Here is a 57,671-nt window from a genome sequence, read left to right on the forward strand (position 1 = left end):
GTCTACACCAGCGCCGACCCCGACCCGCTCGAGGAGGGCACGCCCTTCGGCGACGTCATCCGCGAGCGCCTGGGCGCCCTCGGTGCCGACGGCGAGCAGTGGTCGAGCTGGAAGGAGGAGGAGGGCTGGGTCGTCAAGCTGCTCTTCCGCTCCGACGAGATCGACCACGACGCCCGCTGGCGCTTCGACCCCAAGAAGGCGCTCCTCTCCCCCCTCACCGCCGAGGCGACCACGCTCTCGCAGCAGGGCGAGATCAGGCCGACGCTGATCCCGCGCCTGCGCGCCGTCATCCCCGCCGCGGTCGACGAGCTGGCGACCCGCTTCGACACCGACGCGTTCGCGAAGCCCGCGGAGCCGTCGCGCCCCGAGCGCACGGGCTCCGAGCGCACGGGCTCCGAGCGTGCGGGCTCCGAGCGAGCGGGCTCCGAGCGCCAGGGGCCCTCGCGTCTCCCGCACTCGCGACCCGCCGCCTCCCGGCCCTCCGACACCGAGCCGCAGCCGGCCCTCTCGGACACGCCGCGTCCGGTCTCCACGCTCCCCCGCCCGGTGACCAGCACGACCGAGCAGCGCGAGCGCAACCTCAACGACACGGCCGACCTCCTCGACGCGCTCCGGCGCCGTCGCGGCGAGCGCGACCACGCCTCCTCGGCGCGGGTGCGCGAGGAGCCGCAGCCGGAGGCGCCCGCGGTCGTCGCCCCGAAGGCCCCCGAGCCCGAGCGCCCCGCAGCACCCGCTGCCGAGCACCCCGCCGCGAGCGGACGCACCTCGATGCGCCGCGGCCGTGCCGCCATCCCCAGCTGGGACGAGATCGTCTTCGGGGCCCGCAGCGACGACTGACCGGTCGACGCCTGACCGGTCGACGCCTGAGAGGGCGAGCGCGCTCCCGGGACTCAGATCCCGGAGAGCGCGCCGAAGCCGAGCAGCGGCACCTGGGTCTCCTCGGGGGTGAGCGAGCCGTGCTGGCCGATCATCGACCGGCCGGATGCGTCCTCCGCCGAGTAGTAGGCGATCGCCTTGCGGGCGGCGACGAAGACGTCGCCCATCCGCTCCGCCGCCGGAGCGCCGATCTCGCCGAACCAGCCGCTCGCCGCGACCTCGTCACGGGTCGCGATCCAGGCGCGGGAGCCCTCCGCCTCGCTCCAGCGCGCCGCGACCACCGCGGGATCGATCCCGGCCTCGAGGTGCAGCTGCAGGCAGCGCGGCTCGCCGGCCAGGTGGCGGACACCCTCGAGCATTGCGGGCTCCCGGACGAGCACGTGCGACGAGGCGGGCACGTCCAGCACGCCGTGGTCGGCGGTGACGAGCACGCCCTCGCGCCCGGAGAGTCCGCGGACGAACGCCGCGACCTCGCCGTCGAGCTGCTCCAGTGCCGTCGTCCACTCCGGCGACTCCCAGCCGCGGGCGTGCGCGGTCATGTCGAGCTCGGGGACGTAGAGGTAGACGAGCTGCCGGCCGCCGCGGTCGAGCAGATCGCGCGCCGCGGCGAAGCGCTCGGCGACTCCCCCGGCGACCCGGTACTCGGCGCCGCGCAGGATCGCGCGGGTGAGCCCCGAGTGCGCGTAGCGGGCGGCGCCGATGACGCTCGCCGCGACACCCGCCTCGACGGCGCGCTCGAAGACGGTGGGGTGCGGCTGCCACTGCTCGGGGACCATCCGGTCGTCCCAGCCGGAGAGCTGGTTCACCAGGCGGTCGTGCGCCCGGTCGAGCACGCGGTAGCCGACCATCCCGTGCTCCCCCGGGCGCCGGCCCGTGGTGAGGCTGGCGAGGGCCGCCGCGGTCGTCGTCGGGAAGCCGGAGGCGAGGGTCGTGGCCTTGGTGAGCGCGGGCGCGAGCGTGCGGGCGTGCCCGGCGCGCTGCCGCAGGTTGGCCGCCCCGAGCCCGTCGACGAGGACGACGACGATCCGCTCGACGCGCGGCGAGCCGAAGGTCCCCGGGCGGCCGAGGAGGGCGTCGAGAGCGCCGGGGAGGACGTCGGCGAGGCTCCGCCGCCCGGCGGGGACGGCCGGTAGCATGGGGGTCATCGCGCCCAGTTTCGCACGCTGCGCCCCTCCGCGGAGCGTGCCCCGCCGTGCCCGCGCCCGCTACCGAAGTGAGACATGAACGCTGCACCCCCTCCCTCCGGATCCTCCCTGACCGAGCGCATCGAGGACGTCGACGTCTCGGCCGAGATGGAGGGGTCGTTCCTCGAGTACGCCTACTCGGTGATCTACTCCCGCGCCCTGCCCGACGCCCGCGACGGCTTGAAGCCGGTGCAGCGCCGCATCCTCTACATGATGAGCGAGATGGGCCTGCGCCCCGATCGCGGCCACGTGAAGTCGGCCCGCGTCGTCGGCGAGGTGATGGGCAAGCTGCACCCGCACGGCGACGCCTCGATCTACGACTCGCTCGTGCGTCTCGCGCAGCCGTTCACGCTCCGGGTCCCGCTCGTCGACGGCCACGGCAACTTCGGCTCGCTCGACGACGGCCCCGCCGCCGCCCGCTACACCGAGGCCCGCCTCGCCGCCGCGGCGACGGCGATGACCGAGCACCTCGACGAGGACGTCGTCGACTTCGTCCCCAACTACGACAACTCGCACGACCAGCCCGAGGTGCTCCCCGCGGCGTTCCCGAACCTCCTCGTCAACGGTGCGAGCGGCATCGCGGTCGGCATGGCCACCAACATGGCCCCGCACAACCTGATCGAGGTGATCGGAGCGGCGCGGCACCTGATCGCGCACCCCGACGCCTCGCTTGACGATCTGATGTCGTTCGTCCCCGGCCCGGACTTCCCCAGCGGCGGCACGATCGTCGGGCTCGCCGGCGTCCGCGACGCCTACGCGACCGGCCGCGGCAGCTTCAAGACCCGCGCCCGCGTCTCGGTCGAGAGCATCACCGCCCGGAAGTCCGGCCTGGTCGTCACCGAGCTGCCCTACCTCGTCGGCGCCGAGAAGGTCATCGACAAGATCAAGGACGGCGTCCAGAACAAGAAGCTCAGCGGGATCGCCGACGTCACCGATCTCACCGACCGCGACAACGGCCTCCGCCTCGTGATCGGGATCAAGACCGGCTTCAGCCCGGAGGCGGTGCTCGAGCAGCTGTACCGCTACACCCCGCTCGAGGACGCCTTCTCGATCAACAACGTCGCGCTCGTCGACGGCCAGCCGCGCACGCTCGGCCTCAAGGAGCTGCTGCAGGTCTACGTCGGCCACCGCCTGACCGTGGTGACCCGCCGCTCCCGCTACCGTCTCCGCAAGCGCCAGGAGCGGCTGCACCTGGTCGAGGGACTGCTGATCGCGATCCTCGACATCGACGAGGTCATCCAGCTGATCCGCGCGAGCGACGACACCGCCGCCGCCCGGGCCCGGCTGATCGAGGTCTTCGACCTCAGCACGATCCAGGCCGACTACATCCTCGAGCTGCAGCTGCGCCGCCTGACGAGGTTCTCCCGGATCGAGCTCGAGACCGAGCGCGACACCCTGCTCGCCGACATCGCCGAGCTCGAGGCGCTGCTGGCCAGCCGCAGCCGCCTCGAGGCGCTCGTGTCCGACGAGCTCGACGACGTCGCGCAGCGCCTCGGCACGCCGCGCCGGACGCTGCTCACCGAGGCGCGCCCCTCCGTCGCCACGACCGGACGCAAGACCGCCGCCGTCCTCGAGATCGCCGACCTGCCCTGCCGGGTGCTGCTGAGCACCACCGGGCGGATGGTGCGCATCGACCGCGACCCGGAGGCCGCGCCGCACCCCGAGCGCGCGACCCGCCGCAGCAAGCACGACGCGGTGCTCAGCACGATCGACACCACCACGCGCGCCGAGATCGGCGCGGTGACGACCGCCGGCCGCCTGCTGCGCTTCTCCCCCGTCGACGTCCCGTCCGTCCCGTCCTCCTCGGTGCAGCTCGGCGCGGGCGTCCGGATGAGCGACTACCTGACCCACCTGGCGAAGGACGAGCGCGTCCTCGCCCTGGTCGCCCTCGACGACCCGCGCCCGATCGCCCTGGGCACCCTGCAGGGCACGGTCAAGCGCGTCGCCCCGGGCGACCTGCCCAACCGCCCGGACATCGAGCTGATCGCTCTGCGGCCGAAGGACGCGGTCGTCGGCGCCGCGCCGTCGGCCGACGAGGACGAGCTCGTCTTCGTCACCGGCGAGGCCCAGCTGCTGCGCTTCTCCGCCTCGGCGGTGCGTCCGCAGGGCCGGACCGCGGCGGGCATGGCCGGCGTCAAGATCAGCGAGACCGACGAGGTCGTCTCCTTCGCGGTCGTCCCCGAGTCCGAGCGCGACGAGACGGTCGTCGCGACCGTCGCCGTCGACAGCTGGGCCCTCACCGGCACCGACACCGGCAGCGCCAAGGTGTCGGCGTTCTCGGAGTTCCCGCCCAAGGGCCGCGCGACCGGCGGCGTCCGCGCCCAGCGCTTCCTCAAGGGCGAGACCGCCCTCGGCGTCGCCTGGGTCGGCCCCGGCCCGGCGCACGCGCTCGAGGCCGACGGCAGCGTCGCGGCGCTCCCGGACTCCGGGATGAAGCGCGACGGCTCCGGCGTCGCCCTCGCGGCCCCGGTCGCCAGCATCGGCGCGGCCCCCGAGCAGTTCTAGACCGTCGTCCCGCGCCGCCCCGGCGCGGGACGGGCCTCAGACGTCGATGCGGTCGCGCGAGAGCGTCTCGGAGCCGCGGACGATGAAGTCCTTGCGCGGCGCCACCTCGTTGCCCATCAGCAGCTCGAAGACCCGGCCCGCGTTCTCCGCGTCCGACACCTTGACCCGGCGCAGCGTCCGCCGCGAGCGGTCCATCGTCGTCAGCGCGAGCTGGTCGGCGTCCATCTCGCCGAGGCCCTTGTAGCGCTGGATGGGGTCCTGGTAGCGCCGGTTCGCCTTCGACAGCCCGGCGAGGACGCCCTGCAGCTCCTTCTCGGAGTAGGTGTAGATCGTCTCGTTCGGCTTCTTGCCGGAGTTCATCACCACGACGCGGTGCAGCGGCGGCACCGCGGCGAAGACCCGGCCGGCCTCGACCAGCGGCCGCATGTAGCGGAAGAACAGCGTGAGCAGGAGCGTGCGGATGTGCGCGCCGTCGACGTCGGCGTCGCTCATCAGGATGATCTTCCCGTAGCGCGCGGCCGGCAGCTCGAAGGAGCGGCCGGACCCGGCCCCGATCACCTGGATCATCGAGGCGCACTCGGTGTTCGAGAGCATGTCGGCGATGCTCGCCTTCTGCACGTTGAGGATCTTGCCGCGGATCGGCAGCAGCGCCTGGTACTCGCTGTTGCGGGCGAGCTTCGCGGTGCCCAGCGCCGAGTCGCCCTCGACGATGAACAGCTCGCTGTTCTCCACGTCGTTGCTGCGGCAGTCGACGAGCTTGGCCGGCAGCGAGGAGGACTCGAGCGCGTTCTTGCGGCGCTGCGTCTCCTTGTGCGCGCGGGCCGAGATCCGCGACTTCATCTCGGCGACGAGCTTCTCGAGCAGCTGCGACATCTGCGCCTTGTCCTCGCGCTTCGTCGAGGCGAACACGGCGCCGAGGGTCGAGGTGATCGTCTGCGCGACGATCGCGCGCACGGCCGGCGTGCCGAGCACCTCCTTCGTCTGGCCCTCGAACTGCGGCTCGGGCAGGCGCACGGTCAGCACCGCGGTGAGACCAGCGAGCGCGTCGTCCTTCTCCAGCTTGTCCGAGCCGGCCTTGAGCTTGCGGGCGTTCGCCTCGACCTGCGCGCGGAGCAGCTTCAGCAGCCCCTGCTCGAAGCCGGTCTGGTGGGTGCCGCCCTTGGGCGTCGAGATGATGTTGACGAAGCTGCGCAGCACCGTCTCGTAGCCGGTGCCCCAGCGCAGCGCGATGTCGACCTCGCAGGTGCGCTCCACCTCGGTGGGAACCATCGCGCCGCCGGGGGTGAGCACCGGCACGGTCTCGGTGAAGGTGCCGCTGCCGGTGAGCCGCAGCACGTCGGTGACGGCCGCGTCCGGAGCGAGGAACTCGACGAACTCCGAGATGCCGCCGTCGTAGCGGAACATCTCGGCGCGGCGCTCCTCCTCGCGGTCGTCGACGATGTCGATCGTGAGCCCCGGCACCAGGAAGGCGGTCTGCCGGGCCCGGGTGACGAGGTCGTCGGTCTGGAAGGCGGCGCCCTTGGTGAAGATCTGCCGGTCCGCCCAGTAGCGGACCCGCGTCCCGGTGACGCCCCTCTTCACCTTGCCGACGATCTCCAGCTCGGAGCCGTTCTCGAACGGCGAGAACGGAGCGTCCGGGGTCGGCTCGCCCGAGTCCGCGAAGCGGCCGGGCTCGCCGCGATGGAAGGACATCCGGTAAGTGCGGCCGTCGCGGTCGACCTCAACGTCCAGCCGCTCCGACAGCGCGTTCACGACCGAGGCGCCCACGCCGTGCAGGCCGCCCGAGGCGGCGTAGGAGCCGGAGCCGAACTTGCCGCCCGCGTGCAGCTTGGTGAAGACGACCTCGACGCCGGTGAGCCCGGTCTTGGGCTCGATGTCGACCGGGATGCCGCGGGCGCGGTCGCGGACCTCGACGCTGCCGTCCTCGTGCAGCACCACGCTGATCTCGGTGCCGTGGCCGGCCAGGGCCTCGTCGACGGAGTTGTCGATGACCTCCCAGAGGCAGTGCATCAGCCCGCGGGAGTCCGTCGACCCGATGTACATGCCGGGACGCTTGCGCACCGCCTCGAGGCCTTCGAGGACGGAGAGGTGCCGTGCGGAGTAGTCGGTGGAGGCCATCCGATCAGTCTAGGTTCGAGGGACGACACCCCGGCCGCGGCGCGGCGGAGCGCGATCACGGTGCTCGCGGGCTGGGAAGTGCGGCGGGGGACCTACGCGCAGAGCGAAATGCCACGGGATCGACTCTGCCGGGAAACATCCGCGTGCTTTGATGGTTGGACCAAGGGAAGGACGGAGCTGAGAGGCCGAGTCCACCGAAGTCGAAGACCCGAGCGCAGGAGGCCACGTCATGTCGACCACAGCAACCCAGAACGGCGTGGACGAGCTCGCTGGATCGCAGCAGCTCTCCGCGGCAGACCGCTGCGACAGCTGCGGAGCCCAGGCCTACATCCGTGTCGTGGTGAACAGCGGCGAGCTGCTGTTCTGCGCGCACCACGGCAAGAAGTACCAGGAGAAGCTCTCCAGCATCGCCCAGAGCTGGCACGACGAGTCGGCGCGCCTCTTCGAGGAGCAGCGCCCCTAGTCAGCCCGCCCTTCGCCGGTGGGGAGCGGGACTCCCTACCGGCCGACTCCGAGCCGCTTCGCGATCACTTCGCGGGCGGCTCGAGCTGTCTCATCCGCCGCACGGATCCGCTCGTCCTGCATCGAGTAGGCCAGACCGTGCCGCCCGGCCACCCGGGTCAGGATCGCGTCCGCGAGGGCGGGGTTCTTCGCGAGCACGGGGCCGTGGAGGTGCGTGCCGAGGAGCCGACCTGCGGCGTAGCCCTCCGCTCCCCCGCCGTCACCGGTGCCGTGCAGCACCCGGCCGAGGACGTGCGCGGGATCGATGCCCTCGAAACGGCGGGCGTGGTTCTCGAAGCCGACGAGGACGCCCGACGCGGACTCGACGACGAGGTCGTCGGTCGTGCGCTCGGAGGTCACGGCACGACCGGGGAGGACCCCGATGCCGGCGATGACGGCCTCGGACGTCGCGAACGACTCGGCGAGGAGCTCCCAGCCCGCGCCGACGGCGACGACCTCGGTCTCGTCGCGCACCCAGCCCTGGACCGTGTCGCCGACGGCGCGGAGGAGGTCGAGCACGGCGGGCAGGTCCTCGTCCGCTCCCGTGCCGGCCACGAGCACGTCGGGCCGCTCGGCGAAGTCGGCCTCCTCGCGCAGCGCCAGGAGGCGGGCGTCGAGACCGGCCCAGCCGGCGCGTGCCGCGAGGACGCGGGCGTTCGCCGCATCGCCGTTGCTGTCCAGGACGTCGGGGGCGAGCACGCCGATCAACAGGGTGGTCACGCGGTCTCCTCGCGGTTGGAGGCGAGCTGGAGGTGGGCGCGGGTGCGCCGCATCGAGTCGGCGGAGAAGACGATCGTCTTCCGCCCGTGGCTCGGAGCGGGCAGCGCGAGGAAGGCGTCGAGCGCACGACCGAGATCGTCGTCGACCGCGTCGATCGCGACGCCGTCGTAGCGCAGCTGCAGCGCGGCCTCGTGCGCCTTCGAGCCGGAGACGACCCGGACCCGCCCGAGGCGGGCGGTGTCGACCGGCCAGAAGTAGGACGGGTCACGGACGTCGGAGCCGACGGCGAGCATGATCTGCTCGGTGCCCTCGGGGATCTCCGCGATGTTGAGGCGGTAGCTCGCCGGGTTCTGCACCAGGACGAACTCGACCTCCTGGCCGCGCACCGTCACGATCTCGCCGCGCCCGAACACGGGGTCGATCGACGAGAGCGCGGAGGCGGTCGTCGCCGGGAGGAAGCGGGTGCCGAGGATCGCGCGGGCCGCGGAGACCGCCGAGGCGGCGTCGACCGCGTAGTGCACGCCGCGAGCGGGCAGGCGGACATCGAGGACGTCGCCGTCGCTCCGGATCGTCGCGGCGGCACCGGCCGTGCTCTCGACGACGGTCGTCGCACGACCCTCCTGGCCCTCGGCGTCGGCCGCGTAGCCGAGCCCCCCGACAGCCGCGTCGCGGACGGCGGACGAGGTGCCGTACCAGCGCAGGCGATCGCTGGGCAGGCTCGTCGCGATGTCGGCGACGTGGCGGTCGTCCGCATTGAGGACGACGGGGCCAGTGGCCCGGGTCGCGATGGTCGCGAGCATCCGGGCGACCATGGCCGGGTCGAAGAAGCGGTCGATCTGGTCGACGACCACGTTGGTGAGCAGCACGACGCGCGGGCTCATCCGCGGCGCGAGCCGGGCGCCGTGTCCCTCGTCCATCTCCAGGACGGCGATGTCCGCGTCGATCCGCCCGCGGAGGTCGGTGCGCTCGAGCAGCGCGGAGGTCAGTCCCTGCGCGATGTTCGCGGTGGAGGGGTTGGTGAAGACCCGCAGCCCGTGGGCACGGAGCACCGCCACGAGCATCTTGGTCGTCGTCGACTTCCCGGCCGAGCCGGTGACGACGACGAGGCCGTCGGTGAAGCCGTCGAGCACGGCCGGGAGGAAGCCCGGCGCGAGGCGGTTCACGACGAGTCCGGGCACGGCGGAGCCTCCGCCGGGCTTGCGGACGCGCGCTGCGAACCGGGCGGCCCTCCCGAGGAGGACCGCCGGCGCGTAGCGGATCACCGGCTTACTCGAGGTAGTCGCGGAGCGACTGCGAGCGGGACGGGTGGCGGAGCTTGGCCATCGTCTTGGACTCGATCTGGCGGATGCGCTCGCGCGTCACGCCGAAGGTGTCGCCGATCTGGTCGAGCGTCTTGGGCATGCCGTCGCCCAGGCCGAAGCGCATGCGGATCACGCCGGCCTCGCGCTCGGAGAGGGAGTCGAGCAGCGACTCGAGCTGCTTCTGCAGCATCGTGAAGCCCACCGCGTCGGCCGGCACGACCGCCTCGGTGTCCTCGATGAGGTCGCCGAACTCGCTGTCGCCGTCCTCACCCAGGGGGGTGTGCAGCGAGATCGGCTCGCGGCCGTACTTCTGCACCTCGATGACCTTCTCGGGGGTCATGTCGAGCTCTCGGGAGAGCTCCTCGGGCGTGGGCTCGCGGCCCAGGTCCTGCAGCATCTGGCGCTGGACGCGGGCGAGCTTGTTGATGACCTCGACCATGTGCACGGGGATGCGGATGGTGCGGGCCTGGTCGGCCATCGCGCGGGTGATCGCCTGGCGGATCCACCACGTCGCGTATGTCGAGAACTTGAAGCCCTTGGTGTAGTCGAACTTCTCCACCGCGCGGATCAGACCGAGGTTGCCCTCCTGGATCAGGTCCAGGAACTGCATGCCGCGGCCGGTGTAGCGCTTGGCGAGGCTGACCACGAGGCGGAGGTTCGCGCCGAGCAGGTGGCTCTTGGCCCGCTGCCCGTCCTTCGCGACCCAGCGCAGCTCGCGGACGAGCTCCGGGCTGAGGTCGCTCGAGTTCGCGAGCTTGTCCTCGGCGAAGAGGCCCGCCTCGATGCGCATCGCGAGCTCGACCTCCTCGGCCGCGTTCAGGAGCGCGACCTTGCCGATCTGCTTCAGGTAGTCCTTGACCGGGTCGGCCGTGGCGCCGGTGATCGCCGTCGAGTAGACGGGGACCTCGTCGTCGTCGCCGCCGAAGGAGAGGACGAGCGCGCCGCTGGGCAGCGGCTCGGCCGGAGCGGCGGCCGCGACGACCGGCGTCTCGGTGTCGTCCTTGGCCTCGGTCTCGGTCTCCTCGACCACGACCGCGGTCTCCTCCTCGGCGTCGGCGTCGCCGTCGACGTCCTCGGGCTCGGTGGGCTCCTCCTCCGCCGCAGCGGGGGCCGCGGCCTTGGTGGTGGCGCGGGCGCGCGTGGTCTTGGCCGCCGGCTTGCGCGCGGCGGGCTTCTTGGTCGTCGTCACGTCGTCGTCGACGGCGTCGAGCGTTGCGGTCTTGGTAGCTCTGGTGGCCATGGCGGCACCTCTCCATCCGTTGCGTCCCGGCTGCGGGCGAGGCCGGGAGGCGTCGTCCGTCGGTGGGCATTACGAGGACCCATGTCAAGTCGAGGGGATCGCACGCCCGACGTGGGCGCCGTGCTCCTCGACCCGAACGGGTCCTATTGACAATTATTGCACGCCTGAGTAGTGCGGCCGTGCGCTCAGGGCTTCGGCACTCCGGGAGGAGTCCGACGCGAGACCATGCGGGGCCTCGCGGAAGGACGGGGAAGGGCGGGTCCGACGGTCAGCGTCCTGCGCGGCCACGACGGAGACGGTCGTTCAATGCAACCCACAGAGGGGCCACCGTTATTCCCTCGTCCTCGGCGAGCCGGCGCCGCGTCCTGCGGCGAGCGGTGACCAGTCCGATCACTCCGAGGCCGACGACGACGTACTGGATGCACCAGGCGAGCCGGAAGTGGTCCATCGAGTAGAGCCGGGCGGAGTCCGCGCCCGGCCCTGCCAGCGAGTCGAGCAGCAGCCCCATCAGGAACATCATCGTGAAGCTCGCGAGGAAGCCGCCGACGTTCACCACGCCGTTCGCGGCGCCGAGGCTCCGGGACGGGTTGAAGGTGCGCGCGAAGTCGAAGCCGATCATCGATCCCGGCCCGCCGGCGCCGATGACGATCAGCAGCAGGACGATCAGCCAGTACGGCGGCACGCCGGGCCAGAGCAGGACGACGGTCCACGCCACCGCCATCGCCGAGACGATGCCGAGCACGAGGTTGCTCCGCCGCATCGGGTGCCGGGCGGTGAGGACGCCGAGGATCGGGCCGACGACGATGCCGGCGACCACGACGATCGTCAGCGTCGGAGCGGCGACGCCCGGCTCGAGGCCGATGGCGTACACGAGGAACGGGTAGCCCCAGAGCAGTGTGAACACGGTGCCGGAGGACTGCGTCACGAAGTGCGACCAGAAGCCGAGCTGTGTGCCCGGCCGGCGCAGGCTCACGCCCAGTTGCGTGATCGTCGCGCGGAGCGTCGGCGGCACCAGGACGATCGGCTCGGTCCGCGGCGGGATGTCGGTGATCAGCAGGAGCACGCCGAGGAACGCGACGGCGCCGATCCCGGCGACGGAGAGGAAGGCGGGAGTCCAGCCCGCCGCGTGCAGGATCGCGGCGAACGGCAGGGCGGAGAGGATCTGGCCGACCTGGCCGATGTTGCCGATCCACTGCGAGAGCTGCGGGACGATCGGTCCGCTGAACCAGGTCACGGTCAGTCTGATCACCGAGGTGAAGATCGCGGCGTCGCCCGCACCCACCAGGATCCGTCCGACGATGGCGACGCCGAGGGACGGCGCGAAGGCCAGGACGATCTGGCCGACCATCATCAGCGCTGTCCCGCTGAGGATCAGCGTCTTCGGGCCGAAGCGGTCGATGAGGATGCCGACCGGGATCTGCATGCCGGCGTAGACGATCAGCTGGACGACGGCGAGCGAGGAGAGCATCGCGGCCGAGATGCCGAACCGCTCCGCCGCGTCGACGCCCGCTACTCCGAGCGTCGTGCGGTCGAGGACGGCGACCAGGTACGCGAAGGCACCGGCACCGAAGACGAACCAGGCTCGACGAGATCGCACTCGGCAGAGACTACCAAGCGCGGGCCGCCTGCTATTGGGCCGTGGGCTCCTCGCCGGGCCGCTTGATGGCCAGGAACTTCTCCAGCTCGGCCGCGAGCGCGTCGGCGGTCGGGACGAAGCCGTCCTCGTCGGTGAGCGGCGAGCGCAGGCTCGTCCCCTCCATGTAGGTGTCGTGCCGGGACTCGAGGGCCGCGACGAGCTTCTGCAGCTCCTCGTTCGAGCCGACCTGCTCGTCGACCTTCGAGAGGAACTCGCGGCCGCTCTCGCGGAGGCTGTCGGTCGGGAAGATCAGCCCCGTCGACGCCGAGATGCTCTCGAGCGCGGCGACGGCCGCCTGGGGGTAGGCGGTGTCGGAGAGGTAGTGCGGGATCAGCAGGGCGAAGCCGACGGCCGGGAGAGCCCGGTCGTAGAGGCGGAGCTCGAGCAGGTGCAGGACGTTCGCGGGCACCTGGGTGACCGGCTTCCAGACCGACATGGCCTCGATCAGGTCCTCGCGGTTGCCGCTGACCGTCACGCCGACCGGCCGGGTGTGCGGGACGGGCATCGGGATCGCGTGCACCCAGGTGGTGCTCGCGACCTCGAGCCGATCGATGAGCTCGAGCACCGCCCGGGTGAAGCGCTCCCACTGGTAGTCCGGCTCGAACCCGGTGAGCAGGAGGAACGGCTGGTGCAGCTCGTCGTGCGCGAGCGAGAGGCGGAGGCTCGCCGGGGTGTAGTCGGTGAGGTGGTCCTGATCGAAGGTGATGATCGGCCGTCGTGCGCGGTAGTCGAGCAGCTGGTCGGGATCGAACTCGACGACGGTCCGGTGCTCGAGCGTCCCGTGCAGGTGCTCGGCGAGCTGGCCGACCGCACCTCCGGCATCGGCGAACCCGGTGAGGCCGGCCACGAGGTGGAGGCCCCGCGGGACGTCGGCGAGGTCGCCCTCGATCGCGAAGAGGTCTGCAGGATCCGGCATGCGATCCAGCCTAGACGGCCCACCGGGGCGGCTCCCCGGCGGCGCTGAGCCCTGAGCGAACAGCCGCGACGGGGCGGCCGAGCGCCGTCCCGGCCGCGCCTAGCATTGCGCTCATGCCCCTCTCCTCTCTCGAGTACACGACCGTTCCCGCCTCCGATCTCGACACCGGCGCTCTCGTCCTCGGCGTCGCGCCCGGACCGGACGGCCCCCGTCTCGTCGGCGTCGACGGCTTCGACGACCTCGTCGCCGCGCTCCCCGCGCTCGGGGTGACCGGCTCCGCGGAGTCGCTGACGCGGGTCCCCTCCTCCGTCCGCGCCGGCGTGGTCGTCCTCGTCGGCCTGGGCTCCGCGGAGCCGAGCGCCACCGTGCTGCGCACCGCCGCCGGACTCGCGGTCCGCAGCCTCGCCGGCACCGCCTCGGTCGCCCTCGCCCTGCCCACCGGAGACGAGGACGCGCTCGCGGCCGTCGCCGAGGGAGCCGCGCTCGGCTCCTACAGCTACACCGCCTTCCGGCACAGCACCCTCGACGCCGCGAAGGCTCCCGTCGAGCGCGTGCTCCTCGTGACCTCCGACGAGTCCGCCGACGCGGCCGTCCTCGAGCGCGCGCAGGTCGTCGGTCGCGCCGTGTCCGCCGTGAAGGACCTGGTCAACGCCCCGCCGTCGCACCTCTACCCGCAGACCCTGGCCGAGGCCGTGCAGGAGGGCGTCGAAGGGCTCCCCCTCGAGGTCACGGTCTGGGACGAGTCGGCGCTCGAGCGCGACGGCTTCGGCGGCATCCTCGGTGTCGGCAGCGGCTCGTCCCGCCCGCCGCGCCTCGTCAAGATCGCCTACACGCCCGAGAAGACGCCGGAGTCGGCGGCGCCGAAGCACCTCGCGCTGGTCGGCAAGGGCATCACCTTCGACAGCGGCGGACTCTCCCTCAAGCCGCCGGCCTCGATGATCGGCATGAAGGACGACATGACCGGCGCGGCGACGGTCTACGCGGTCGTGCGCGCGGTCGCCGAGCTCCGCCTGCCGGTGCGGGTCACCGCTTGGCTCTGCATCGCCGAGAACATGCCCTCCGGCACGGCCATCCGCCCGAACGACGTGCTCACGATCCGCGGCGGGAAGACCGTCGAGGTCCTCAACACGGACGCCGAGGGCCGCCTCGTGCTCGCCGACGGCCTCGTCGCCGCGAGCGAGGAGCAGCCCGACGCGATCGTCGACGTCGCGACGCTGACCGGCGCCGCCGTCGTCGCGCTCGGCAACCGCTACACCGGCGTGTTCGGCGACGACGAGCTGATCGCCTCCGTGCTGGAGTCGGCGCGCAGCACGGGCGAGCTCTTCTGGCACATGCCGCTCCCCGCGGAGCTCCGCCCGCTGCTCAACTCCGAGATCGCCGACATCGCCAACATCAAGCCGGGCAACACCGCCGGCGGCATGCTGATCGCCGCGCACTTCCTCCAGGAGTTCGTCGGCACCCGTGGCGAGGGCCCGGACGCGGCGCGCATCCCCTGGGTGCACCTCGACATCGCCGGCCCGGCGAACAACGGCGGCGGCGGGTACGGCTTCACCGGCACCGGCCCCACCGGGGTCTCGGTCCGCGCCCTCCTCGCCCTGGCCGAGGGCCTGGCGAGCGCGTAGTAGGGTCGACGGGGCGGGATCTCCCGCCTCGTCCCCCCTCCGACCGGCCCGCGCACAGGCGCGGAGATCCGCGGAGGCGAGGGGAACCGCACGTCGCAAGGGAGTCACTGGGTGTCGGAAGAGCGCTACGACCTGGTCGTGCTCGGAGGTGGCAGCGGCGGGTACGCGGCGGCTCTGCGCGCGACCCAGCTCGGGATGAGCGTGGCGATCGTCGAGCGCGACAAGCTCGGCGGCACCTGCCTGCACCGCGGCTGCGTCCCGACCAAAGCCCTCCTGCACGCCGCCGAGCTCGCCGACGGCGCCCGGGACGCGCAGAAGTACGGCGTCCTCGCCGGCTTCCAGGGCATCGACGTCCCCGGCGTCACGCGCTACCGCGAGGGCGTCGTCGCCGGCAAGTACAAGGGCCTGCAGAGCCTCGTCTCCGCCCGCGGCATCACCGTCGTCTCCGGCGAGGGCCGGCTGACCGGGCCGACGACCGTCACGGTCGGCGAGCACGTGCTGCACGGCGGCTCGATCGTCGTCGCGACCGGCTCCGCCTCGCGCACCCTCCCGGGCATCGAGATCGGCGGCCGAGTGATCACCAGCGACCAGGCCCTCGAGCTCGACCACGTCCCCGAGCGGGTCGTCGTGCTCGGCGGCGGTGTCATCGGCGTGGAGTTCGCCAGCGTCTGGCGCTCCTTCGGTGCCGAGGTGTCGATCGTCGAGGCGCTCCCCCACCTCGTGCCGAACGAGGACGAGAGCGTCAGCAAGCAGTTCGAGCGCGCCTTCCGCAAGCGCGGGATCTCCTTCACCCTCGGCTCGCGCGTCACCGGCGTCGTCCAGACCGACGACGGCGTCTCGGTCTCGCTCGAGAGCGGGGCGAGCGTCGAGGGCGACCTCCTCCTCGTCGCGGTCGGCCGCGGCCCGGTCACCGCCGGGCTCGGCCTCGAGGAGATCGGCGTCACGCTCGACCGGGGCTACGTGATCACCGACGAGCGCCTGCAGACCTCGGTCCCCGGCGTCTACGCCGTCGGCGACATCGTGCCCGGCCTGCAGCTCGCCCACCGCAGCTTCCAGCAGGGGATCTTCGTCGCCGAGGAGCTCGCCGGCCTGAAGCCGCAGACGGTGGCCGACCTCAACATCCCGAAGGTCACCTACAGCGACCCCGAGGTGGCGTCCGTCGGTCTGACCGAGGCGCGGGCCGTCGCCGAGTACGGCGCCGAGCGTGTCGCGAGCTACGACTACGGTCTCGGCGGCAACGCGAAGAGCACGATCATCGGCACCGCCGGCTCCGTCAAGGTCGTGCGCGTCGTCGACGGGCCCGTCGTCGGCGTGCACATGATCGGCGCCCGCGTCGGCGAGCTGATCGGCGAGGCCCAGCTCATCGTGAACTGGGAGGCGCACCCCGAGGACGTCGCCCCCTTCGTGCACGCGCACCCGACCCAGAACGAGGCGCTCGGCGAGGCGCACCTCGCGCTGGCGGGGAAGCCGCTGCACGCCCTCTAGGACCATCGCGGGACGGCGACCGGCCGTTCCCGCCTCACTAAACTGAAACCACGTACACAAGCGTCTTAAGGAGACAGGCTCATGAGCGAATCCGTCAGCCTCCCGGCACTCGGAGAGAGTGTCACGGAAGGAACGGTCACCCGCTGGCTGAAGAACGTCGGCGACCGCGTCGAGGTCGACGAGCCGCTGCTCGAGGTCTCGACCGACAAGGTCGACACCGAGATCCCTTCGCCCGTCGCCGGTGTCATCGAGGAGATCCTCGTCCAGGAGGACGAGACCGTCGAGGTCGGCGCCGAGCTGGTGCGCATCGGCGACGGCTCCGGAGCCACGTCCGCGCCCGAAGCCCCCGCCGAGGAGCCGGCCGCCGAGGAGTCTCCCGAGGCCGAGGCCGCCGAGACCGAGCCGACCGACGAGGCCACCCCGTCCGTCGATGCGGAGACCGAGGAGGAGGCTCCGGCCCCCGCCGAGCCCGAGCCGGCCCCCGCCGCCGAGAAGCCCGCCGCTCCGGAGGCGTCCGCCCCCGCTCCGTCGGTCCCGGCTCCCGCCGCCGCCGCTCCGGCCCCCGCCGCCGCCGCCCCCGCGCCGGCCGCGACCCCCGAGCCCACCGACTCGAACCCCGGCTACGTCACCCCGCTGGTGCGCAAGCTCGCCGGCGAGAACGGCATCGACCTCTCCACCCTCACCGGCACCGGTGTCGGCGGGCGCATCCGCAAGCAGGACGTGCTCGACGCCGTCGAGGCCGCCAAATCGGCTCCCGCCCCGGTCTCGGCTCCGGCCGCCGCCGCCGCGAAGGCCGCTCGCACGCCGCTCGAGACCTCGCCCCTGCGCGGCACGACGCAGCCGATGACCCGCCTGCGCAAGGTGCTCGCGCAGCGCGCCGTCGAGTCGATGCAGTCGACCGCCCAGCTCACCTCGGTCGTCGAGGTCGACGTCACCGCCGTCGCCCGCTTCCGCGACTCGGTCAAGAAGACCTTCAACGAGAAGACCGGTGCCAAGCTGTCCTTCCTGCCGTTCTTCGCCCTCGCGGCCGCCGAGGCCCTCAAGGCCTACCCGGTGATCAACTCGACGCTCGACGGCGACTCGATCGTCTACCCGGACCACGAGAACATCAGCATCGCGGTCGACACCGAGCGCGGCCTCCTCACGCCGGTCCTGAAGAACGCGTCGGAGCTCACGCTCGCGCAGATCGCCAGCACCATCGGCGACCTCGCGGAGCGCACCCGCAACAACAAGCTCAAGCCCGACGAGCTGGCCGGTGGCACCTTCACGCTGACGAACACCGGCTCGCGCGGCGCGCTGTTCGACACGCCCGTCGTGTTCCTGCCGCAGACCGCGATCCTCGGCACCGGCATCGTCACGAAGAAGCCGGCCGTCGTGCAGGTCGACGGCAGCGACGCGATCGCGATCCGCTCGACCGTGTTCCTCGCCCTCTCCTACGACCACCGCACGGTCGACGGCGCCGACGCGGCCCGCTTCCTGGTGGCCATCAAGGAGCGCCTCGAGGAGGGCTCGTTCGAGAACGACCTCGGCATCTGACGTCGCCACGCTGACGCGCCGCACTAGCGGCCCCCGTCGGTGAAGACGTCGCGGAGAAGCCAGGCGGCCTCCGTCCTGATCATCAGGACGGAGGCCGTCGTCGTTCCCGGATCCGGACCGACGGCGACCACGGCGGAGGCGCCGTTCACGTCCACGCGCACCGCGATGACGGCGGAGGCCAACGTCCGGAGCGCTGCGAACGCGGAGCCCCCGTCGGCGCGGATCGGCGAGTCGGGGGTGGTCAGCGCCTCCGCGCAGGCGCTCTCCGAGCCACCGCAGTGCCGGGCCGCCGCGAGAAGGGCCGTCGCCGCCTCCTCCGCCCCGAGCTCCGCGCTCGGCGGCCGGACCGTCGGTGGCGCGGCCCTCGGCGGCGCCGGTGCCGGTGGCCGTGTCTGCGTCGCCGTGGCTCTCACCGGCGGTGTCGGTGTCGCTCCCGCGGTCGCTGGCGCGGTCGCCGGTACCGGCCTCGTCGGGGCGACGGGACTCGGTGCCGGCGTCCGCGTCGACGCGGCCGTCTCCGCTCCCGTGCTCCGGTCTGGGCCGAGGCCCGTCATCACCAGCGCGCCGACGAGGACGACGGCCGCGGTCACGAGGGGGCCGCGGCGGCCGACCACCAGCGCGCGCACCCGATCGCGCCAGCCGTCCAGCGGATGCGTGCGGCGGTGTCGCGCAGGCGGGCTCTCGACGACCCCGCTCGACCGCTCCCGGTCGGCCGCCGTCTCTGTCCGGTGAACCGCGCGGAGGGGCAACGGCGCCGCGGAGCGGTAGAGGAGCGCCTCCAGCGCCGCGAGGTCGTCGTCGTCCCGCGGGCTCCCCCGCCAGGCGGGGCAACTCCGACGGCAGCGTCCGAGGAGCCCGATCACCGCGGCCACGACGTCGGCCTCGGTCGATCCCGTCGGCGCCTCGGTGAGCAGCAGCACCGGACGCCCCTCCTCCGTCACTCCGATCGCCTCGGCACCGGGAAGCGGGTGGACTCCCGACGCCGCCGCGTCCCGCAGGGCGCCGACGACCGGCGCGAGGAGGGTGACGACGACCCCCGGCGGCAGCACCGCACCGGACTCGAGCACCTGCTCGAGGGTCGAGACGACGGCCGGGGTGGTGAGGAGGACGGCTCCATCGGCGTGCACCCCGACGTCGACGAGGCGCTGCCGATGCTCGTGCGGCGCGAGCCGCTCGATCCCCGACCCCAGCGCGCCCTCCGCCCGCTCCTGCGAGAGCAGGAGAGCGTTCAGGAACCGGCCGTCGCCGTCGTGGACGACCGGCCCGAGCGCTCCGGAGCCCACCACGGCGTGACCGGCGACCCCCTCGAGCGGCTGTCCGCCGCTCCGTTCGCTCTCATCGCTCGCTGCCATGCTCCGAGGGTGTCGAGCGAGCCGGCTCGCCGGGGCGGCGGAGGCCCGATCGGTGGACGGATCCGGTGTGCCGTCGCTGGGGAGGAGGGGAGGTCCGGCGGATCCGCTCGGATCGGTCTCCCCCACCGGGTCCGCTCGGTATCCTGGAGGAATGGCACGCAGCACGGAACCGTCGACGAAGGCGGTCAAGGAACCAGGACGTCTCAAGCAGATGTGGCAGGTGTTCCAGATGACCCGCCGCTACGACAGCAGCGCGGTCTGGATCATCCTGCTGGCGCTGCTGGTCCCGATCCTGATCGGGATCCTCCTCGGCGTCCTCCTCGGCGACGGCAACGGCTTCGTCATCGCGCTCTGGATCGTCGTCGGCGTGATGGCCGGACTCGTCGCCGGACTCGCGGTCCTCTCCCGCCGCGCCGAGCGCGCCGCCTACGGGCAGATCGCCGGGCAGCCGGGCGCCGTGGGCGCCGTCCTGCGCAGCGGACTCCGCGGCACCTGGACCGGCGGCGAGATGCCGGTCGCCGTCAACGGCAAGACGCAGGACGCGGTCTACCGCGCCGTCGGCCGCGGCGGTGTCGTGCTGATCGCGGAGGGCCCGACCGGCCGCACCAAGCGCATGCTCGAGGACGAGCGCCGCAAGGTGACCCGCATCCTCCCCAACGTCCCCGTCACCTTCGTGAACGTCGGCCCTGACGAGGGCGCCGTCCCGCTGCACAAGGTGCCCCGCGCCCTCGCGAAGACGAAGAAGGTGCTGACCAAGGCGGAGGTGCTGGCCGTCAAGAACCGCCTCGCCTCGCTGAACACCTCGCTGCCGATCCCCAAGGGCGTCGACCCCTTCAAGGTGCGGCCGCAGCGCTCCCGCTGACGCACGGGACGAGCACACGAACGGGCCGGCCGGGATCACTCCCGCCGGCCCGTTCGTCGTTCCCGGGCGACGGCCCGATCAGTAGCGGACGAGCACCGTGCCCGCGACCTTGTCGTGGAAGCCGCGCTGGTCCGAGTCCCAGACGAGGGCGGGGACGAGCACGGCGAGGAGCACCGACCGCACCAGCGGACGCCAGACGCCGACCCAGCCGCCGCCGAGGCGGACGACGCGCAGACCCAGCAGCCGGTGGCCGATGCTCCCGCCGATGGTCGGGATGAACACCGCCTGCAGCACCACGAAGAGGATGATGCTCGCCCAGCGGTCGTAGCCGAAGAAGACGAAGGACAGCAGCGCGACGATCGCGAAGTCGACGGCGAGGGCGGCGAAGCGGCGACCGGGCCGGGCGATCGACATCCGGCCGGTCTCGGGGAGCCCGAGCCGCTCCCCCGGCCGCGTGCTCGGGGCGACGTCGGCGAAGGTCCTGCGCTCGGGTGCTGGCATCCTCCGATGCTACCCGCGCAGCCCGCGCGCCCGCCGGGAGCGGAGGCCGGCCGCGACCCGCCCGGCGGGACCCCGTGTAACACGCCCGAAACACGAGGGACACGGCGGGGTAACCGCCGGTGACTACTGTGGAACGGCTGCGTCTGCAGCCACCCGTTACGCCATTGGAGACCTTTGCATGTTTAAAGATTCTTCCGAGGTGCTCAAGTTCATCAAGGACACGGACGTCAAGTTCCTCGACATCCGGTTCACCGATCTCCCCGGTGTCCAGCAGCACTTCAACATCCCCGCCTCGACGGTCGACGAGGAGTTCTTCTCCGTCGGCCAGCTCTTCGACGGGTCCTCGATCCGCGGATTCGCGAACATCCACGAATCGGACATGCAGCTGATCCCTGACGTGACCACCGCCTACGTGGACCCGTTCCGCGTCGAGCGCACGCTGATCATCGTCTTCGACATCTACAACCCGCGCAACGGCGAGATCTACTCGAAGGACCCGCGCCAGGTCGCCAAGAAGGCCGAGAAGTACCTCGCGTCGACCGGCATCGCCGACACCGCGTTCTTCGCCCCCGAGGCCGAGTTCTACATCTTCGACGACGTGCGCTACGAGGTCACCCAGAACTCCGCGTTCCACTCCGTCGACTCCGTCGAGGGCGCCTGGAACTCGGGCCGCGTCGAAGAGGGCGGCAACCTCGGCAACAAGACCCCCTACAAGGGCGGCTACTTCCCGGTCAGCCCGGTCGACAAGCAGGCCGACCTCCGCGACGACATCTGCCTCAAGCTGATCGACGCCGGCCTCATCCTCGAGCGCTCGCACCACGAGGTGGGCACCGGCGGCCAGGCGGAAATCAACTACCGCTTCGACACGATGGTCCACTCCGCGGACGACATCCTGAAGTTCAAGTACATCGTCAAGAACACGGCCGAGCAGTGGGGCAAGACCGCCACGTTCATGCCGAAGCCCCTCTTCGGCGACAACGGCTCGGGCATGCACACCCACCAGTCGCTCTGGAACGACGGCAAGCCCCTGTTCTACGACGAGAACGGCTACGGCGGACTCTCGGACGTCGCGCGCTGGTACATCGGCGGCCTGCTCAAGCACGCCCCCGCGGTCCTCGCGTTCACGAACCCGACGGTCAACTCGTACCACCGCCTGATCCCGGGCTTCGAGGCGCCGGTCAACCTGGTCTACTCGGCCGGCAACCGCTCCGCGTCGATCCGCATCCCGATCACCGGCACGAACCCGAAGGCCAAGCGCATCGAGTTCCGCGCGCCCGACGCCTCGGGCAACCCGTACCTCGCGTTCGCCGCGCAGCTGATGGCGGGCCTCGACGGCATCAAGAACCGCATCGAGCCGCACGAGCCGGTCGACAAGGACCTGTACGAGCTGCCCCCGGAGGAGGCCAAGCTCATCCCGCAGGTCCCCGCCTCGCTCGAGGAGGCCCTGGCCGCCCTCGAGGCCGACCACGACTTCCTGCTCCAGGGCGGCGTGTTCACCCAGGAGCTCATCGAGACCTGGATCGACTACAAGCGCGAGAAGGAGATCAAGCCCCTCGCGCAGCGCCCGCACCCCTTCGAGTTCGAGCTGTACTACGGCGTCTAGCTAGAAGACGGGCCAGAAGCGGGTATAGTCCGCAGACGGACCGAATGAACACGGAAAGCGCCCCCCGAGCACTGCGCTCGGGGGGCGTTCAACGTCTCCTTGCCGATGCTGCGACGAAGTCGACCGCGCCGCACCGACCGTAAGCACGGACGGCGCAGGGTAGAGGCCGCAAGCGATCACCAGAGACGCGAATCTGTGACGGGGGTGCTGGATGCGAGGGGGATCGGGCTAACACTCGGTACACTGCGACGCGATCCGCAACTACTATCCATTGCGCTCGGCGGAGGCTCACGGCCAAACGGTCGGAATCTGCAAATTAACTCCTGACCTATTCATGTTGCGGTTCCATCAGTCAGCAAGCCAGTCGGAATCACTGCCGGCGTTCGTAAAATTTGGCCACCGGACCGAGGGCGTCTCGCTATTTCGAAGGAGGTCCACTTGACCGGTGCGCGAGGCGGCAATCGCCGCCTCATGGAGGCCGCCGTCTACCCGACGAAGAGTGACTGGCCCACTCCCCTTAGGCGTGTCGTGTTTGCGCACCGGAGTCGGCGTGATAGCTGCGCCGCAAGCGGATCGATGTTCTTTCGCCCTTCGACGTGCTTCTAAAGAAAAGGGACTCATCGCGGACACGTCACGAAGTGCCGGAGTACAGGCACGTCAGTAGCGCGCTCATCCTTCAGTCGGTCGAGTGCGCAATCCATCGTTACTTGCGCTCCATCGTTGACATCCCTCGGTTCGAACAGTCAATGCATTTATGCGGCCAGGAGTCTCACGTTGCCCCGGACGCGCGTGACGTGGGATCGCGCCCCTCGCGTTGATAAGCGCATTGGGTACCGGCGTATCCACTTCCAGCACCACTACCCAACTTCGGGCGACTGGTCTGAATATTCGATCACCGCGTTCATCCCAAGCGGTCGCAGTGTCCAGCCAACGCTGCTTTAATAATTTAGAGGTCCCCTCAACTGCCCTCAGCCGAATTTTTCCACCTGCTTCTTCGCGTTTGGGTGCGTGAATAAGCGTTCCGGCTCCAGCATTCAACTGCTAATTGTTAGAGTCTCCCGCACTGCAAATCAGCCTCATTGGATCCGCTCGCGAACCCGAACCCTGCCCTAGAGGACAGCGATCTTCGCATTTCGACGAGCCCCCAAACGCAGACGGCTCGTGAGGCGCGCCAGCACATGATTGCGTTCCTCAATTGTATAACAGCTGTCAGCACCTGTAGCCCGGCCAACCGCCCGTCTCGCTCAGACTGAGCAATACCCTGTCCGGCTACGAGGCCAACTTATGACCCATGTTGTGCTGAATGGAAGGCTTTACTTTCTGACCCAAGCCTCCGATGGGGCGTGGGGGCTATCATTCAGTAAACCGCCTTGCACCTCCAAAATCACCTGAATCGCCTTCAGAGCGTTTGGTACGACTCGGCGCAACGCCTACTTTCGCCACTGCCTCAAGTACCTGAAGAGACTGCATGTCTACAACGGTCATTGCCCAGCGCCAAGACCGCTAACCTTGCGCGAGTTAGTTTGGAACGAGGAGATACATGACAAAATGGCGTTTTTTGTGGGCTGCGCTATGTGCTGCCTTCGGTTTCAGTTTTTTTCTTGCTGCTGGCAATGTCAGTGTTCTCATGTTCCCGACTTCGAAGCCTCAAAGTGATCCAATCTTTGTCTTCGTGGTTGCGGTTTGCTTCATCATCTCAGGTGTTGCTTACTCGATGGTTCGATTTAAACAACGAACTTTTGTAAAAAAATCTTCTATTGCTTCGTTGCAGGACTTCACCTTTGACCGCGACGAGCTTGAGCGACTTGTTCCCCGCAATGGCGACGATGTACTGAAACCTGAACAACTCACCTTATTCCTAAACTGTGTCGTCGAGCCCGCAGGGGTCGTTGAGCGCATTTCGGAGCGAGTATCTCCAGCTCATACCTCGATTATGGTGGACACTACATTCAGTCTAAGAGTGCAAGTTGCTACTGAACAGGCGGCAGTCGTAGAGACTTCCTTCTTAGTGCCATTACAATTTCCTAAAAAAGGGCATCATGCGAGTGGTCTGAAAGCCTATGGCATCGACGATAAACGCATCTCGACGGTTTCTCATTCTAACGTTATTGTATTTGAAATCGCCGTGATGCGAAGAATTGCTCGCATGGTTGCACCTGAATTTCTTGATCAATACTGCTCCAGGATTGAGTCGCTGGTGATCGCGGTACTTACTTCCGCATCGCCATCGCCTGAACATCAGGTAACAGAAGTTTTCAGTTTAATAAAATCTGTTTCGGAAGAGATTGACACGGAAGAACCAATTGACGAGACCGCCCTCACGCAACTTCAGAACCTTTTTGACAGACTGAACGGAGTGCTGCCGCTCTGCATTTCTTTCTCGCGCAAGCAATTAAGCGAGCGAGCATGGCCAGACGTGCTTCGTGTCCGCCTAGAGCGCAGAGTTGCTCAACCTGTCACGACAGATGTGCATGGGGTACCCTCTGGACGAGGCGCCGAGCTTCTTGATGGAGTTACTCGAATATGGGAGCACATCCGTCTGGCAGCGGGAGTTCGGCCGTCTCGGCTTTACTTCGAAATTGGTAATCTCCGCCTGACGCGTAGCTACCATCTCGAGATGCAGGGCCCGGAGGGTACCTACTACTCATCCTCCGGGATTTGGGGTCAGCACCACATCGTGGACGGCCTTCCAGGCGACGTGAGTAAGCCGGAGGGGCAACGGCGCATGCACGTGTACTTCAGGGACGCAGCTATTGCGGACTTGATACCCCTTGGTCCCTCGTGGCCCGGATACGTTCGCGCGTTACCCGCCCCAAGGATTTTCATGAGCGCGGACTTCGAGGAACGTTCGCCGGGCTCGCTCGCGTCCCCCATGTTTGCCGCAGCGGCGACAGTCGGCCTCGTCGCGGCGATCGCTGCACGTCACCAAATCACGCCGGTTGGGGTCCCGATCAACGATCTTCCGCTCATCGGCCTCCTGTGCGCCGTTCCGATCGCCGCTGCCGCTCTCGCCGGGTTTGATGCAGGCAAGGACCACCGACGTCCCCAGATGCCTTCCAGGATTGTGCCGATCTTCACGGCCGTCATCGCTGTTCTCGGAGTGGTACTAGCAATCGGTCAGCGAAGTGGCGCTAAAATTGGCACGTTCGACCCGGACCAGGCCTGGCTCATGCTCCTGGCCGCCGCGGTGCTCAATCTAGTGATGGCCGGTGGAAGCTGGCTCGGCCGTGTTCGCGCGGAACATCACCTGACAAAGAAGTCCGGTACAAAGAAAGGTACATGATGGCCGAAACCGATAAAGTCTCGCGTTCGACGAAGCGCTCTCGACTGCGGAAGGTTGGGGTTCGAAAATGGTTCTTTGGGAGCGTCTGGCACGCGGGGACAGTAGTCGAGGATTTTTCAGAGCCTCTTCCCTTGGGCTACAAGCATTTTGACTCGGCGGACTTCCTTCAGAAGGCGTTTGCAACAGACCGATCCGGAACGCAGAGCGCACGAGCTACATGAAGAATGATCTTGCGTGAGCCATTTCGTGTCAGGCGGCCAGGCCCCACCGCATCGGTGCTGATGAATTCTCAGGCCGATGCGGCTCGAGCCGATTCGTTAGCGCAACGCACGCGGCCTGCAGAAGTAGACCACGACTTCCTGCTCCAGGGCGGCGTGTTCACCCAGGAGCTCATCGAGACCTGGATCGACTACAAGCGCGAGAAGGAGATCAAGCCCCTCGCGCAGCGCCCGCACCCCTTCGAGTTCGAGCTGTACTACGGCGTCTGATCCGACGCACCGCAGGGCTCGCGCCCTGCTCGAAGGGCCGTTCCTCTCCGGAGGAGCGGCCCTTCCGCGTTCCCGGACGGACCCGCGGGCGTCAGCGGTAGGTGGGTGCGTCGACCTCGACCGGGCCGTAGAAGCGGCGCTCGAAGACGGCGCGGGCCCGGCGGGTGACGCCGAGGTAGTCGTCCTCGAGCTGCGTCGCCGAATCGGCGGGGTACTCCAGGAGCCGTGCCACGCCGTCCAGCTGGCGGCGGTCGGCCGGCAGCACGTCGGCGGTGCGGTCGGTGAACAGGGTCATCGCCGAGCGCACCCGCGAGGCGAGGAGCCAGGCCGCGCGCAGCCGCTCCGCGTCGGGCGGCGAGATCAGCTCCGCCTCCTGCGCCACGCTCAGCGCGGTCAGCGTCGAGGTCGTCCGCAGCGCGGGGATCGTGCGCGCGTGCTGCAGCTGCAGCAGCTGCACCAGCCACTCGACGTCGCTGAGTGAGCCGCGGCCGAGCTTGAGGTGGCGCTTCGGGTCGGCGCCCTGCGGCAGCCGCTCGCTCTCGACGCGGGCCTTGATCCGCTTCACCTCGCGGATGTCGCGGTCCGAGATCGCGGCCGGGTAGCGGACGCCGTCGGCCAGCTCCTCGAAGTCGGCGATCAGCGCCGCGTCACCGGCCACCCCGCGAGCCCGCAGCAGTGCCTGCGCCTCCCACGTCAGCGACCACCGGGCGTAGTAGGCGCGGTAGGAGTCGAGGGAGCGCACCAGCGGACCGTTCTTGCCCTCGGGCCGCAGATCGGCGTCGAGGTCGAGCGGCAGGCGCGAGTCCTCCGTCAGGCGCACGAGCTCGGCGACCAGGAACTGCGCGTAGAGCTGCGCCTCGTGCGGATCCACCTCGCCCGGTCGCTGCACGTACATCACATCCGCGTCGGAGCCGAAGCCCAGCTCCGCTCCCCCGTAGCGCCCCATGCCGATCACGGCGAACTCCGCGGCAGATCCGCGGCGACCGGTGCTCGAGCGGCGGACGGCAGCGAGCACGCCGCCCAGGAGCGCGGAGATGATGTCGGAGAGGCTGGTCGCGATCTCCTCGATGGTGCTGAGGCCGAGGACGCCGCCCATCGCGGTGCGGAGCACCTCTCGGCGGCGCATGCCCCGCAGCGCCGTGGCGACGGCCTCGGGAGTGTCGTGGCGCGCGAGAACCGCGCGCACCTCCTCCGCCAGCCGGTCGGCACTGCGGGGACGCAGGGCCTCGTCGTCCTCGAGCCACGCCGCCGACTCCGGGATGCGGTCGAGCAGCTCGCCGACGAAGCGCGAGCCGGAGAGGACCGTCGTCAGGCGCTTCGCGGCCCCGGAGGAGTCGCGCAGCATCCGGAGGAACCAGGGCGTGCCACCGAGGGTGTCGCTGAGGCGCCGGAAGGCGAGGAGTCCGTAGTCGGGGTCGGCTCCGTCGGCGAACCACTGCAGCATGACGGGGACGAGGTGGCGCTGGATGCTCGCGCGGCGCGAGACGCCCGACGTCATCGCGGCGATGTGGCCGAGGGCGCCACGGGCGTCCGCGAAGCCGATCGCCGCCAGTCGCGCCTCCGCCTGACCGGTCGACAGCTCGATCCCGCCGTCGGGCAGCGCCGCCACCGCGGAGAGCAGCGGGCGGTAGAACAGCCGCTCGTGCAGCCCGCGCACCCGGTGCTTGATGGAGTTCCAGACGACGAGGAGCTCCTCGGCGCTGCGGGCGAGGCCGCTCGCCCGGGCCAGGGTGCGCAGCTCGTGCTCGTCCCGCGGCATCAGGTGGGTGCGCCGGAGCCTGCGCAGCTGGAGCCGGTGCTCGAGCAGGCGCAGTGCGCGGTAGTCCTGCGCGAACTCCTCCGCCGCCGCGCGGCCGATGTAGCCGCGGTCGGCGAGAGCACCGAGGGCCAGCAGGGTGCCCGGCATGTGGATCTCGTCGTCGGTCTGGCCGTGCACGAGCTGGAGCAGCTGGACCGTGAACTCGATGTCGCGCAGCCCGCCCGGTCCGAGCTTGATCTGGTAGTGGACGTCGTTCTGCGGGATGTTCTCGGTGACGCGCTCGCGCATCCGCTGCACCGACTCGACGAAGTTCTCCCGCGACGCGCTCGACCAGACCTTTGGCGCGACGGCGTCGACGTAGGCGCGGCCGAGCTCGAGGTCGCCCGCGAGCGGGCGGGCCTTCAGCAGGGCCTGGAACTCCCAGCTCTTGGCCCAGCGGTCGTAGTAGGTGATGTGCGATTCCAGGGTCCGCACGAGCGCGCCCTGCTTCCCCTCCGGCCGCAGGTTGGGGTCGACCTCCCAGAGCTCCGGCTCGAGCGCGAGCGCGGAGGTGCCGCGCATCAGCAGGACGGCGAGCCGAGTCGCGATGTCGATCGCGCGGGCGTTCGAGAGGCCGCGCTCGGGGTCGCCCTCGGCCACGAAGATGACGTCGACGTCGCTGACGTAGTTGAGCTCGGAGGCGCCGGCCTTGCCCATCCCGATGACGGCGAAGCGGGTCGCCACGACCTCCTCGCGAGAGAAGCGACCGGGTCCGGAGCCCGCGATCAGGTCGGCGCGCGCCACGGCGAGCGACGCCTCCAGTGCCGCCCCCGCGAGGTCGGCGAGGGTCCGGGCGACGCGATCGATCGCCGCGACGGGATCCGCCTGGCCGAGATCGTGCACGACGACGCGGGTGAGCAGTCGGCGGTAGCGGACCCGCAGGGCCGTCCAGCCGTCCTCCTCGTGCAGCGCCGCGACACCGTCGACGGCGCCGACCGAGTCGAGCAGCTCCTGCTTGAGCTCGCCGCGACCAGGAAGGACCCGGACGGGGTCGAGGAAGCCGGCGAGCTCGTCGGGCCGGCGCTGCAGGAAGTCCGCGAGACCGGAGGACGCCCCCAGGACGAGCAGCAGCCGCGTGATCGCGGCGTCGTCCGCGAGCACCGCATCCATCCGGCCGCGGTGACTGCGCAGCAGATCGAGCAGCGCGCCGAGCGCCGCGTCGGGATCGGCCACCGTCGCGAAGGCCGGCACCACCGACTCAAGCGAGCGGCCCGCGAGCTCCTCCGCCTCGGCGAGCCGCGCCCCGGTCTCGCCGAGTGCGGCGAAACCGAGGCGGGCGACCTCGCTCAGCGTGCGTTCGCGGGGCATGGCGCGAGGGGTCAGAGCATCTCGAGGTTGCTGCGCAGCTCGTACGGGGTGACCTGGGCGCGGTACTCGGCCCAGTCCTTCCGCTTGTTGAGCAGCACGAAGTTGAACACCTGCTCGCCGAGGGTCTCGGCGACGAGCTCCGACTCCTCCATCAGCGAGATCGCGCGGTCGAGGCTCGCCGGCAGCGGGCTGTAGCCCAGGGCACGGCGCTCGGCGTCCGACAGCGTCCAGACGTTGTCCTCGGCCTCGGCGGGGAGCTCGTAGCCCTCCTCGATGCCCTTGAGTCCCGCGGCCAGCAGCAGCGAGTAGGCGAGGTAGGGGTTCGCGGCCGAGTCGAGCGCGCGGTACTCGATGCGCGAGGACTGGCCCTTGTTGGGCTTGTACAGCGGCACGCGGACGAGCGCGGAGCGGTTGTTGTGGCCCCACGACACGTAGCTCGGCGCCTCGTCGCCGCCCCAGAGCCGCTTGTACGAGTTGACGAACTGGTTCGTCACCGCGGTGATCTCGGGCGCGTGCTTGAGCAGCCCGGCGATGAACTGGCGGCCGAGCTTGGACAGCTGGTACTGCGCGCCCTGCTCGTAGAACACGTTCATGTCGCCCTCGAAGAGCGAGAGGTGCGTGTGCATGCCCGAGCCGGGGTGGCCGGAGAGCGGCTTGGGCATGAAGGTCGCGTAGACGCCCTGCTCGATCGCCACCTCCTTGATGACCGTTCGGAAGGTCATGATGTTGTCGGCCGTGGTCAGCGCGTCCGCGTAGCGGAGGTCGATCTCGTTCTGGCCGGGGCCCGCCTCGTGGTGGCTGAACTCGACCGAGATGCCGAGGTCCTCGAGCATCCGGACCGAGCGGCGGCGGAAGTCGTGCGCCGTGCCGCCGGGGACGTTGTCGAAGTAGCCAGCGGAGTCGACGGGCTCGGGCCCCTCCGCGCCGAAGGTCGACGACTTCAGCAGGTAGAACTCGATCTCGGGGTGCGTGTAGAACGTGAAGCCGCGCTCGGCCGCCTTCGCGAGCGTGCGCTTGAGCACGTTCCGCGGGTCGGCGACGGCGGGCTGGCCGTCCGGCGTGGTGATGTCGCAGAACATCCGCGCCGTCGGATCGATCTCGCCGCGCCACGGCAGGATCTGGAAGGTCGACGGATCCGGGTGCGCGAGGACGTCGGCCTCGAACGAGCGGGTGAGTCCCTCGATCGCGGAGCCGTCGAAGCCGAGACCCTCGGCGAACGCCCCCTCGACCTCGGCCGGCGCGATCGCGACCGACTTGAGCGTGCCGACGACGTCCGTGAACCAGAGGCGAACGAATTTGATCCCTCGCTCTTCAATGGTGCGAAGAACGAAGTCCCGTTGCTTGTCCATCAAGGCCCTTCCTGTTTCGCTCCCAGGCTAGTGGCTCCGCCCCTCCCCTGCTGGGCGCCCGGCCGTTCCCCGCGGAGCCCCGACGGGGCGCCGATAGACTCGACCGCATGTCAGCGCAGCCCGTGAAACGCGTGAGAACCCGGCACTTCCAGACCGCGAAGGACTCGGGGGTGCGGATCACCGGGCTCACCAGCTACGACGTGCTCACGGCCCGCATCTTCGACCAGGCGGGCATCGACTTCCTGCTCGTGGGCGACTCCGCCGGCAACACCGTGCTCGGCTACGACACGACCCTGCCGGTCACGGTGGACGAGCTGATCCCGCTGGCCCGGGCCGTCGCGGGCGCCGTCGAGCGCGCGTTCGTCGTCGCCGACCTGCCCTTCGGCTCCTACGAGTCGGGCCCGGACGACGCGCTGCACACCGCCTTCCGCTTCATGAAGGAGACGCACGCGCACGCCGTGAAGCTCGAGGGCGGCGTCCGCTCCGCGGAGCAGATCCGGCGGATCGTCGAGGCCGGCATCCCGGTGATGGCGCACATCGGCTTCACCCCGCAGAGCGAGCACGGCCTCGGCGGGCACATGATCCAGGGCCGCGGCGAGGGGATCGAGCAGCTGCTCGCCGACGCCCGCGCCGTCCAGGACGCCGGCGCGTTCGCCGTCGTGCTCGAGATGGTGCCGAGCGAGGCCGCCCGCCGGGTCACCGAGGAGCTCAGCATCCCGACGATCGGCGTCGGTGCCGGCCCGCACGTGGACGGTCAGCTGCTCGTGTGGACCGACTTCGCCGGGCTGACCACCGGCCGCGTGCCGCGCTTCGTCAAGCAGTACGCCGACCTGCGCGGTGTCCTCACCGGCGCGGTGACCGCGTTCCGCGAGGACGTCGAGGCCGGCGCGTACCCCGGAGCCGAGCACAGCTACGAGTAGCGGGGCGCGACCCGGTTCAGCGCGGGATCAGCGATCCTCCGCGTCCTCCTCGTCCCAGCGGCGGGTGTTCTCGCGCATCTTCTCGAGGGCGTGCGACGCCTCCTCGCGGGACGAGTAGGGGCCCGCGCGGTCGACGGACGGGGACTGGAAGCCCTGCTCCACCGCGCCGGACTTGAGGTTGTACCACCAGGAGTTCGCATCACCGTCAGACATGTCGCGATTCTACGCCGGGGCCGGTCGCCGGTCGCTCCCCCTCGCGCCTCGCTAGCATGGCCGGTATGACTGCTGCTGCGACCGCGATCGGAATCGACATCGGAGGGACCGGCATCAAGGGGGCGTACGTCGACCTCGGCGAGGGCGCCCTCCTGAGCGACCGGATGAAGGTCGCCACCCCCGAGGGCGGCCGCCCGAAGGACATCGTCGCCACGGTGCAGCAGATCCTGGGCATGCTCCCGGACGCACCGGCCGACACCCCGGTGGGGATCTGCTTCCCGGCCGCCGTGGTGCACGGGCGCACCATGTCCGCCGCGAACGTCTCGGACGAGTGGATCGGCCTCGAGGCCGAGAAGCTGTTCGAGGACGCCATCGGCCGCGACATCTTCTTCGTGAACGACGCCGATGCCGCCGGCTACGCCGAGTCGCGCTTCGGCGCGGCGAAGGACAAGAAGGGCCTGGTCCTGATGACCACGCTCGGCACCGGCATCGGCACCGCGCAGATCTACGACGGCGTCCTCATCCCCAACGCCGAGCTCGGCCACCTCGAGATCCACGGCGGCGACTACGAGAAGAAGGCGTCCTTCGCCGCGAAGGAGCGGGACGACCTCGACTACAAGCACTGGGCCAAGCGCCTGCAGCGCTACTACTCCCACCTCGAGGCGCTCCTCTGGCCGGACCTGATCATCGTCGGCGGCGGCATCTCGAAGCACCACGAGGAGTTCCTGCCCCTGCTCGACCTGCGCACCCCGATCGTCCCGGCCGCCCTGCGGAACAACGCGGGCATCCTCGGCGCCGCGGCCCTGGCAGGCGGCGGCGTGCGCCGCTGAGGCGGTACCTCCTTCCGCGGCGGTCACCGCCCGCCGCGGCGGCGTCGGCCCCGACAGGTGGCCGCGTTCCGCAGGGCGTCTCGCCTTCGGCTACGACGAAACGCTGGCACGCGTTTCGCCGGTGAGCCTCGCTGCGCGAGGGCGGTCTGCAGGGTCGGCGCCTCTGAGGCCCGCCCCCTCCATGCTGGTCGAGTAGCCGCGCAGCGGCGTATCGAGACCCACGTCACCGAACGGCAGCCTCACGCCCGCGTCCAGCAGGGCGGGATCTCGATACGCCCTCTCCGAGGGCTACTCGATCAGCATGATAGCGGCGAACCTTTTGCGCGACTGACGTGGCGCCCCTCCTGCCCGGACGGGCCCGCCTCCCTCTTGCTGGTCGAGTAGCCGCGCAGCGGCGTATCGAGACCGACGTCACCGAACGGCGGTCCCAGGCACTCGTCCAGCAGGGCGGGATCTCGATACGCCCTCTCCGAGGGCTACTCGATCAGCATGCACGGGCGGACGGCGCTCTTCAGGAGCATGCGGAAGCAGGGCCGAGGCGAGCCGGAGAAACGCGTGCCAGCGTTTCTCCGGAGCCGGACGCGGGACGCTCTGCGGAACGCGACCCTCCGCTCGAGCCGACCGCGCCGCGGCGGGCGGGGACCGCCGCGGTAACAAGCACCAGCCTGCCCCGAGACACGAAATGCCCCGCGAAGCGGGGCATTTCGGGGCGAAGGGGCAGGCTGATACGCCGGGTTCTGTTCACGCCGCGCCTCTCGGCGGGCGCTGGACGGCCATCTCTCTCGGGGGCACGTCGCCGTGACCCTCCAGCGGTCTACCCGAGGACCCGACGAGCAGCCGCATCGTCCTCTGTCTGACCTTGCTCCGGGCGAGGTTTACCGAGCGGACCGGATCACTCCGGCCCCTGGTGGTCTCTTACACCACCGTTTCACCCTTACCGCGGGCCGGGGCCCGTGGCGGTCTGTTCTCTGTGGCACTGTCTCGCGGGTCGCCCCGGGTGGGTGTTACCCACCGCCCTGCTCTGCGGAGCCCGGACGTTCCTCGGCGCCGGGGCTCTCACCCCGGCGACGCGACCGTCTTGCCGGCCCGTTCGCGGAACCAGTGTACGGGCCGGGTCAGGCGAGCGTCGACTCGTCGCCGCGGACGAGGATGCAGCCGCTGTCGGGGCAGAGCACGACCTGGTCGGGCGCGGTGGTGCGGATCCAGGCGAGGTCGGACTCGGTGAGGGCGACGCCGCTCCCCTCCGACACCTTGCCGCGCAGGAGCGCAGCGCCGACGCCGTAGCGGGCGCGCTGCTTCTCGTAGAGCTCCACCAGGTCGGCCGGGATCTTCTCGACGAGCGAGGCGCGGTCGCGGGCGAGCGCCTCCTGCTTGCCGGCGAGCTTCTCGGCCTGGGCGTCGCGCTCCTCGGCGAGGGTCGCGATGCCGGCGACGACCTCGTCGCGCTCGGCCTGGGCGGCGGCGACCTCGGCCTCGATGCCCTCGATCCGCTCCATCAGCGTCAGCTCGATGTCCTCGAGGTCGCCGCGGCGCTTGACCAGCGAGGTGATCTCGCCCTCGAGCGCGGCGATGTCCTTCGCGGACGACGCGGTCTGGAGCCGGTCGCGGTCGCGGGCGAGGCGCTTGTCGACGACCTCGACGTCGGACTCGATGCGGCCGAGCTCGGTGCGGGCGTCCTCCAGGCGGCCGTTGCGCTCCGCGAGGGTGCGGCGGGTCTCGTTGTCGCGGGTCTGCATCGCCTTGATCGCCGCGATCTGCGGCAGGGTGGCGACGGCGTGACGGAGCTGGTTGCCCCTCGTGTCGAGACTCTGCAGAGTCAGGAGCTCTCGCTGGTCGGCGGGGCTGGCAATCACGTCGCGGTCCTCGTTCCCGGCACGGAGGGTGGGCGTGCCGGCTCCATTCTCGCGCGCTCGCGGAGCGTCAGTGGACGATGGCGAAATCCCAGGGGTCGGTGCGGGTCTCGCTGACGTCGACGACGACCCCCGGCAGCGCGGTGCGCAGGGCCTCGGCGGCGACGTCGAGCCAGAGCCACTCGCTCGCCCAGTGCGAGACGTCGAGGAGCGCCGGTCCGGTGCCGTGGCGGGCCTTCTCGCGCGCCTCCGACGCCGGGTGGTGCCGGAGGTCGGCCGTGATGTAGACGTCGCTCGTGCGGACCGCAGGGCTGTCGAGGAGGGAGTCCCCGGCTCCGCCGCAGAGCGAGACCCGACGGACGGGCGCCTCGTAGTCGCCGGCGGCACGGACTCCCCCGGCGGTCGCGGGCAGCAGCTCGGCCACGGCGCGGGCCAGACGGCCGAGCGTGACCTCCTCGGCGAGGTCGCCGACGCGGCCGAGGCCGACCGACGGGTCCTCGCCGGGGACCAGCGGCGTCGTGCCGGTGAGCCCGAGCCGCGTCGCGATCACGTCGGAGACGCCGTCCGCCACGATGTCCGCGTTGGTGTGCGCGGAGACGAGGGCGCAGCCGTGCCGGATCAGCTCGGCGAGCAGGCGGCCCTTGTAGCCGTCCTCCGCGATCGAGGTGACCCCGCGGAGCAGGAGCGGGTGGTGGGCCAGGAGGAGCTGGTAGCCGCCGTCGGCGGCCTCGGAGACGGTGTCGGCGACGACGTCGACCGCGAGGAGGATCCGCTCGACCTGCGCAGCCGGGTCACCGGTGACGAGACCGGGAGCGTCCCAGTCCTCCGCGGCCCCCTCGGGCCAGAGACGGTCGATGACGGCGTGGACGTCGCGCAGCGTGGGCATGCGTCCAGGGTAGGGCCGCCGCTCCCCCGCCGGAGTGCGCCTCAGTGCGCGTGGTCGGTCTCGACGGCGCGGATGGCGGCGTCGGAGCTGCCGACCTCGTCGTCGAGGTCCGCGGCGAGGAAGTCCTCCGACTCCGGGAGGCGCACGGTGAGCCCGGCGTACTGCTCGACCGCCAGCTCGCCGCTCAGCCCGGACGCTGCGAGGACGTGGCCGCCGACGGAGCCGCTCGAGTCGACGAAGTGGGTGTGCAGCCCGGCGACGCTGATCCCCTGGAACGGCTTGGGGCCGTAGAAGCCGACGATCGTGCCCTCGACATCGCTCAGGTGCACCTCGCGCTGGTCGCGCATCGCGTCCGCCAGGCGGAGGTACGGCTTCACCTGGGCGATCGGCTGCCGCAGCGTCAGGTGCCCGATGCGGCCGCGGAGCCGGACGCCGACGAACACGTTCGGGCTCGGCACCGTCCGCCGCACCGCCGTCAGCAGGGCGTCGAGCGACGGCACCGCCTCGACCGTCTCCGTGCTGTCCGGAGCGAACCGCGCCAGCTCGGCGAACGCGATCGTGTCCTCCGGCTCGAGGACGACGACCGAGCCGTCGCCGCGGAACAGCCGGTGCACGCCGTCGAGCACGACCAGCTCGCCCTCCATGTGGTCGCCGCAGCCCAATCCGAAGTCGCCGGCCTCGTCGGCCTCGGCGCGCGTCACGACCCCGTCGAACAGACCGGCCAGCAGCGCGTCGACGATCGAGAACTGGGTGATGAGGCCGCGCGGCGCGGTCGGAGTCGGCATCCCGCCATTCTGGCGGAGCACTCAGCTCTCCAGCGCCAGCCGATACCGCTCGCGCGCCGTCCGGAGACGAGAGAAGCCCCGCGCTTCCGGAGAAGTGCGGGGCTCTCTGCCTTGCGGTGGATCCGAGGGGATTCGAACCCCTGACCCCCTGCATGCCATGCAGGTGCGCTACCAGCTGCGCCACGGACCCTTGGTGCGCTTCTCGGACTCGAGGTACCGGCCTTGCGGCCCGCTCCTCCGCCCGGCGGAAGCAACTCGAATAAACTACAACACGAAGCGCGTGGAGTGAAATCGAGCGGCGACGCCGGGCGTGTTCCTCAGTTCGAGGAGGCCGCGGAGTCGGCGGGAACGGCGTTCGCCAGCGTGATCGGGACCACGGGGCAGTCCTTCCAGAGGCGCTCCAGCGAGTAGTACATCCGGTCCTCCTCGTGGAAGACGTGGACGACGAGGTCGCCGAAGTCGAGCAGGATCCAGCGTCCCTCGGCGCGGCCCTCGCGGCGCAGGAGCTTGGCTCCGGACTCGTTGAGGCGGTCCTCCACCTCGTTGGCGATGGCGACGACGTTGCGCTCGGAGCGCCCCGTCACCAGGAAGAAGATGTCGACGAGCGGCAGCGGTCCCGAGACGTCGAGTGCGACGAGGTCCTCCCCGCCCTTGGAGTCGGCGGCGGTGGCCGCGAGGTCGAGCAGGGCGCGGGCGGAAGCGGTCGCAGTCATGAAGCCTTCAGTGTCGGTGGTGGATCAGAAGATGTTGAGGACGAAGCCGCCGATGAACAGCGCGATCGAGGCGACCAGCAGCACGGCGGCGGTGATGGCCAGCACGACGGGGACGCTGACGGCGCGGCGCTTCTGCGGGGCGATCATCGCGGTGCCCGCGGCGTGCGTGGAGACGGCGCTCGACGCCCGGACGGGCTCCGAGTCGGAGGCGGGCTGCTCGCGGTCGATGCGGTCGACGTAGCGGTCGACATCGGGCGAGTCGTAGAGGTTGGGGTGCTGACCGGTGGAGCCGAGGCTGCGCGGCAGGTCGAAGGAGCCCGTGACGAGCACCTCCCCCGTGTCCGTGCGGACCGGAGACGCGTCGCCCGCGGTCGGCAGGATCAGGGCGTTCGTCGTGGTGACGGCGCCCGTCGCGGCGACTCCGCTCGCGATGAGGGAGTCGAAGGAGGCGTCGACCTCCTCCTTGGACTTGCTGTCGAGCTCGTCGGTGATGGCCAGGTGCTCGATCGGCGGGTGGAAGCTGCCGGTGATCTCTGTGGCCTTCTCGTCCGCGATGTCGAGCGTGCCGACGGTGGCGAAGAGGGCGGTGTTGAGCTTGGGCTGCTCGGGCTCGTCGTTCGACTGCTCGGACTCGTCGGCCGGCTGCTCGACGTCGGACGCCTCGGGAGCGGACGCCTCGGCGGCGGTCGCCTCCGCGACGGCGTCAGGCTCGGCCTTCGCCGACTCCTGCGCGGCGTCGACGGGCGCGGCCTCAGGGGTCGCAGCGACCTGCTCCGCCTGCTGCTGGGCGAGCAGCGCGCGGAGCTCGCGGCGGGTGAGCGTGCTGCGGTCGACGCCCTCGGGCAGCACGACCTCGATGGCGGAGGTGCTCAGCTCGGGCTCGGCGGCAGGAGTCGGCGCGACGACGGGGACGCGCAGAGCCTGGGTCGCGGTGAGGACGGGCATCTCGCCCGCGGCGGTGACGGACGCGGTCGCGGCGCGGCGGGAGGTCGTCGGTGCGGCGGCGGGCGCGGCGCCGGCCGCGGCTCGCTCGCGCTCGCGGATCTCGCGCCGGGTGAGCGGCGCGCCCTCGTGCTGAACTGTCATGGCGTGCTCCGATACAGGTGGTGCTTCGAGATGTACTGGACGACACCGTCGGGAACCAGATACCAGACCGGATCACCCCGGTTCACGCGGCTCCGACAGTCCGTCGAGGAAATCGCTAGCGCCGGAATTTCCAACAAGGATACGTCCTGAGCCGGCAATCCCGAAACGGACAGCGCGTGACCCGGCCGGCTGACGGCGACGAAGTGCGCCAGCTCCCAGAGCTCGTCGTAGTCCTTCCAGCTCAGGATCTGCTCGACGGCGTCGGCTCCCGTGATGAAGAACAGCTCGGCGTCGGGGTGCGCGAGGTGGATGTCGCGGAGCGTGTCGATCGTGTACGTCGTGCCGATGCGGTCGATGTCGACGCGGCTGACGGTGAAGCGCGGGTTGGACGCGGTCGCGATGACCGTCATCAGATAGCGGTGCTCCGGCGGCGTGACCGTCTTCTTGTGCCACGGCCGGCCGGTCGGCACGAAGACGACCTCGTCGAGGTCGAAGGACTGCGCCACCTCGGAGGCGGCGACGAGGTGCCCGTGGTGGATCGGGTCGAAGGTGCCACCCATCACGCCGATGCGCGGACGCCGCGGGTCTCCGCTCGCGGCGGACGTCACGATCGCAGGGCCGCCGGACTAGTGGCCGTGGCCGTGGGAGTCGTGGGAGCCGGCACCGGTCTTGTGCGAGTGGCGGTTGGCGACGTCGCGGTAGCTCCACGTGACGAAGCCGAGCGCGGTGAAGGCGACGACGGCGATCAGCCCGTAGACGATGGTCGGCATCGGCAGCTCGGTGTGCGCTGCTTCAGCGAGGACGGTCGTCACGAGGGACATGCGGTGCTCCTTGGAATCGGGATCGCCCACTCAGGGCGTCGTCGAGTCTACCCGGACACCGCCGCGAGCCGGGTGCGGCGCTAGGAGCGGACCTGACCGGACCCGCGCAGCAGCCACTTCGTGCTCGTCAGCTCGGGCAGTCCCATCGGGCCGCGGGCGTGCAGCTTCTGCGTCGAGATGCCGACCTCCGCTCCGAAGCCGAACTCGCCGCCGTCGGTGAAGCGGGTGGAGGCGTTCACCATCACCACCGCGGAGTCGACCTCGGCGAGGAAGCGCTCGGCGCTGCGCAGGTCGTTCGTGACGATCGACTCGGTGTGGTGGGTGGAGTAGCGGGCGATGTGGTCCATCGCCGCGTCGAGATCGTCGACGACGGCGACCGCGATGTCGAGCGAGTAGTACTCGGCCGTCCAGTCCTCCTCGCTGGCGGGCACCGCATCGGCGACGATCGCGCGGACCCGCTCGTCGCCGTGCACGGTCACTCCGGCGGCGGCGAGGCGGCCGAGGACGGGCGGCAGGAGCCGCTCGGCGGCGTCCCGGTGCACGAGCAGCGTCTCGAGAGCGTTGCAGGTGCTCGGGCGCTGGGTCTTGGCGTTGTGCACGATGTCGACGGCCCACTGCTCGTCGGCGCTGGCGTCGAGGAAGACGTGCACCACTCCGGCGCCCGTCTCGATCACCGGGACGGTCGACTCGGTCACGACGGACTCGATGAGGCCGGCGCTGCCGCGGGGCACCAGGACGTCGACGTAGCCGCGGGCGCGCATCAGCGCCTTCGCGCCCTCGCGCCCGAAGTCGTCCACCGTCTGGATCAGCTCCGCGGGCAGGCCGACCGAGGCGACCGCCTCCTGCAGCAGCTCGACGAGGACCCGGTTGGTGTTCTCGGCCGCGCTGCCACCGCGCAGGATCACCGCGTTGCCGCTCTTGAGGGCGAGGGCGGCGATGTCGATCGTGACGTTGGGGCGCGCCTCGTAGATGGCGCCGACGACGCCGAAGGGCACGCGCACCTGGGTGAGCGAGGCGCCGTTGGGCAGGTTCGAGCCTCGGACCGTCTGGCCGACCGGGTCGACGAGACCGGCGACCGCGACCACGGCGTCGGCGAGCGAGCCGAGGCGCGCCTCGTCGAGACGGAGACGGTCCTGCAGCCCGGCGCTCATGCCGTTCTCCCGGCCGTTCGCGAGGTCGAGCCCGTTCGCCGGGACGACCCGCTCGACGGATCCGCGGACGGCGTCGGCGATCGCGAGCAGGGCGCGGTTCTTGAGGTCGGTCGTCGCGCTGCGCAGGGACCGCGAGGCCGTGCGGGAGGCGGCGAACCGCTCGGTCAGGACGGAGCTGTCGAGGGTCGTCTGCGGCATCCGGCCAGTGTATTCGCCGACGGCGCCTCGCCGAGGGCGGTGCCGAGGAGTCAGACCTCCTCGGCGTCGCCCACCAGGTCGTCCTCGTCGGAGACGCGCCAGACGCCGCCCTGGCGCTCGCGGTCGAGCTCGGCGCGGGCGGCCGCCTTGGCGTCCATCCGCTCGAGGTAGTTGTCGCGACGCTCGGCGCGGGTCTTGCGGTTGTTCTCCTCGAGGCGGAGGTCGGTGCCGCGCGGGGCGGTGATCAGCTCCGCCGTCGAGGTGAGCGTGGGCTCCCAGTCGAAGACGACGCCGTCGCCCGGGCCGATGACGACGGTGGAGCCGGCGACGGCCCCGGCCGAGAAGAGGCCGTTCTCGACGCCCAGCTTCGCGAGGCGGTCGGCGAGGAAGCCGACGGCCTCGTCGTTGGTGAAGTCGGTCTGCGCGACCCAGCGCTGCGGCTTGGTGCCGAGCACGCGGTAGACGTTGCCGTAGGAGCCGCCCTCGACGCGGATCTCGTAGTCCTTCTCGTCGACGGCGCGCGGGCGGATGGTGATCCGCTCGACCTTGGGCTCGGCCGCGAGGGCGAGACGGTGCTGCTCGACGATCTCGCCGAGGGCGAAGGTCAGCTGGCGCAGTCCCGAGTGGGAAACGGTCGAGATCTCGAAGACGCGGTAGCCGCGGGCCTCGAGGTCGGCGCGCACGAAGTCGGCGAGCTCCTGGGCCTCCGGCACGTCGACCTTGTTCAAAGCGATCAGCTGCGGGCGCTCGAGAAGCGGCACCTGGCCGTCGCCGACCGGGTACGCGGCCAGCTCGCCGAGGATGATGTCGAGGTCGGTCAGCGGGTCGCGGCCCGGCTCGAGCGTGGCGCAGTCGAGCACGTGCACGAGAGCGGTGCAGCGCTCGACGTGGCGGAGGAACTCCAGGCCCAGGCCCTTGCCCTCGCTCGCACCCTCGATCAGGCCGGGGACGTCGGCGACGGTGTAGCGCGACTCCCCCGCCTGGACGACGCCGAGGTTGGGGGCGAGGGTGGTGAACGGGTAGTCGGCGATCTTCGGCTTCGCCGCCGAGATGGCCGCGACGAGGCTGGACTTGCCGGCCGAGGGGAAGCCCACGAGCGCGACGTCGGCGACGGTCTTCAGCTCGAGGACGACGTCGCCCTCCCAGCCGGGAGTGCCGAGCAGCGCGAACCCGGGGGCCTTGCGCTTGGTGGTCGCCAGCGAGGCGTTGCCGAGGCCGCCCTGGCCGCCGGGGGCGATGACGAAGCGGAGCCCCGGCTCGTCCATGTCGAGCAGCTCCTCGCCCGTGGGCGACTTGACGACGGTCCCGACCGGGACCATCAGCTCGAGGAGGTCGCCGTTGCCGCCGGCGCGGTGGTCGCCCATCCCGGGGCCGCCGTTGGCCGAGGAGCGGTGCGGGTGCCGGTGGAAGGCGAGCAGCGTGGTGGTCTGCGCATCGGCGACGAGGACGATGTCGCCGCCGTGACCGCCGTTGCCGCCGTCTGGGCCGGCCAGCGGCTTGAACTTCTCGCGGCGGACGGAGACGCAGCCGTTGCCGCCGTGCCCGGCGCGCAGGTGCAGCGTGACGTTGTCGACGAAGGTGACCATGGTGTGTTCCGTCCGATGGGGAGGTGGGAGCGTCGGAGTGTCCGACGCCGGGTGCCGAGGTGCGCGGCGCTCACGAGCACGGGGCTCGCGGTGAGGATGCCGCAGCAACGCGCAAGGGGCGAGCCGAAGCCCGCCCCTTGCGTCCTGTGCCTGCTCGGCCGAGGAGAGCTGCCTAAGCGGCGGCCACCACGATGTTGACGACCTTGCGGCCGCCCTTCTGGCCGAACTCGACCGCACCGGCCGAGAGGGCGAACAGGGTGTCGTCGCCGCCACGACCGACGTTGACGCCGGGGTGGAAGTGGGTGCCGCGCTGGCGGACGATGATCTCGCCCGCGCTGACGACCTGACCGCCGAAGCGCTTCACGCCGAGACGCTGCGCGTTCGAGTCGCGACCGTTGCGGGTGGAGCTTGCGCCCTTCTTGTGTGCCATTTCTCATCTCCTCGAGACCGGGGGGCCGCAGCCCCGTGCTGATGCTCTGCGGAGCGATGGCTCCCGCCGCAGATCAGCGAAGTGTGGGTGTTACTTGATGCCCGTGACCTTGACGCGCGTGAGGTCCTGACGGTGCCCCTGGCGCTTCTTGTACCCGGTCTTGTTCTTGAACTTCTGGATGATGATCTTCGGACCGCGGAGCTCCTCGAGCACCTCGGCCGTGACCGACACCTTCTCGAGCGCCGCGGCGTCCGAGGTGATGGAGTCCCCGTCGACGAGGAGCACGGCAGCCAGCTGCACGGTGCCGTTCTCGTCGGCCTTGATGCGGTCCATCGTCACGATGGTGCCGACCTCGACCTTCTCCTGCCGGCCACCGGCGCGCACAACTGCGTAAACCACTTCTCGTACCTGTTTTCTCATCTGGACGGCGCGTGAGCGCTGTCCGGGGCTTGTAAGGACGGGGTCGTACCCCGGTCTTCCCGGTCGTACCCGTCTCTCGTACGGGACGAGGGGACCGGCACCGCGGCTCGCATCCCGTGAGGGACCGAGCGGCAACGGAAATCTGCGTGAGCACATGGATCGCGCCACACCAACGGTCAAGAGTACGGGATCCGTGCTCCCCGGTCAAACGCGCACCGCCCCGGAGGGGGTGCCGCTCGACCGACGACCCCGTCACGATAGTGCAGGCCTTGCCGCGGATCGGGCAGGCGCGCCGCCTACGATCGACGGATGGCGATCCTCCTCGACGCGGCGCGCTGGCCCGCCCACGACACGCTCTGGGCCCACCTCGTCAGCGACTCCTCCCTGGAGGAGCTGCACGCCTTCGCGCGCCTCGTCGGGCTGCCCGAGCGCGGCTTCGACCTCGATCACTACGACGTGCCCGCCGCGCGTCGCGAGGAGCTGCTCGCGGCGGGCGCCGTGCCCGTGGGCAGCCGGGAGCTGGTCGAGCGGCTCCGCGACAGCGGCCTGCGCGTGAAGGGCCGGGACCGGGACGCGGAGAGGGCCCGGCGCCGGCTCTCGCCGGGCACCGGGCCCCACTGATCGTCGCTGGTCGCGCTACTGCGCGCGGCGCGGCGTCTGCTCGGGCACGACCGCGATCCCGGTGAGCGCCGCCGTGGTGACGCGACGGCTCTTGGCGCGGCCCTGGCCGGGCTGCTTGGGTGCGGGCAGCGCGTCCAGGACGGAGTCGAGCAGGTGCTCGGCGACGGCGCTGGGCACCCGGCGCTCGGTCACGACCGGAGCGGGCGGGATCGGGATGTCGAGGATCGGGACCACCGGGGCCTGGGCCGCAGGGGCCTCGGCCGCGACGGGCTGAGCCGCGGGCTCCTGCGCCGCGGGCTCCTGGGCCGTCTCGCGGGCGGCGGGAGCGGACTCCTGCTGCTCGCCGGACTCCGGCGTCTCCTGGCGCGGCTCGCGGTCGCGGCCCCGGCGACGGCGCTCGCCCCGGGCGGGACGCTCGCGGCGGCCGGACGACTCGCCCTGACGCTCCGCGGACTGCTCGCCCGACTGCTCGGCGGACGGGTCGGCCTGCTGCTCGGCCGGCTGCGTCTCCGCGGTGGTCGTGGCCTCGTCGACGAGGGCGACGGCCTCCTCCGCGGCGTGCCGGACGGCGGCCGGGTGGATCGTGCTCGCCGCGATCTGCGCGAGCGCGTTCTTGGCGTCGTCGGTGATGGCGTGGGTGCTGACCGGCTTGGAGCCGTTCTGCGCGCCGGCGCCGTTCTGGGCGCTGTAGCCGTTCTGACCGGCCGAGCCGTTGCGGCCGTTCGAGGGCTGCTCGCCGGCCGGCTTGCCGCCGCGGCGGCGCTCCTGCTGCGGAGCAGCGGTCGAGCGGTGCTTGACCACCGGGTCGTGCTGGACGATGACGCCGCGGCCCGCGCAGACCTCGCAGTTCTCGCTGAAGGTCTCGAGGAGGCCGAGGCCGAGCTTCTTGCGGGTCATCTGCACGAGGCCGAGCGAGGTGACCTCGGCGACCTGGTGCTTCGTCCGGTCGCGGCTCAGGCACTCGACCAGGCGCCGGAGCACGAGATCGCGGTTGGACTCGAGCACCATGTCGATGAAGTCGACGACGATGATGCCGCCGATGTCGCGCAGCCGGAGCTGGCGGACGATCTCCTCCGCTGCCTCGAGGTTGTTCTTGGTGACCGTCTCCTCGAGATTGCCGCCGGAGCCGACGAACTTGCCGGTGTTCACGTCGACGACCGTCATGGCCTCGGTGCGGTCGATCACGAGCGAGCCGCCGCTGGGCAGCCAGACCTTGCGCTCGAGGGCCTTCTCGATCTGCTCGGTGATGCGGAACTCGTCGAACGCGTCCTGCTCGCCCGAGTAGACCTGCACCCGCTCGAGCAGGTCGGGGGCGACCTGGCTGAGGTAGAGCTCGATGGTCTCGCGGGCGTCGTCGCCGGCGATCACCATCTTCTCGAAGTCCTCGTTGAAGACGTCGCGGACGATCTTGATCAGCAGGTCGGGCTCGCTGTGCAGCAGCGCCGGCGCCTGGCCGGTCGCGGCCTTGGTGCTGAGCGCGGTCCACTGCGCGGTGAGGCGCTCGACGTCGACCGTGAGCTGCTCCTCCGTAGCGCCCTCGGCGGCGGTGCGGACGATGACGCCCACGTTCTCGGGGAGGACCTCCTTGAGGATCTTCTTGAGGCGCGCGCGCTCGGTGTCCGGGAGCTTGCGCGAGATGCCGTTCATCGAGCCGTTGGGCACGTAGACGAGGTAGCGGCCCGGGAGCGAGATCTGGCTGGTGAGGCGGGCGCCCTTGTGGCCGACCGGGTCCTTGGTGACCTGGACGAGCACGCGGTCGCCGGGCTTGAGCGCGAGCTCGATGCGGCGGGGGCCGCCGGCGTTGTTCGCGGCGTCCCAGTCGACCTCGCCGGAGTAGAGCACGGCGTTGCGGCCGCGCCCGATGTCGACGAAGGCCGCCTCCATGCTGGGCAGGACGTTCTGCACGCGGCCGAGGTAGACGTTGCCGATCAGCGACGCCTCCTGCGAGCGGGCGACGTAGTGCTCGGCGAGGACGCCGTCCTCGAGCACGCCGATGCGGATGCTGTCCTCCTTCGAGCGGACGACCATGACGCGGTCGACGGCCTCCCGGCGGGCGAGGAACTCGGACTCGGTGACGACCGTGCGGCGGCGGCCGGCGTCGCGGCCGTCGCGGCGGCGCTGCTTCTTGGCCTCGAGGCGGGTCGAGCCCTTGATGCGCTGCGGCTCGGTGATGAGCTCCGGCTCGCGCGCCTCGCGGGGCTCGCGCTGCTCGCGCGGCTGACGGACCCGGACGACGGTGTTCTCGGGGTCGTCGGAGCCGCCGCGGTCGCTCTCGCCGCTGCGGCGGCGCGAGCGGCGGCGGACGGAGCCCTGCTCCTCCTCCGGCTCGTCGCGCTCCTCGCGGACGCCGAGCGGGGCGCCCCGGGGCGGGAGTGGGGTCAGCTGGACGTAGTCGGGCAGGATCGGCGCCTGGAAGAGTAGCGACGTGCTCGGCAGCGGCGGGCGGCGGGGAGCGGACTCCTCCGTCGCGGACTGCTCGGCGTCGGCCGGCGACTCCGGGCCGGCGGTGAAGAAGGCGGCGCCGGTCGAGGCCGGCCCTTCCGTCTCGCCGGGCTCGGCGCTCGCGTCCGGCGCGGTGGTCTGCTCGGTGTCCTGGGCTGCCGTGTCCGGGGCGGCGGTGTCCGACCCGTTCTGCTCGGCGTCGTTCGTGTCGATGATCGTTTCCCCTGTCGCTGATGCGCTCGATCCGGCCCGTCGGTTCGTCCGACGGCCACCGAAGAGGCGACTGATCTTCCTGGCCCCGCTGCGGGGCTCGTCGCGGTCCGGTTCGGATCCGCCCGTGCTGTTGTCTTCCACCATTCCTGGTGCACTCCTCGGCCGGGTCGTGCGCCGCGCCGTCGACCCGGATGCTGTTCTCGAGCGACGGGCCTCGGCCCGCCGCGAATCCTTCCGCTCCCCCGGTCCCGTCGCTCACGTGGCGCAGGACTCCGGTTGCAGCTTCTCCTCGGAACTGACTATCCGACACGTGGAGATGCGTCGCGCTCATTCGCGGAACGCTGTCGATCTCCTGTGGCCCGGTGCTCGCCCGGTAAACCTTCTTCGCGTCGGTGCGGGATCTTCCGGGCCGACGGCTCCGATTATCGCACGCATTCCCAGAGCCGCCGATTCGCCGCGTGCCATAATCCCCCGGTGTCCAGCGATCCCGAGGTGCCGAGCGCCCCCACCCAGCAGCGTCCGGTCCTCTTCGCGGTGCTCCTGATCGTGCTCGGCGTGATCGGCTGGGTCGCCGCGTTCACGCTGACGCTCGACAAGTTCACCTCGCTGAGCGGGTCGTCGGAGGCCCTCGGCTGCGACTTCAGCCTGCTCGTGCAGTGCAGCGCCAACCTGAAGTCGGCGCAGGGCGCGATCTTCGGCTTTCCGAATCCGCTGATCGGCGTCGCCGCGTGGATCGCGCCGATCGTCGTGGGTGCCGGGCTGCTCGCGGGGGCGCGCTTCGACCGCTGGTTCTGGGCGCTGTTCAACCTCGGCTTCGTCTTCGCGCTCGCCTTCGTCGGCTGGCTGATCGCGACGAGCATCTTCGCCCTCGGGACGCTCTGCCCCTGGTGCATGCTCACCTGGGCCGTCGTCATCCCCGGCTTCTGGCTGGTGACCCTCCGCAACCTCCGCGAGGGCGTGTTCCCGGTCCCCGCCGCGGTCCGCCGCTTCGCCGGCGCCGCTTACGGCTGGGTGCCGTTCATCACCATCGTCTGCTACCTGGCGATCGCCGTGATGGCCCAGGTCCGCCTGGACGTGCTGTCCTACCTCTGACGCTGACGGGTTGACTCCCGACGCCGCCCCCGGGAGGCGGAGGATCTCGACACGCCCGCTCCGCGGGCTGCTCGATCAGCATGCACGGGGGCCAGCCCACTGCCGACAGCATGCGTGAAGGCCATCGCACTGCCGACAGCATGCGGGGGCCACGCCGCGGGGCGCGCCCTTCCTTGCTGGTCGAGTAGCCGCGCAGCGGCGTATCGAGACCCACCGTCGTCCGGACGGGAGTCTGCAGACCAGCCTGCTGACAACGGTGGATCTCGATACGCCCGCTGCGCGGGCTACTCGATCAGCATGTGCGCTCCCGTCCTCACCTCAGAGGACCAGCCCGCTCGGGCAGCTCTCGCCGAAGGACCTGAGCACGCGGGCGACCGCCTCGGAGGCGCATCCGGGAAAGCGCGTGTCAGCGCTTTCCCGTCGCCGAGCGCAGGACGCTCTGCGGAACGCGCCCGCCTATGAGAGCCGACCGCGGTTTCGCGGATCATCGCGAAACACCGCGGAGCGCGAACTCGCGCGGAGGTTCGCCTTTCAGGCGAACCAGAGCGCGAGCTCGCGCTCCGCGGATTCAGCGGAGTCGGAGCCGTGCACCAGGTTCTGCTGGACCTTGAGGCCCCAGTCGCGGCCGAGGTCGCCGCGGATGGTGCCGGGGGCGGCGGTGGTGGGGTCGGTCGTGCCGGCGAGGGAGCGGAAGCCCTCGATGACGCGGTCGCCGGCGATGCGGAGGGCGACGATGGGGCCGCTCTCCATGAACTCGACGAGGGGCTCGTAGAACGGCTTGCCCTCGTGCTCGGCGTAGTGGGCGGCGAGCAGCTCGCGGTCGGCCTCGACGAGCTTGATGTCGACGAGGGAGTAGCCCTTCGCCTCGATGCGGCGGAGGATCTCGCCGGTGAGGTTGCGGGCGACTCCGTCGGGCTTGACGAGGACGAGGGTCTCCTGGATGGCCATGGTTCAGCGGTCTCCTTCGGTGGGGGTGGGGTCGGTGGGCCCGTCCGCCGCGCGGCGGTCCTGGGTGTCGAGCTTGGTGCCGGTGACCATGCAGTAGGTCCACAGGGCGACGAACGCCGCGCCAATGACGAACATGATCGGCACCAGGGCACCGGTGGCCACGATAACGAACTGGAGGACCCAGCCGATCCGGAAGCCGGCCGGCCGGTTCAGCAGGCCGAGGGTCGCGACGAGGGCGAGGCAGACGACCGCTCCCCCGACCAGGACGATCACCGGATCGGCGGCCTTCAGCCCGAAGGCGACGAGTGTCGCGAGGAAGACGATGACGGCCTCGAAGCCGAGGACGATCGAGCCGAGGCTCTCGCGGACGGTCCGGGTGCGGCGGGGCCGGCCGGCCCTCACGCGCCCAGCCAGTTCTCGTCGCGCGCGACCGTCATCGTCCGTCCGACGAGGGTGATCGATCCGGTCACGAGCAGGGCGCCCTTGTCCGTGCGGGCGGCGAGGAGGCGGCCCGCGGTGAGCGCGCCGTCCGGATCCTCCGCGACGCGGACCGACTCCGCGGGGAACACGGTGCGCGCGAGGGCGGCGAGCTCCTCGGCCGGGACTCCGCGCTCGCTCGGGGCGGTCGTGACGATGAGCTCGTCGACGACCGGCAGGAGCGCGCGCAGGATGCCCTCCGCGTCCTTCTCGGCGAGGACGCCGAGGACCGCGGTGACGCGGTCGAAGTCGAAGTAGCGCTCGATCGCGGAGGCGAGGGAGGCCGCGCCGTGCGGATTGTGCGCCGCATCGACGACCGTGCGCGGCGACTGGCCGACGATCTGGAGGCGGCCCGGCGAGGTCGCGGCGGCGAAGCCCTCCTCGAGGACGTTCCCGGTCAGCTCCTGCGTGCCGCCGCCGAGGAACGTCTCGACCGCGGCGATCGCGACCGCCGCGTTCTCGGCCTGGTGGTCGCCGAAGAACGGCAGCAGCAGCTGCTCGTAGCGGGTGACGAGACCGCGGACGGAGACGAGCTGGCCGCCCACGGCGACCGTGGTCGACTCGACGTCGAAGTCGGCGCCCTCGAACACGATCGTCGACTCGGTCAGCTCGGCCGCCTGCCGCAGCACCGCCTCCGCCTCAGGGGTCTGCTTCGCCGACACCACGGCGGCAGCGGGCTTCACGATGCCGGACTTGGTGCGGGCGATCTCCTCGATCGTCGCTCCGAGCTGCCGGGTGTGGTCGAGCGCGATCGGCGTGAAGACCGCGACCTGCGCGTCCGCGACGTTCGTCGAGTCCCACTCGCCGCCCATGCCGACCTCGATCACCGCGACGTCGACCGGAGCGTCCGCGAAGGCCGCGTAGGCCAGCACGGTGAGCGCCTCGAAGAACGAGAGCGTGCTCTCGCCCCGGCCGACGAGCTCGGCGTCGGTCATGGTGAGGTAGGGCTCGACGTCGAGCCAGTTCGTGGCGAGGCTGAGGTCGGAGATCGGCGCGCCGTCGATGACGATCCGCTCGTTGAAGCGCTCGAGGTGCGGGCTGGTGAAGAGGCCGACCCGCAGCCCGTGGGCGCGGAGCAGGCTCTCGATCATCCGGCTGGTCGAGGTCTTGCCGTTGGTGCCGGCGACCTGGATGACGGGGTAGGCCTGCTGCGGGTCGCCCATGTAGTCGACGGCCCGCCGCGTCGGTGCGAGCCGCGGGCGGGGGCTCGCCTCGCCGAGCCGCTTCAGCAGGCTCGCGTAGACGGCGTCGGCCGCCTCACGCGCGAGCCGGGCGTCCTCCTCGGAGTAGCGGTCCTTGTCAGACATCGAAGGCCTCCACCTTCTCGACGCGGATGATGGCGGTGCCGGCGGGCCCGAAGGCGATCGCACCCTCGCCGCCCTCCAGCGCAGTGGTGAGCGCGGCGAACCCGAAGCCGGTCGCGAGGGTCTCCTCGGCGATCCAGAGCGCGTGCGGCTCGAGAGCCGCCATGCTCATCTCGTCGAGGACGATCTCGAGCTCGATGCGGTCGCTGACCTCGAAGCCGGCGGCCTTGCGGGCGTCCTGCACGGCGCGGATCAGGTCGCGGGCCAGGCCCTCGGCCTCCAGCTCCGGCGTGGTCGCCGTGTCGAGCAGCACGAAGCCGCCGCGCGGCAGCAGCGCGATCGCGCGGTCGTCGGCTCCCGAGCCGCCGACCTCCAGGGTCAGCTCGTACTCGCCCTCGACCAGCTCGACGCCGCCGGCGGTGACGACGCCGTCGGTCTCGCTCCAGTCGCCGGCCTTCGCGGCCTTGATGACGGTCTGCACGCCCTTGCCGAGGCGGGGGCCCGCGGCGCGCGCGTTGACGGAGAGGCGCGAGGTGACGCCGTAGTCGGCCGCGCTGGACTCGACCAGCGGGACCAGCGACACCTCCTTGACGTTCAGCTCGTCGCGCAGGATCGCCTCGAACGGCGCCAGCTCGGCGGCGTCGTCGACGACGACCGTGAGCCGCGCGAGCGGCAGGCGGACCCGGAGGCCGGCCTGCTTGCGCAGCGACAGCGCGGTGGAGGAGATGCCGCGGACGGCGTCCATCGCGTGCACGAGCGACTCGTCGACAGGGAACTCGGCGGCGTCCGGCCAGTCGGCCAGGTGCACGCTCCGGCCGCCGGTCAGGCCCTGCCAGATCTCCTCGGTCATCAGCGGGAGCAGCGGCGCGGCCACCCGGCAGACGGTCTCGAGCACGGTGAAGAGCGTGTCGAACGCCTCCGTGCCGCGGCCCTCGGCGTCGACGCCCTGCCAGAAGCGGTCGCGCGAGCGGCGGACGTACCAGTTGGTCAGCACGTCGGCGAAGTCGCGGAGCGCGGCCGCCGCGAGGGTCGAGTCGAGCGCCTCGAGACGGCCGGTGACGGTCTCGATCAGGTCGTGCGTCTTGGCCAGCAGGTAGCGGTCGAGCACGTCCTCGGAGTCGGTGCGGCGGCTCGCGCTGTAGCCCTCACCCGCGGCGTCGACGGAGGCGTTGGCGTAGAGCGAGAAGAAGTACCAGGTGTTCCAGAGCGGCAGCAGCACCTGGCGCACGCCCTCGCGGATTCCCTCCTCGGTGACGACGAGGTTGCCGCCGCGCAGCACCGGGCTCGACATCAGGAACCAGCGCATGGCGTCGGAGCCGTCGCGGTCGAAGACCTCGGCGACGTCCGGGTAGTTGCGCAGCGACTTGGACATCTTCTGCCCGTCGTTGCCGAGGACGATGCCGTGGCTGACGACGTTGCGGAAGGCCGGCCGGTCGAAGAGCGCGGTCGAGAGCACGTGCAGCGTGTAGAACCAGCCGCGGGTCTGCCCGATGTACTCGACGATGAAGTCGGCGGGGTTGTGCGAGTCGAACCAGTCGGAGTTCTCGAACGGGTAGTGCACCTGCGCGAACGGCATCGAGCCGGAGTCGAACCACACGTCGAGCACGTCGCTGATGCGGCGCATCGTCGAGCGGCCGGTCGGGTCGTCGGGGTTCGGGCGGGTGAGCTCGTCGATGTACGGACGGTGCAGGTCCTCCGGGCGCACGCCGAAGTCGCGCTCGAGCTCGTCGAGCGAGCCGTAGACGTCGATGCGCGGGTAGTCGGGGTCGTCGCTCTTCCAGACCGGGATCGGCGAGCCGAAGTAGCGGTTGCGGCTGATCGACCAGTCGCGCGCTCCGGAGAGCCACTTGCCGAACTGGCCGTCCTTGACGTTCTCGGGGACCCAGGTGATCTCCTGGTTCAGCTCCTCCATCCGGTCGCGGATCGCGGTGACGCGGACGAACCAGCTCGAGACGGCCTTGTAGATCAGCGGGTTGCGGCAGCGCCAGCAGTGCGGGTAGCTGTGCTCGTAGCTGGCCTGGCGGAGCAGGCGGTGCTGCGCCTTGAGGAGCTGCGTCAGCGGCTTGTTGGCCTCGAAGACCTGCAGGCCGGCGACCTCGCTGATCTGCGGCAGGAAGCGACCGCCGTCGTCGACGGAGATGATGACGGGGATCCCCGCCGCCTCGCAGACCTTCTGGTCGTCCTCGCCGTAGGCCGGCGCCTGGTGCACGATGCCGGTGCCCTCGCTGGTGGTCACGTAGTCGGCGACGAGGATGCGCCACGCGTTCTGCGTGCCCCACTGCTCGGTGTCGGCGTAGTGGTCCCAGAGGCGGTCGTAGCTGATGCCCTCGAGCTCGCGGCCGCGGTGCGTGCGCGAGACGGCGGCCAGCGCCGACTCGGCGTCCTCGTAGCCGAGGTCCTTGGCGTAGGCGCCGACCTGGTCGATGGCGAGGAGGTACTCGGCCGAGAGCTCGCGCTCCTCCGGCTCGCCCTTGCCGTCGGCGGCGCCGTTCGGGCCGGCCGCCAGCACGGCGTACTCGATGTCGGGGCCGACGGCGAGCGCGGCGTTGGTGGGCAGCGTCCACGGGGTCGTCGTCCAGGCGAGGGCGCGGACGGCGGTGAGGTTGAGCGCCTCGGCGGTCTCGCCGACGAGGGGGAAGGTGACCGTGACCGTCTGGTCCTGGCGCATCTTGTAGACGTCGTCGTCCATCCGCAGCTCGTGGTTCGAGAGCGGCGTCTGGTCGCGCCAGCAGTACGGCAGCACGCGGTGGCCCTCGTAGGCGAGGCCCTTGTCGTAGAGCCGCTTGAAGGCCCAGATCACGGACTCCATGAAGGTGGGGTCGAGGGTCTTGTAGTCGTTGTCGAAGTCGACCCAGCGCGCCTGGCGGGTGACGTAGTCCTGCCACTCCCCCGTGTAGCGCAGCACCGACTCCTTGGCGGCGGCGTTGAACGCGGCGACGCCCATCTCCTCGATCTGCGACTTGTCGGTGATGCCGAGCTGCCGCTCCGCCTCGAGCTCGGCGGGCAGGCCGTGCGTGTCCCAGCCGAAGCGGCGGTGCACCTGCTTGCCGCGCATCGTCTGGAAGCGGGGGAAGACGTCCTTGGCGTAGCCGGTCAGCAGGTGCCCGTAGTGCGGCAGGCCGTTGGCGAAGGGCGGGCCGTCGTAGAACACCCACTCCTGAGCGCCCTCGCGGGAGCGGATCGACTCCTGGAAGGTGTCGTCGGCCTTCCAGTAGGCGAGGACCTTCTCCTCGATCTGCGGGAACCGCGGCGACGCGGGGACGCCGCGGCCGAAGGCGGAGCCGGTGCTCGCGGGGACGCCGGTGCTCGCGTCGTCTCCGGCGCTCTCGGCATCGCGGGGGGTGGGCGGGGTCAGGGGGTAGGTCACGTGCGGTCTCCTGGCAGTGCTGCTGGTCTGCACGAGGACGGCCCGCCCGGATCTCAGACCCCGGGCCGGGTCGCGGTACCACCTCGCTTGAACCGCCCAGGACCGGCCCTCACGGGCTGTCCCTGGTCGCTCCCACTCGATCGGCTGTCACGGGCCGTACCCGTCCGGGTCTACTGGGCCGCGGCCGGGGCCGGGCTGTTCTTCCGGAGACTCACCGGTGATGGCCGGGTCGAAGTCGTCCAGCCGTTATCCTAGCGCGTCGGCGGTCGCCGGACAGGGGCGGAGGCGGTCATGGCGCGGACAGCGGGAGCGGGTCGCGGACGGCCGCGGGCGTCGTCGCGCTCCATGCTCGAGGACGCGGCTCTCGATCTCTTCGTCGAGCAGAGCTACGCGGGCACGACGGTCGAGCAGATCGCCCAGCGCGCCGGCGTCTCGCGCAACACCTTCTTCAACTACTTCGCCTCGAAGAGCGACGTCTTCTGGGTGCTCGTCGACGACCGGCTGGCCGAGCTGCCGGCGGCGCTCGAGACGGCCTCCCCGGACGCGTCGACGATGGACGCTCTGCGCGGCGCGCTGCTCGCGGTCGGCGCGGGCTTCGGTCCGTCGAGCGTGCCGTGGGCGCTGACCCAGACCGAGCTGATCGGCAGCGTGCACGAGCTGCAGGCGTCGGCTCTCTCGCGGCTCGCTCGGCAGGCGGCGATCGTCGCGGAGTTCGTGCGAGCGCGGGCCGGACGTCCGCTGCCGGCCCATGTGGCGCACGCGATCGCCTACGCGAGCGTCGGGGCGGCGGTCGCCGCGGTGCAGGCCTGGGCGGCCGCGGGGCCGACCCGCGGGGAGCTGGTGCCCTACCTCGACGAGGCGCTGACGCCGGTCTGCCGCGGTTTCGCGCCCGTCGTCGGCTGACCGCGCCCGCCCGTCGCGGCTTCCCGGCCCCGCGGTAGGATCGTCGCGGCCGGTGAGCGACACGCTCCGAGAGCCCCCACCCAGGCATCATCACCACCGACGCGGTGCCGCCCATATCGAACCGGAGAACCATGACCGTCGCCGACCGCCTCCCCGCCAAGCCCGCCCTCGAGGGCCTCGAGAGCAAGTGGGGCCTCGTCTGGCAGACGGACGGCACCTACCGGTTCGATCGCACCGGCCTCTCCCGCGCGGACGTCTACTCGATCGACACCCCGCCGCCGACCGCCTCCGGCTCGCTGCACATCGGGCACGTCTTCTCCTACACGCACACCGACGTCGTCGCCCGCTTCCAGCGCATGCGCGGCAAGAGCGTCTTCTACCCGATGGGCTGGGACGACAACGGCCTGCCCACCGAGCGCCGGGTGCAGAACTACTACGGCGTCCGCTGCGACCCGACCCTCCCCTACACGCCCGGCTTCGTGCCGCCGTTCGAGGGCGGCGACAACAAGAGCAGCAAGGCGGCCGACCAGAAGCCGATCTCGCGCCGCAACTTCATCGAGCTCTGCGAGCGCCTCACCGTCGAGGACGAGAAGCAGTTCGAGGACCTCTGGCGCACCCTCGGCCTCTCGGTCGACTGGACGCAGAGCTACCGCACCATCGGCGAGGAGTCGCAGGCCGCCTCGCAGCGCGCCTTCCTCCGCAACCTGGCGCGCGGCGAGGCCTACCAGGCGCAGGCGCCGACCCTCTGGGACATCACCTTCCGCACCGCGGTCGCTCAGGCCGAGCTGGAGGACAAGGACCAGCCCGGCGCGTACCACCGCATCGGCTTCCACCGCGACGGCGCCGAGGACGTCTTCATCGAGACGACCCGCCCCGAGCTGCTGCCCGCCTGCGTCGCGCTCGTGGCGCACCCGGACGACGAGCGCTACCAGGCGCTCTTCGGCACGACCGTGCGCACCCCGCTCTTCGACGTCGAGGTGCCGGTGCTCGCGCACCACCTCGCTCAGAAGGACAAGGGCTCGGGCATCGCGATGATCTGCACCTTCGGCGACCTGACCGACGTCGTCTGGTGGCGCGAGCTCGATCTGCCCAACCGCGCTGTCATCGGCTTCGACGGCCGCCTGATCTCCGAGGCGCCCGCCGCCATCGAGAGCGAGGCCGGCCGGGCCGCCTACGCGCAGCTCGCCGGCAAGACCGTGTTCTCCGCGAAGCAGACCGTGGTCGCGCTGCTCACCGAGTCGGGCGAGATGGTCGGCGAGCCCCGCCCGATCGTGCACCCGGTGAAGTTCTTCGAGAAGGGCGACAAGCCGCTCGAGATCGTCTCGACCCGCCAGTGGTACATCGTCAACGGCGCCCGCGACGCGGCGCTCAAGGAGCGCCTGCTCGAGCTCGGCCGCGACGTGCGGTTCGTGCCCGAGTTCATGCGCGTCCGCTACGAGAACTGGGTGAACGGCCTCGCCGGCGACTGGCTGATCTCGCGCCAGCGCTTCTTCGGCGTGCCGATCCCGGTCTGGTACCCGCTCGACGGCGACGGCAACCCGGTGTTCGACGCGCCGATCGTCCCCGAGGAGTCGGCGCTGCCCGTCGACCCGTCCTCGGACGCCGCCCCCGGCTACTCGGAGGACCAGCGCGGCCTGGCCGGCGGCTTCCAGGGCGAGCTCGACGTGATGGACACCTGGGCGACCTCCTCGCTCACCCCGCAGCTCGCCGGCGGCTGGGAGCGCGACGACGAGCTCTGGCAGCTGGTCGCGCCCTACGACCTCCGCCCCCAGGGGCAGGACATCATCCGCACCTGGCTCTTCTCGACCCTGCTGCGCTCGCAGCTCGAGGACGGCCGCGCGCCGTGGAGCACCGCGACGGTCTCCGGCTTCATCGTCGACCCCGACCGCAAGAAGATGTCGAAGTCGAAGGGCAACGTCGTCACTCCGGCCGGCATGCTCGAGCAGCACGGCTCGGACGCGGTGCGCTACTGGGCCGCCTCCTCGCGCCTGGGCACGGACGCGGCGTTCGACCCGCAGAACCCGACGCAGATCAAGATCGGCCGCCGTCTGGCGATCAAGGTGCTCAACGCGGCGAAGTTCATCCACGGCTTCCCGCTGCCGGAGGGCGCGACGGTCAGCGACCCGCTCGACCTGAGTATGCTCGCCGCCCTCGACGGCGTGGTGGCCGACGCCACGACGGCGCTGGAGAACTACGACCATGCCCGTGCGCTCGAGATCACCGAGGCGTTCTTCTGGACGTTCTGCGACGACTACCTGGAGCTGGTGAAGGAGCGCGCGTACGGCGAGGACGGCGCGTCCGCGGCCGCCGCCCTGCACCGTGCGCTGGACGTCCTGCAGCGGCTGTTCGCGCCGTTCATCCCGTTCGCGGTCGAGGAGACCTGGTCCTGGTCGCACGACGGCTCGGTGCACGTGCAGCCGTGGCCGGAGCAGGCCGCTCTCGGCGGCGACCCGGCCGTTCTCAGCGCGGCCAGCACCGTGCTGACCGCGATCCGCCGGGCGAAGACCGATGCGAAGGCCTCGCAGAAGACGCCGGCCCGCTCCGCCGTCGTCACCGCGCCGGCCGAGCTGGTGGCGTCGCTGCGACTCGCCGCGGGCGACCTCGCGGCCGTCGGCCGGATCTCCGCGCTCGACTTCGCCGAGGGCGACGCGCTGGCCGTGCAGATCGAGCTCGAGACCGAGCCGACCGCCTGATCACCCGGGGGGCGGGCTGCGGCCCGCTCCCCCTCTTCTCGAGAGGAACACCCCATGCAGCTCGGAACGCGCTGGCCGGTCGGCGGAGACACGCCGTCCACCCTGCCCGAGATCGTCGTCACCGCCGTCCGCGACGTGGAGGGCGAGCTCGCCTCCGCCGGCACCGACAGCTCCGCCTGGCGCTGGACGCTGACCTGGCTCGAGGGCAAGCCGGTGCTCGAGCTCGACGACGGCACCACCATCACCTACCGCCCGGACGAGGACGCCGCCTACATCACCCAGCCGCAGGGCCGCGTCGAGGGCGAGGACGACGACTGGGGCTGAGCGGCTGACGGCGTGGATCTCGAGACGCGCGCTGCGCGCGCTACTCGATCAGCATGAGCGGACGGCGGCGGCGGCTCTAGGCTCGCTAGATGAGCACCTCCGCCGCCGTCGCCGTCCTCCTCGAGCCGAGCGGGCTGCCGCACGGGCTGCCCGACTTCGCGGCGGTCGAGCCGGAGGCGTACCGCCCGGCCTTCGAGGAGGCGCTGCGGCGGCACCGTGCGGAGATCGAGGCCATCGCCTCCTCCCCCGACGAGCCGACGGTCGAGAACACGCTGGTGGCGCTCGAGCGCTCCGGGCGGGAGCTGCGCCGGGTCAGCGCGGTCTTCTTCACGGTGGGCGCCTCCGATCGCACGCCGCTGACCGACGCCGTCGAGGAGGAGCTCGCTCCCCTGCTCTCCGCGCACGACGACGCGATCACCCTCGACCCGCGCCTCTACGCCCGGGTCCGCTCGCTCGCCGACCGCGAGGCGGCGCTCGACCTCGACGACGAGACCGCCTACCTGCTGGAGCGCGTCCTCCTGCGCTTCGAGCGCGCGGGCGCCCTCCTCGACGACGCCGGCAAGACCCGGCTCAGCGCGCTGAACGAGCGGCTGTCGAGCCTCACCACCCGATTCGACAAGAACCTGCTCGCCGATACCAACGAGCGGGCCGTGCTGCTGGAGCGCGCCGAGCAGCTGGACGGACTCGACGCCTCCGAGATCTCCGCCGCCGCCCGTGCCGCCGCGGACCGCGGCGCCGACGGCCACCTCGTGACGCTTCCCCTCTACTCCGGGCACCCGTGGCTCGCCCGCCTGCGCGATCGCTCCGTCCGCGAGCGGATCGTGCGCGCCTCCCTCGGCCGCGCCGGGGAGGGCGGACTGAACGACAATCGGGAAGTCCTGCTCGACATCGTCGCCCTGCGCGCCGAGCGCGCCGCGCTGCTCGGCCACTCCTCGCACGCCGCGTTCGTGATCTCGGGCCAGACGGCCGGGACGCCCGAGCGCGTCCGCGCCCTCCTCGAGGAGCTCGCGATCCCCGCCGCCCGGAACGCCCGCGCCGAGCTCGCGCAGATGCAGCAGCAGGCCGACAGGGAAGAGGACGCCGCGAGCCGGCCGCGCTTCACGCTCGAGGCGTGGGACCGGGCCTACTACGAGGAGCGCGTGCGCACCGCCCGCTACGCCGTCGACTCCAGCGCGCTCCGGCCGTACTTCGAGCTCGAGCGCGTCCTGCGCGAG

The 57,671-nt window shown here is 71.0% G+C and carries 45 protein-coding genes, 1 tRNA gene and 1 other RNA gene (2 of these 47 running past the window's edge); 17 read left to right on the forward strand and 30 right to left on the reverse strand.

Annotated elements, in window-relative coordinates; translation table 11 throughout:
* Positions 1–837: the 3' portion of a septation protein SepH gene (sepH, locus tag MT351_RS09265; RefSeq protein WP_132437056.1), read on the forward strand. Its footprint begins 303 nt before the window's first position; 837 of the gene's 1,140 nt are visible here — the last part of the coding sequence; its start codon lies off the left edge, out of view; it ends in the stop codon at positions 835–837.
* Positions 838–890: 53 nt separating this feature from the next.
* Here the strand turns inward: sepH and MT351_RS09270 are convergent, their stop codons facing one another.
* The gene (locus tag MT351_RS09270; protein ID WP_207901715.1) at positions 891–2,021 is read right to left on the reverse strand and encodes an alkaline phosphatase family protein; all 1,131 of its coding nucleotides are present in this window, start codon (positions 2,019–2,021) and stop codon (positions 891–893) included.
* A 75-nt stretch (positions 2,022–2,096) separates the two neighbouring features.
* Here MT351_RS09270 and MT351_RS09275 point away from each other — a divergent pair, with 75 nt between their 5' ends.
* On the forward strand, positions 2,097–4,565 hold the full coding sequence (locus MT351_RS09275; protein WP_243582022.1) for a DNA topoisomerase (ATP-hydrolyzing) subunit A: 2,469 nt from the start codon (positions 2,097–2,099) through the stop codon (positions 4,563–4,565).
* A 36-nt stretch (positions 4,566–4,601) separates the two neighbouring features.
* On the opposite strand, the gene MT351_RS09280 is transcribed toward MT351_RS09275, so the two are convergent.
* A complete protein-coding gene (locus tag MT351_RS09280; RefSeq protein ID WP_123736939.1) occupies positions 4,602–6,683 on the reverse strand; it encodes a type IIA DNA topoisomerase subunit B in 2,082 nt (693 codons plus the stop codon).
* Positions 6,684–6,912: 229 nt separating this feature from the next.
* Here MT351_RS09280 and MT351_RS09285 point away from each other — a divergent pair, with 229 nt between their 5' ends.
* Positions 6,913–7,146 carry a hypothetical protein gene (locus MT351_RS09285; protein WP_123445851.1) on the forward strand — a complete coding sequence of 78 codons (234 nt, stop codon included), beginning with the start codon at positions 6,913–6,915 and terminating at the stop codon, positions 7,144–7,146.
* A gap of 35 nt (positions 7,147–7,181) precedes the next feature.
* Here MT351_RS09285 and MT351_RS09290 read toward each other — a convergent pair whose 3' ends face one another.
* The 5 genes from MT351_RS09290 to MT351_RS09310 form a co-directional block, all read right to left on the reverse strand.
* Positions 7,182–7,904, reverse strand: coding sequence for a hypothetical protein (locus MT351_RS09290; protein ID WP_132437054.1), 723 nt, complete (start codon positions 7,902–7,904; stop codon positions 7,182–7,184).
* Positions 7,901–9,082, reverse strand: coding sequence for a Mur ligase family protein (locus MT351_RS20285; protein ID WP_165932475.1), 1,182 nt, complete (start codon positions 9,080–9,082; stop codon positions 7,901–7,903). The genes MT351_RS09290 and MT351_RS20285 overlap by 4 nt, the downstream gene beginning before the upstream one ends.
* Before the next feature lie 88 nt (positions 9,083–9,170).
* Positions 9,171–10,445: an RNA polymerase sigma factor gene (locus MT351_RS09300; protein WP_132437052.1), complete on the reverse strand. Its 1,275-nt coding sequence runs from the start codon at positions 10,443–10,445 to the stop codon at positions 9,171–9,173.
* A gap of 268 nt (positions 10,446–10,713) precedes the next feature.
* Complete coding sequence (locus tag MT351_RS09305; protein ID WP_132437051.1) at positions 10,714–12,042, reverse strand: nitrate/nitrite transporter; 1,329 nt, start codon at positions 12,040–12,042, stop codon at positions 10,714–10,716.
* Positions 12,043–12,073: 31 nt separating this feature from the next.
* Positions 12,074–12,997, reverse strand: a complete 924-nt coding sequence (locus tag MT351_RS09310; RefSeq protein WP_123736935.1) for a proteasome assembly chaperone family protein — start codon at positions 12,995–12,997, stop codon at positions 12,074–12,076.
* A gap of 113 nt (positions 12,998–13,110) precedes the next feature.
* Between MT351_RS09310 and MT351_RS09315 the strand changes: the two genes are divergently transcribed.
* The 3 genes from MT351_RS09315 to sucB all read left to right on the forward strand — a co-directional run bounded on the left by MT351_RS09315 (position 13,111) and on the right by sucB (position 17,640).
* Positions 13,111–14,619 (forward strand): leucyl aminopeptidase, encoded by a 1,509-nt coding sequence (locus tag MT351_RS09315; protein ID WP_132437050.1) that lies wholly within the window; start codon positions 13,111–13,113, stop codon positions 14,617–14,619.
* Positions 14,620–14,730: 111 nt separating this feature from the next.
* On the forward strand, positions 14,731–16,104 hold the full coding sequence (gene lpdA, locus MT351_RS09320; protein WP_243582023.1) for a dihydrolipoyl dehydrogenase: 1,374 nt from the start codon (positions 14,731–14,733) through the stop codon (positions 16,102–16,104).
* A gap of 81 nt (positions 16,105–16,185) precedes the next feature.
* On the forward strand, positions 16,186–17,640 hold the full coding sequence (gene sucB / locus MT351_RS09325) for a 2-oxoglutarate dehydrogenase, E2 component, dihydrolipoamide succinyltransferase (protein WP_123736932.1): 1,455 nt from the start codon (positions 16,186–16,188) through the stop codon (positions 17,638–17,640).
* A 23-nt stretch (positions 17,641–17,663) separates the two neighbouring features.
* Here the strand turns inward: sucB and MT351_RS09330 are convergent, their stop codons facing one another.
* Positions 17,664–18,992 (reverse strand): hypothetical protein, encoded by a 1,329-nt coding sequence (locus MT351_RS09330; protein ID WP_243582024.1) that lies wholly within the window; start codon positions 18,990–18,992, stop codon positions 17,664–17,666.
* 151 nt (positions 18,993–19,143) lie between these two features.
* Between MT351_RS09330 and MT351_RS09335 the strand changes: the two genes are divergently transcribed.
* A complete protein-coding gene (locus tag MT351_RS09335; protein ID WP_123445841.1) occupies positions 19,144–19,854 on the forward strand; it encodes a DUF4191 domain-containing protein in 711 nt (236 codons plus the stop codon).
* A 78-nt stretch (positions 19,855–19,932) separates the two neighbouring features.
* On the opposite strand, the gene MT351_RS09340 is transcribed toward MT351_RS09335, so the two are convergent.
* Positions 19,933–20,355, reverse strand: coding sequence for an RDD family protein (locus MT351_RS09340; protein ID WP_132437047.1), 423 nt, complete (start codon positions 20,353–20,355; stop codon positions 19,933–19,935).
* A 178-nt stretch (positions 20,356–20,533) separates the two neighbouring features.
* Here MT351_RS09340 and glnA point away from each other — a divergent pair, with 178 nt between their 5' ends.
* Entirely contained in the window at positions 20,534–21,958 is a 1,425-nt protein-coding gene (gene glnA / locus MT351_RS09345) for a type I glutamate--ammonia ligase (RefSeq protein ID WP_123445839.1), read from the forward strand.
* Positions 21,959–23,498: 1,540 nt separating this feature from the next.
* Complete coding sequence (locus MT351_RS09350; protein WP_132437046.1) at positions 23,499–25,241, forward strand: hypothetical protein; 1,743 nt, start codon at positions 23,499–23,501, stop codon at positions 25,239–25,241.
* A gap of 579 nt (positions 25,242–25,820) precedes the next feature.
* On the opposite strand, the gene MT351_RS09360 is transcribed toward MT351_RS09350, so the two are convergent.
* Both MT351_RS09360 and MT351_RS09365 read right to left on the reverse strand, forming a co-directional pair.
* Positions 25,821–28,835: a bifunctional [glutamine synthetase] adenylyltransferase/[glutamine synthetase]-adenylyl-L-tyrosine phosphorylase gene (locus tag MT351_RS09360; RefSeq protein WP_243582025.1), complete on the reverse strand. Its 3,015-nt coding sequence runs from the start codon at positions 28,833–28,835 to the stop codon at positions 25,821–25,823.
* 11 nt (positions 28,836–28,846) lie between these two features.
* Complete coding sequence (locus MT351_RS09365) at positions 28,847–30,184, reverse strand: glutamine synthetase family protein (protein WP_123445837.1); 1,338 nt, start codon at positions 30,182–30,184, stop codon at positions 28,847–28,849.
* A gap of 107 nt (positions 30,185–30,291) precedes the next feature.
* Between MT351_RS09365 and panB the strand changes: the two genes are divergently transcribed.
* Positions 30,292–31,104, forward strand: coding sequence for a 3-methyl-2-oxobutanoate hydroxymethyltransferase (panB, locus tag MT351_RS09370; protein ID WP_132437044.1), 813 nt, complete (start codon positions 30,292–30,294; stop codon positions 31,102–31,104).
* A gap of 27 nt (positions 31,105–31,131) precedes the next feature.
* On the opposite strand, the gene MT351_RS09375 is transcribed toward panB, so the two are convergent.
* Entirely contained in the window at positions 31,132–31,317 is a 186-nt protein-coding gene (locus MT351_RS09375) for an SPOR domain-containing protein (protein WP_123445835.1), read from the reverse strand.
* Positions 31,318–31,382: 65 nt separating this feature from the next.
* Between MT351_RS09375 and ppgK the strand changes: the two genes are divergently transcribed.
* Positions 31,383–32,147, forward strand: coding sequence for a polyphosphate--glucose phosphotransferase (gene ppgK / locus MT351_RS09380; protein WP_132437043.1), 765 nt, complete (start codon positions 31,383–31,385; stop codon positions 32,145–32,147).
* Between the two features lie 710 nt (positions 32,148–32,857).
* On the opposite strand, the gene rnpB is transcribed toward ppgK, so the two are convergent.
* From rnpB to rplU, 13 genes are all read right to left on the reverse strand, one after another.
* An RNA gene (gene rnpB / locus MT351_RS09385) (RNase P RNA component class A) lies at positions 32,858–33,236 on the reverse strand.
* Between the two features lie 26 nt (positions 33,237–33,262).
* Positions 33,263–34,000 (reverse strand): zinc ribbon domain-containing protein, encoded by a 738-nt coding sequence (locus MT351_RS09390; RefSeq protein ID WP_123445833.1) that lies wholly within the window; start codon positions 33,998–34,000, stop codon positions 33,263–33,265.
* 67 nt (positions 34,001–34,067) lie between these two features.
* Positions 34,068–34,883: a Nif3-like dinuclear metal center hexameric protein gene (locus tag MT351_RS09395; protein WP_132437041.1), complete on the reverse strand. Its 816-nt coding sequence runs from the start codon at positions 34,881–34,883 to the stop codon at positions 34,068–34,070.
* A gap of 41 nt (positions 34,884–34,924) precedes the next feature.
* Complete coding sequence (locus MT351_RS09400; RefSeq protein ID WP_132437039.1) at positions 34,925–35,668, reverse strand: acetolactate decarboxylase; 744 nt, start codon at positions 35,666–35,668, stop codon at positions 34,925–34,927.
* A 117-nt stretch (positions 35,669–35,785) separates the two neighbouring features.
* Positions 35,786–35,858, reverse strand: a tRNA-Ala gene (locus MT351_RS09405).
* A gap of 127 nt (positions 35,859–35,985) precedes the next feature.
* The gene (rsfS, locus tag MT351_RS09410; protein WP_132437037.1) at positions 35,986–36,381 is read right to left on the reverse strand and encodes a ribosome silencing factor; all 396 of its coding nucleotides are present in this window, start codon (positions 36,379–36,381) and stop codon (positions 35,986–35,988) included.
* Between the two features lie 24 nt (positions 36,382–36,405).
* Entirely contained in the window at positions 36,406–37,467 is a 1,062-nt protein-coding gene (locus MT351_RS09415) for a hypothetical protein (protein WP_132437035.1), read from the reverse strand.
* Positions 37,464–38,075 (reverse strand): nicotinate-nucleotide adenylyltransferase, encoded by a 612-nt coding sequence (nadD, locus tag MT351_RS09420; RefSeq protein WP_123732279.1) that lies wholly within the window; start codon positions 38,073–38,075, stop codon positions 37,464–37,466. The genes MT351_RS09415 and nadD overlap by 4 nt, the downstream gene beginning before the upstream one ends.
* Positions 38,076–38,093: 18 nt before the next feature.
* Positions 38,094–38,288 (reverse strand): hypothetical protein, encoded by a 195-nt coding sequence (locus MT351_RS09425; RefSeq protein WP_123445826.1) that lies wholly within the window; start codon positions 38,286–38,288, stop codon positions 38,094–38,096.
* 80 nt (positions 38,289–38,368) lie between these two features.
* Entirely contained in the window at positions 38,369–39,637 is a 1,269-nt protein-coding gene (locus tag MT351_RS09430; RefSeq protein WP_243582026.1) for a glutamate-5-semialdehyde dehydrogenase, read from the reverse strand.
* A gap of 50 nt (positions 39,638–39,687) precedes the next feature.
* A complete protein-coding gene (gene obgE / locus MT351_RS09435) occupies positions 39,688–41,223 on the reverse strand; it encodes a GTPase ObgE (RefSeq protein ID WP_123703517.1) in 1,536 nt (511 codons plus the stop codon).
* A 172-nt stretch (positions 41,224–41,395) separates the two neighbouring features.
* On the reverse strand, positions 41,396–41,653 hold the full coding sequence (gene rpmA / locus MT351_RS09440) for a 50S ribosomal protein L27 (protein WP_123445823.1): 258 nt from the start codon (positions 41,651–41,653) through the stop codon (positions 41,396–41,398).
* A gap of 90 nt (positions 41,654–41,743) precedes the next feature.
* Complete coding sequence (gene rplU / locus MT351_RS09445) at positions 41,744–42,052, reverse strand: 50S ribosomal protein L21 (RefSeq protein WP_123445822.1); 309 nt, start codon at positions 42,050–42,052, stop codon at positions 41,744–41,746.
* Positions 42,053–42,382: 330 nt separating this feature from the next.
* Here rplU and MT351_RS09450 point away from each other — a divergent pair, with 330 nt between their 5' ends.
* Positions 42,383–42,694 carry a DUF4031 domain-containing protein gene (locus tag MT351_RS09450; RefSeq protein ID WP_123732276.1) on the forward strand — a complete coding sequence of 104 codons (312 nt, stop codon included), beginning with the start codon at positions 42,383–42,385 and terminating at the stop codon, positions 42,692–42,694.
* 15 nt (positions 42,695–42,709) lie between these two features.
* On the opposite strand, the gene MT351_RS09455 is transcribed toward MT351_RS09450, so the two are convergent.
* Positions 42,710–45,493 (reverse strand): Rne/Rng family ribonuclease, encoded by a 2,784-nt coding sequence (locus tag MT351_RS09455; RefSeq protein ID WP_243582027.1) that lies wholly within the window; start codon positions 45,491–45,493, stop codon positions 42,710–42,712.
* 330 nt (positions 45,494–45,823) lie between these two features.
* On the opposite strand from MT351_RS09455, the gene MT351_RS09460 reads away from it, so the two are divergent.
* Positions 45,824–46,441: a vitamin K epoxide reductase family protein gene (locus tag MT351_RS09460; protein ID WP_243582028.1), complete on the forward strand. Its 618-nt coding sequence runs from the start codon at positions 45,824–45,826 to the stop codon at positions 46,439–46,441.
* A gap of 531 nt (positions 46,442–46,972) precedes the next feature.
* Here the strand turns inward: MT351_RS09460 and ndk are convergent.
* From ndk to ileS, 4 genes are read right to left on the reverse strand one after another with little or no spacing between them, the layout of a single operon-like run.
* Entirely contained in the window at positions 46,973–47,389 is a 417-nt protein-coding gene (gene ndk, locus MT351_RS09465) for a nucleoside-diphosphate kinase (protein WP_123732274.1), read from the reverse strand.
* 3 nt (positions 47,390–47,392) lie between these two features.
* Positions 47,393–47,791, reverse strand: coding sequence for a DUF4233 domain-containing protein (locus MT351_RS09470; protein ID WP_243582029.1), 399 nt, complete (start codon positions 47,789–47,791; stop codon positions 47,393–47,395).
* Positions 47,788–49,173, reverse strand: coding sequence for a folylpolyglutamate synthase/dihydrofolate synthase family protein (locus MT351_RS09475; protein ID WP_123736919.1), 1,386 nt, complete (start codon positions 49,171–49,173; stop codon positions 47,788–47,790). The genes MT351_RS09470 and MT351_RS09475 overlap by 4 nt, the downstream gene beginning before the upstream one ends.
* A complete protein-coding gene (ileS, locus tag MT351_RS09480; protein ID WP_374204761.1) occupies positions 49,166–52,537 on the reverse strand; it encodes an isoleucine--tRNA ligase in 3,372 nt (1,123 codons plus the stop codon). The genes MT351_RS09475 and ileS overlap by 8 nt, the downstream gene beginning before the upstream one ends.
* A gap of 291 nt (positions 52,538–52,828) precedes the next feature.
* On the opposite strand from ileS, the gene MT351_RS09485 reads away from it, so the two are divergent.
* From MT351_RS09485 to MT351_RS09500, 4 genes are all read left to right on the forward strand, one after another.
* Positions 52,829–53,440 carry a TetR/AcrR family transcriptional regulator gene (locus MT351_RS09485; protein ID WP_243582030.1) on the forward strand — a complete coding sequence of 204 codons (612 nt, stop codon included), beginning with the start codon at positions 52,829–52,831 and terminating at the stop codon, positions 53,438–53,440.
* A gap of 131 nt (positions 53,441–53,571) precedes the next feature.
* On the forward strand, positions 53,572–56,133 hold the full coding sequence (gene valS / locus MT351_RS09490; RefSeq protein WP_243582031.1) for a valine--tRNA ligase: 2,562 nt from the start codon (positions 53,572–53,574) through the stop codon (positions 56,131–56,133).
* Between the two features lie 54 nt (positions 56,134–56,187).
* A complete protein-coding gene (locus MT351_RS09495; protein WP_123703503.1) occupies positions 56,188–56,457 on the forward strand; it encodes a hypothetical protein in 270 nt (89 codons plus the stop codon).
* An 89-nt stretch (positions 56,458–56,546) separates the two neighbouring features.
* Positions 56,547–57,671, forward strand: partial view of a M3 family metallopeptidase gene (locus MT351_RS09500; protein ID WP_243582032.1) — the 5' portion only. 939 nt of this gene lie beyond the right edge of the window; only the first 1,125 of its 2,064 coding nucleotides appear in the window; its start codon is at positions 56,547–56,549; its stop codon lies off the right edge, out of view.

The sequence above is a fragment of the Rathayibacter sp. VKM Ac-2926 genome (assembly GCF_022815565.1).
Taxonomy (GTDB): Bacteria; Actinomycetota; Actinomycetes; order Actinomycetales; family Microbacteriaceae; genus Rathayibacter; species Rathayibacter festucae.

What these genes read in the sequence shown, in the direction of transcription:
- MT351_RS09270 (WP_207901715.1), bottom strand. Translation starts at nt 2,021, where the DNA reads ATGACCCCCATGCTACCGGCCGTCCCCGCCGGGCGGCGGAGCCTCGCC.
- MT351_RS09275 (WP_243582022.1), top strand. Translation starts at nt 2,097, where the DNA reads ATGAACGCTGCACCCCCTCCCTCCGGATCCTCCCTGACCGAGCGCATC.
- MT351_RS09280 (WP_123736939.1), bottom strand. Translation starts at nt 6,683, where the DNA reads ATGGCCTCCACCGACTACTCCGCACGGCACCTCTCCGTCCTCGAAGGC.
- MT351_RS09285 (WP_123445851.1), top strand. Translation starts at nt 6,913, where the DNA reads ATGTCGACCACAGCAACCCAGAACGGCGTGGACGAGCTCGCTGGATCG.
- MT351_RS09300 (WP_132437052.1), bottom strand. Translation starts at nt 10,445, where the DNA reads ATGGCCACCAGAGCTACCAAGACCGCAACGCTCGACGCCGTCGACGAC.
- MT351_RS09310 (WP_123736935.1), bottom strand. Translation starts at nt 12,997, where the DNA reads ATGCCGGATCCTGCAGACCTCTTCGCGATCGAGGGCGACCTCGCCGAC.
- MT351_RS09315 (WP_132437050.1), top strand. Translation starts at nt 13,111, where the DNA reads ATGCCCCTCTCCTCTCTCGAGTACACGACCGTTCCCGCCTCCGATCTC.
- sucB (WP_123736932.1), top strand. Translation starts at nt 16,186, where the DNA reads ATGAGCGAATCCGTCAGCCTCCCGGCACTCGGAGAGAGTGTCACGGAA.
- MT351_RS09330 (WP_243582024.1), bottom strand. Translation starts at nt 18,992, where the DNA reads ATGGCAGCGAGCGATGAGAGCGAACGGAGCGGCGGACAGCCGCTCGAG.
- MT351_RS09335 (WP_123445841.1), top strand. Translation starts at nt 19,144, where the DNA reads ATGGCACGCAGCACGGAACCGTCGACGAAGGCGGTCAAGGAACCAGGA.
- MT351_RS09340 (WP_132437047.1), bottom strand. Translation starts at nt 20,355, where the DNA reads ATGCCAGCACCCGAGCGCAGGACCTTCGCCGACGTCGCCCCGAGCACG.
- glnA (WP_123445839.1), top strand. Translation starts at nt 20,534, where the DNA reads ATGTTTAAAGATTCTTCCGAGGTGCTCAAGTTCATCAAGGACACGGAC.
- MT351_RS09350 (WP_132437046.1), top strand. Translation starts at nt 23,499, where the DNA reads ATGACAAAATGGCGTTTTTTGTGGGCTGCGCTATGTGCTGCCTTCGGT.
- MT351_RS09360 (WP_243582025.1), bottom strand. Translation starts at nt 28,835, where the DNA reads ATGCCCCGCGAACGCACGCTGAGCGAGGTCGCCCGCCTCGGTTTCGCC.
- MT351_RS09365 (WP_123445837.1), bottom strand. Translation starts at nt 30,184, where the DNA reads ATGGACAAGCAACGGGACTTCGTTCTTCGCACCATTGAAGAGCGAGGG.
- panB (WP_132437044.1), top strand. Translation starts at nt 30,292, where the DNA reads ATGTCAGCGCAGCCCGTGAAACGCGTGAGAACCCGGCACTTCCAGACC.
- MT351_RS09375 (WP_123445835.1), bottom strand. Translation starts at nt 31,317, where the DNA reads ATGTCTGACGGTGATGCGAACTCCTGGTGGTACAACCTCAAGTCCGGC.
- ppgK (WP_132437043.1), top strand. Translation starts at nt 31,383, where the DNA reads ATGACTGCTGCTGCGACCGCGATCGGAATCGACATCGGAGGGACCGGC.
- MT351_RS09395 (WP_132437041.1), bottom strand. Translation starts at nt 34,883, where the DNA reads ATGCCCACGCTGCGCGACGTCCACGCCGTCATCGACCGTCTCTGGCCC.
- MT351_RS09400 (WP_132437039.1), bottom strand. Translation starts at nt 35,668, where the DNA reads ATGCCGACTCCGACCGCGCCGCGCGGCCTCATCACCCAGTTCTCGATC.
- rsfS (WP_132437037.1), bottom strand. Translation starts at nt 36,381, where the DNA reads ATGACTGCGACCGCTTCCGCCCGCGCCCTGCTCGACCTCGCGGCCACC.
- MT351_RS09415 (WP_132437035.1), bottom strand. Translation starts at nt 37,467, where the DNA reads ATGACAGTTCAGCACGAGGGCGCGCCGCTCACCCGGCGCGAGATCCGC.
- MT351_RS09425 (WP_123445826.1), bottom strand. Translation starts at nt 38,288, where the DNA reads ATGTCCCTCGTGACGACCGTCCTCGCTGAAGCAGCGCACACCGAGCTG.
- MT351_RS09430 (WP_243582026.1), bottom strand. Translation starts at nt 39,637, where the DNA reads ATGCCGCAGACGACCCTCGACAGCTCCGTCCTGACCGAGCGGTTCGCC.
- obgE (WP_123703517.1), bottom strand. Translation starts at nt 41,223, where the DNA reads ATGGTCACCTTCGTCGACAACGTCACGCTGCACCTGCGCGCCGGGCAC.
- rpmA (WP_123445823.1), bottom strand. Translation starts at nt 41,653, where the DNA reads ATGGCACACAAGAAGGGCGCAAGCTCCACCCGCAACGGTCGCGACTCG.
- MT351_RS09450 (WP_123732276.1), top strand. Translation starts at nt 42,383, where the DNA reads ATGGCGATCCTCCTCGACGCGGCGCGCTGGCCCGCCCACGACACGCTC.
- MT351_RS09455 (WP_243582027.1), bottom strand. Translation starts at nt 45,493, where the DNA reads ATGGTGGAAGACAACAGCACGGGCGGATCCGAACCGGACCGCGACGAG.
- ndk (WP_123732274.1), bottom strand. Translation starts at nt 47,389, where the DNA reads ATGGCCATCCAGGAGACCCTCGTCCTCGTCAAGCCCGACGGAGTCGCC.
- MT351_RS09475 (WP_123736919.1), bottom strand. Translation starts at nt 49,173, where the DNA reads ATGTCTGACAAGGACCGCTACTCCGAGGAGGACGCCCGGCTCGCGCGT.
- MT351_RS09485 (WP_243582030.1), top strand. Translation starts at nt 52,829, where the DNA reads ATGGCGCGGACAGCGGGAGCGGGTCGCGGACGGCCGCGGGCGTCGTCG.
- valS (WP_243582031.1), top strand. Translation starts at nt 53,572, where the DNA reads ATGACCGTCGCCGACCGCCTCCCCGCCAAGCCCGCCCTCGAGGGCCTC.
- MT351_RS09495 (WP_123703503.1), top strand. Translation starts at nt 56,188, where the DNA reads ATGCAGCTCGGAACGCGCTGGCCGGTCGGCGGAGACACGCCGTCCACC.